The organism is Blautia sp. MSJ-19, from assembly GCF_018918125.1.
GTDB lineage: Bacteria > Bacillota > Clostridia > Lachnospirales > Lachnospiraceae > Blautia_A.
The window spans coordinates 57,672-115,342 of sequence record NZ_JAHLQA010000002.1 but is presented as its reverse complement, the minus strand read 5'-3'; the positions used below and the strand labels follow the sequence as shown (position 1 = coordinate 115,342).

52 protein-coding genes and 1 pseudogene (2 of these 53 cut by a window edge) are annotated in these 57,671 nt (G+C 44.3%); 3 read left to right on the top strand and 50 right to left on the bottom strand.

Features of this window, described 5'->3' with window-relative positions:
• The 12 genes from KQI91_RS00660 to srtB form a co-directional block, all read right to left on the bottom strand.
• Window positions 1-3,437, bottom strand: the 5' portion of a protein-coding gene (locus KQI91_RS00660) for a cadherin-like beta sandwich domain-containing protein (RefSeq protein WP_216390951.1). Its footprint begins 1,495 nt before the window's first position; 3,437 of the gene's 4,932 nt are visible here — the first part of the coding sequence; its start codon is at window positions 3,435-3,437; the stop codon falls past the left edge of the window.
• Window positions 3,437-4,771: a DUF4430 domain-containing protein gene (locus KQI91_RS00655; RefSeq protein ID WP_216390950.1), complete on the bottom strand. Its 1,335-nt coding sequence runs from the start codon at window positions 4,769-4,771 to the stop codon at window positions 3,437-3,439. Before KQI91_RS00655 ends, KQI91_RS00660 begins: the two co-directional genes overlap by 1 nt.
• A 17-nt stretch (window positions 4,772-4,788) precedes the next feature.
• Window positions 4,789-7,101 carry a DUF3488 and transglutaminase-like domain-containing protein gene (locus KQI91_RS00650; protein ID WP_216390949.1) on the bottom strand — a complete coding sequence of 771 codons (2,313 nt, stop codon included), beginning with the start codon at window positions 7,099-7,101 and terminating at the stop codon, window positions 4,789-4,791.
• 36 nt (window positions 7,102-7,137) lie between these two features.
• Window positions 7,138-8,283 (bottom strand): DUF58 domain-containing protein, encoded by a 1,146-nt coding sequence (locus KQI91_RS00645; RefSeq protein ID WP_216390948.1) that lies wholly within the window; start codon window positions 8,281-8,283, stop codon window positions 7,138-7,140.
• On the bottom strand, window positions 8,284-9,222 hold the full coding sequence (locus KQI91_RS00640; protein ID WP_216390947.1) for an AAA family ATPase: 939 nt from the start codon (window positions 9,220-9,222) through the stop codon (window positions 8,284-8,286).
• 27 nt (window positions 9,223-9,249) lie between these two features.
• A complete protein-coding gene (locus tag KQI91_RS00635; RefSeq protein WP_216390946.1) occupies window positions 9,250-10,236 on the bottom strand; it encodes a prenyltransferase/squalene oxidase repeat-containing protein in 987 nt (328 codons plus the stop codon).
• A 4-nt stretch (window positions 10,237-10,240) separates the two neighbouring features.
• A complete protein-coding gene (locus KQI91_RS16170; RefSeq protein ID WP_216390945.1) occupies window positions 10,241-10,747 on the bottom strand; it encodes a DUF4430 domain-containing protein in 507 nt (168 codons plus the stop codon).
• Between the two features lie 10 nt (window positions 10,748-10,757).
• Window positions 10,758-11,639, bottom strand: coding sequence for a leucine-rich repeat domain-containing protein (locus KQI91_RS00625; RefSeq protein WP_216390944.1), 882 nt, complete (start codon window positions 11,637-11,639; stop codon window positions 10,758-10,760).
• Window positions 11,640-11,852: 213 nt separating this feature from the next.
• Window positions 11,853-12,593 (bottom strand): sugar phosphate isomerase/epimerase family protein, encoded by a 741-nt coding sequence (locus tag KQI91_RS00620; RefSeq protein ID WP_216390943.1) that lies wholly within the window; start codon window positions 12,591-12,593, stop codon window positions 11,853-11,855.
• A gap of 13 nt (window positions 12,594-12,606) precedes the next feature.
• Window positions 12,607-12,801 carry a DUF951 domain-containing protein gene (locus KQI91_RS00615; protein ID WP_216390942.1) on the bottom strand — a complete coding sequence of 65 codons (195 nt, stop codon included), beginning with the start codon at window positions 12,799-12,801 and terminating at the stop codon, window positions 12,607-12,609.
• A gap of 23 nt (window positions 12,802-12,824) precedes the next feature.
• Entirely contained in the window at window positions 12,825-13,553 is a 729-nt protein-coding gene (locus tag KQI91_RS00610; RefSeq protein WP_216390941.1) for an NAD-dependent protein deacylase, read from the bottom strand.
• 2 nt (window positions 13,554-13,555) lie between these two features.
• Complete coding sequence (gene srtB / locus KQI91_RS00605; RefSeq protein WP_330654406.1) at window positions 13,556-14,449, bottom strand: class B sortase; 894 nt, start codon at window positions 14,447-14,449, stop codon at window positions 13,556-13,558.
• 241 nt (window positions 14,450-14,690) lie between these two features.
• On the opposite strand from srtB, the gene KQI91_RS00600 reads away from it, so the two are divergent.
• The gene (locus KQI91_RS00600; RefSeq protein WP_216390939.1) at window positions 14,691-15,923 is read left to right on the top strand and encodes a 6-phosphofructokinase; all 1,233 of its coding nucleotides are present in this window, start codon (window positions 14,691-14,693) and stop codon (window positions 15,921-15,923) included.
• Window positions 15,924-16,052: 129 nt separating this feature from the next.
• On the opposite strand, the gene KQI91_RS00595 is transcribed toward KQI91_RS00600, so the two are convergent.
• From KQI91_RS00595 to KQI91_RS16010, 8 genes are all read right to left on the bottom strand, one after another.
• Window positions 16,053-17,450, bottom strand: coding sequence for a uracil-xanthine permease family protein (locus KQI91_RS00595; protein ID WP_216390938.1), 1,398 nt, complete (start codon window positions 17,448-17,450; stop codon window positions 16,053-16,055).
• A gap of 198 nt (window positions 17,451-17,648) precedes the next feature.
• Window positions 17,649-19,337 carry a S8 family peptidase gene (locus tag KQI91_RS00590; RefSeq protein WP_216390937.1) on the bottom strand — a complete coding sequence of 563 codons (1,689 nt, stop codon included), beginning with the start codon at window positions 19,335-19,337 and terminating at the stop codon, window positions 17,649-17,651.
• 82 nt (window positions 19,338-19,419) lie between these two features.
• Entirely contained in the window at window positions 19,420-20,187 is a 768-nt protein-coding gene (locus tag KQI91_RS00585) for a prolipoprotein diacylglyceryl transferase (protein ID WP_216390936.1), read from the bottom strand.
• A complete protein-coding gene (locus KQI91_RS00580; protein WP_216390935.1) occupies window positions 20,184-21,002 on the bottom strand; it encodes an arginase family protein in 819 nt (272 codons plus the stop codon). Before KQI91_RS00580 ends, KQI91_RS00585 begins: the two co-directional genes overlap by 4 nt.
• Before the next feature lie 93 nt (window positions 21,003-21,095).
• The gene (gene fba / locus KQI91_RS00575; RefSeq protein ID WP_216390934.1) at window positions 21,096-21,959 is read right to left on the bottom strand and encodes a class II fructose-1,6-bisphosphate aldolase; all 864 of its coding nucleotides are present in this window, start codon (window positions 21,957-21,959) and stop codon (window positions 21,096-21,098) included.
• A 123-nt stretch (window positions 21,960-22,082) separates the two neighbouring features.
• Window positions 22,083-22,865, bottom strand: coding sequence for a hypothetical protein (locus KQI91_RS00570; protein WP_330654404.1), 783 nt, complete (start codon window positions 22,863-22,865; stop codon window positions 22,083-22,085).
• The gene (locus tag KQI91_RS00565) at window positions 22,862-24,124 is read right to left on the bottom strand and encodes a DUF5716 family protein (RefSeq protein WP_216390933.1); all 1,263 of its coding nucleotides are present in this window, start codon (window positions 24,122-24,124) and stop codon (window positions 22,862-22,864) included. The genes KQI91_RS00570 and KQI91_RS00565 overlap by 4 nt, the downstream gene beginning before the upstream one ends.
• A complete protein-coding gene (locus KQI91_RS16010; RefSeq protein WP_253288292.1) occupies window positions 24,121-27,666 on the bottom strand; it encodes a DUF5717 family protein in 3,546 nt (1,181 codons plus the stop codon). The genes KQI91_RS00565 and KQI91_RS16010 overlap by 4 nt, the downstream gene beginning before the upstream one ends.
• Window positions 27,667-27,929: 263 nt before the next feature.
• On the opposite strand from KQI91_RS16010, the gene sigK reads away from it, so the two are divergent.
• On the top strand, window positions 27,930-28,547 hold the full coding sequence (gene sigK, locus KQI91_RS00555; protein WP_216390932.1) for an RNA polymerase sporulation sigma factor SigK: 618 nt from the start codon (window positions 27,930-27,932) through the stop codon (window positions 28,545-28,547).
• An 11-nt stretch (window positions 28,548-28,558) separates the two neighbouring features.
• On the opposite strand, the gene KQI91_RS00550 is transcribed toward sigK, so the two are convergent.
• From KQI91_RS00550 to mtaB, 9 genes are all read right to left on the bottom strand, one after another.
• Window positions 28,559-29,785, bottom strand: a complete 1,227-nt coding sequence (locus KQI91_RS00550) for a peptidase U32 family protein (protein WP_216390931.1) — start codon at window positions 29,783-29,785, stop codon at window positions 28,559-28,561.
• The gene (locus KQI91_RS00545) at window positions 29,782-30,429 is read right to left on the bottom strand and encodes an O-methyltransferase (protein ID WP_216390930.1); all 648 of its coding nucleotides are present in this window, start codon (window positions 30,427-30,429) and stop codon (window positions 29,782-29,784) included. Before KQI91_RS00545 ends, KQI91_RS00550 begins: the two co-directional genes overlap by 4 nt.
• Window positions 30,426-30,827 (bottom strand): endolytic transglycosylase MltG, encoded by a 402-nt coding sequence (locus tag KQI91_RS00540; protein ID WP_216390929.1) that lies wholly within the window; start codon window positions 30,825-30,827, stop codon window positions 30,426-30,428. The genes KQI91_RS00545 and KQI91_RS00540 overlap by 4 nt, the downstream gene beginning before the upstream one ends.
• Before the next feature lie 42 nt (window positions 30,828-30,869).
• Window positions 30,870-31,205, bottom strand: coding sequence for a YlbF family regulator (locus KQI91_RS00535; RefSeq protein ID WP_216390928.1), 336 nt, complete (start codon window positions 31,203-31,205; stop codon window positions 30,870-30,872).
• A gap of 4 nt (window positions 31,206-31,209) precedes the next feature.
• The gene (locus KQI91_RS00530; protein ID WP_442860589.1) at window positions 31,210-33,126 is read right to left on the bottom strand and encodes a ribonuclease J; all 1,917 of its coding nucleotides are present in this window, start codon (window positions 33,124-33,126) and stop codon (window positions 31,210-31,212) included.
• Between the two features lie 128 nt (window positions 33,127-33,254).
• Window positions 33,255-33,512, bottom strand: coding sequence for a DUF1292 domain-containing protein (locus KQI91_RS00525; RefSeq protein ID WP_216390927.1), 258 nt, complete (start codon window positions 33,510-33,512; stop codon window positions 33,255-33,257).
• Between the two features lie 13 nt (window positions 33,513-33,525).
• Complete coding sequence (gene ruvX / locus KQI91_RS00520) at window positions 33,526-33,948, bottom strand: Holliday junction resolvase RuvX (RefSeq protein ID WP_216390926.1); 423 nt, start codon at window positions 33,946-33,948, stop codon at window positions 33,526-33,528.
• A gap of 3 nt (window positions 33,949-33,951) precedes the next feature.
• The gene (locus KQI91_RS00515) at window positions 33,952-34,224 is read right to left on the bottom strand and encodes an IreB family regulatory phosphoprotein (RefSeq protein WP_005424783.1); all 273 of its coding nucleotides are present in this window, start codon (window positions 34,222-34,224) and stop codon (window positions 33,952-33,954) included.
• 101 nt (window positions 34,225-34,325) lie between these two features.
• Window positions 34,326-35,648 (bottom strand): tRNA (N(6)-L-threonylcarbamoyladenosine(37)-C(2))-methylthiotransferase MtaB, encoded by a 1,323-nt coding sequence (gene mtaB, locus KQI91_RS00510; protein WP_216390925.1) that lies wholly within the window; start codon window positions 35,646-35,648, stop codon window positions 34,326-34,328.
• A 217-nt stretch (window positions 35,649-35,865) separates the two neighbouring features.
• Here mtaB and KQI91_RS00505 point away from each other — a divergent pair, with 217 nt between their 5' ends.
• Window positions 35,866-36,102 (top strand): HPr family phosphocarrier protein, encoded by a 237-nt coding sequence (locus KQI91_RS00505; protein WP_216390924.1) that lies wholly within the window; start codon window positions 35,866-35,868, stop codon window positions 36,100-36,102.
• A 139-nt stretch (window positions 36,103-36,241) separates the two neighbouring features.
• Here the strand turns inward: KQI91_RS00505 and thiI are convergent, their stop codons facing one another.
• The 21 genes and pseudogenes from thiI to KQI91_RS00400 form a co-directional block, all read right to left on the bottom strand.
• Window positions 36,242-37,423, bottom strand: coding sequence for a tRNA uracil 4-sulfurtransferase ThiI (gene thiI / locus KQI91_RS00500; RefSeq protein ID WP_216390923.1), 1,182 nt, complete (start codon window positions 37,421-37,423; stop codon window positions 36,242-36,244).
• A gap of 55 nt (window positions 37,424-37,478) precedes the next feature.
• Window positions 37,479-38,633, bottom strand: a complete 1,155-nt coding sequence (locus KQI91_RS00495) for a cysteine desulfurase family protein (protein WP_216390922.1) — start codon at window positions 38,631-38,633, stop codon at window positions 37,479-37,481.
• Between the two features lie 23 nt (window positions 38,634-38,656).
• The gene (locus KQI91_RS00490) at window positions 38,657-39,400 is read right to left on the bottom strand and encodes a 16S rRNA (uracil(1498)-N(3))-methyltransferase (protein WP_216390921.1); all 744 of its coding nucleotides are present in this window, start codon (window positions 39,398-39,400) and stop codon (window positions 38,657-38,659) included.
• A gap of 4 nt (window positions 39,401-39,404) precedes the next feature.
• The gene (gene prmA / locus KQI91_RS00485) at window positions 39,405-40,358 is read right to left on the bottom strand and encodes a 50S ribosomal protein L11 methyltransferase (RefSeq protein ID WP_216390920.1); all 954 of its coding nucleotides are present in this window, start codon (window positions 40,356-40,358) and stop codon (window positions 39,405-39,407) included.
• Between the two features lie 221 nt (window positions 40,359-40,579).
• Complete coding sequence (gene dnaJ / locus KQI91_RS00480; RefSeq protein ID WP_216390919.1) at window positions 40,580-41,761, bottom strand: molecular chaperone DnaJ; 1,182 nt, start codon at window positions 41,759-41,761, stop codon at window positions 40,580-40,582.
• A 147-nt stretch (window positions 41,762-41,908) separates the two neighbouring features.
• Window positions 41,909-43,786: a molecular chaperone DnaK gene (gene dnaK, locus KQI91_RS00475; protein ID WP_216390918.1), complete on the bottom strand. Its 1,878-nt coding sequence runs from the start codon at window positions 43,784-43,786 to the stop codon at window positions 41,909-41,911.
• A gap of 246 nt (window positions 43,787-44,032) precedes the next feature.
• Entirely contained in the window at window positions 44,033-44,665 is a 633-nt protein-coding gene (gene grpE, locus KQI91_RS00470; protein WP_216390917.1) for a nucleotide exchange factor GrpE, read from the bottom strand.
• 29 nt (window positions 44,666-44,694) lie between these two features.
• The gene (gene hrcA, locus KQI91_RS00465; protein WP_216390916.1) at window positions 44,695-45,747 is read right to left on the bottom strand and encodes a heat-inducible transcriptional repressor HrcA; all 1,053 of its coding nucleotides are present in this window, start codon (window positions 45,745-45,747) and stop codon (window positions 44,695-44,697) included.
• A gap of 300 nt (window positions 45,748-46,047) precedes the next feature.
• Window positions 46,048-47,205 carry a pyridoxal phosphate-dependent aminotransferase gene (locus KQI91_RS00460; RefSeq protein WP_216390915.1) on the bottom strand — a complete coding sequence of 386 codons (1,158 nt, stop codon included), beginning with the start codon at window positions 47,203-47,205 and terminating at the stop codon, window positions 46,048-46,050.
• A gap of 130 nt (window positions 47,206-47,335) precedes the next feature.
• A complete protein-coding gene (gene uvrB / locus KQI91_RS00455; RefSeq protein ID WP_216390914.1) occupies window positions 47,336-49,336 on the bottom strand; it encodes an excinuclease ABC subunit UvrB in 2,001 nt (666 codons plus the stop codon).
• A 576-nt stretch (window positions 49,337-49,912) separates the two neighbouring features.
• Complete coding sequence (locus KQI91_RS00450; protein ID WP_216390913.1) at window positions 49,913-50,080, bottom strand: hypothetical protein; 168 nt, start codon at window positions 50,078-50,080, stop codon at window positions 49,913-49,915.
• Window positions 50,081-50,100: 20 nt separating this feature from the next.
• A complete protein-coding gene (locus KQI91_RS00445) occupies window positions 50,101-50,442 on the bottom strand; it encodes a nucleotidyltransferase domain-containing protein (RefSeq protein ID WP_216390912.1) in 342 nt (113 codons plus the stop codon).
• A 46-nt stretch (window positions 50,443-50,488) separates the two neighbouring features.
• Entirely contained in the window at window positions 50,489-50,719 is a 231-nt protein-coding gene (locus KQI91_RS00440; RefSeq protein ID WP_216390911.1) for a hypothetical protein, read from the bottom strand.
• A complete protein-coding gene (locus tag KQI91_RS00435) occupies window positions 50,707-51,087 on the bottom strand; it encodes a DUF3990 domain-containing protein (protein WP_216390910.1) in 381 nt (126 codons plus the stop codon). The genes KQI91_RS00440 and KQI91_RS00435 overlap by 13 nt, the downstream gene beginning before the upstream one ends.
• Window positions 51,080-51,304, bottom strand: coding sequence for a DUF3791 domain-containing protein (locus tag KQI91_RS00430; protein WP_216390909.1), 225 nt, complete (start codon window positions 51,302-51,304; stop codon window positions 51,080-51,082). The genes KQI91_RS00435 and KQI91_RS00430 overlap by 8 nt, the downstream gene beginning before the upstream one ends.
• Before the next feature lie 242 nt (window positions 51,305-51,546).
• Window positions 51,547-51,813: pseudogene (locus KQI91_RS00425) on the bottom strand (DEAD/DEAH box helicase family protein); the annotation flags it as partial.
• Window positions 51,814-52,187: 374 nt separating this feature from the next.
• Window positions 52,188-52,673, bottom strand: a complete 486-nt coding sequence (locus tag KQI91_RS00420; protein WP_253288291.1) for a DUF697 domain-containing protein — start codon at window positions 52,671-52,673, stop codon at window positions 52,188-52,190.
• 255 nt (window positions 52,674-52,928) lie between these two features.
• Window positions 52,929-53,174: a Mor transcription activator family protein gene (locus tag KQI91_RS16365; RefSeq protein WP_216390908.1), complete on the bottom strand. Its 246-nt coding sequence runs from the start codon at window positions 53,172-53,174 to the stop codon at window positions 52,929-52,931.
• A 572-nt stretch (window positions 53,175-53,746) separates the two neighbouring features.
• Window positions 53,747-55,258, bottom strand: a complete 1,512-nt coding sequence (locus KQI91_RS00410) for a CoA-transferase (protein WP_216390907.1) — start codon at window positions 55,256-55,258, stop codon at window positions 53,747-53,749.
• A 2-nt stretch (window positions 55,259-55,260) separates the two neighbouring features.
• A complete protein-coding gene (locus KQI91_RS00405) occupies window positions 55,261-56,862 on the bottom strand; it encodes an amidohydrolase (RefSeq protein WP_216390906.1) in 1,602 nt (533 codons plus the stop codon).
• 35 nt (window positions 56,863-56,897) lie between these two features.
• Window positions 56,898-57,671: the 3' portion of an alanine/glycine:cation symporter family protein gene (locus KQI91_RS00400; protein WP_216390905.1), read on the bottom strand. The gene runs 678 nt beyond the window's last position; 774 of the gene's 1,452 nt are visible here — the last part of the coding sequence; its start codon lies beyond the right edge, outside the window; the stop codon is at window positions 56,898-56,900.

Here is a 57,671-nt window from a genome sequence, read left to right as displayed (position 1 = left end):
GGAATATTCAGGTCAAACGTATTGCTTCCCTGTACCATCTGATTTGAAAACTCCTCAGAAAATTCCGGCTTCTGCGTTGCTGACACCACCTGATATGCATATCTTCCTGCCTCATTTGAAACAAATGTGATACGGACTTTGCCATTTTCATAACGAGCAGCCTGTCCACCTGTGAGAATCGGCGGATAGATATCTGTTCTCCGCAGCACAACTAAATAAGAAGCTGTCTTTCCGGTCTTTGTCTGTATCTGGATCCTTACCTGTGCTACCGCTTCCTCTTCCGCAAAATATACTGCAATTCTGTGTGCTTTGCCGCTTCCGGCTGTCAGTCCAAAATCGGTAACTTTTCTGGTTCCACTGACACCCTCTGCATGGATGCTGGCCGATTCATCTTCCGGCTCCACAAAGATATTGAGCTGTGAACCCTCTCCTTCATAACATTCTGTCGTATATTCATATCGATCAGTCGCAAACGACGGATTCAGTGTGATCTGTTTGTCCGTATCTGCATAAGTATTGCTGCTGCTCACTGTCAGATTTTTTAATGCCGCACTGCTTCTGTCCCCGGTAAGCGTAAATACATATCGTCTTGATTTTCCATTTTTGGAAATCACTGCCGTTACCGGCATCTCTTCTCCCGTAAACTCTGTGGTAAACGTACCATCACATGCATTCCCGTTAACAGTAAGCGTTCCTCCTTCTGCTACCTGAAAACGGAAAGTGATCTGTCCCGCTTTTTCTCCGCAGGAAAGGTTATAACCGGTCTTATCTTTCTGATAAGATCTGTCCCAGATTACCTCTCCCTGTTCGGCCGTCACTTCCACAGCGGTCAGACAAGCATCATTTTTTTCGATTGCCATCATATAATTGGAATCATTTTTGTAATAAATCGTTCCATCTCTGTCTACACAAAGCGTACTGATACTGTACTGCTGTTGTTCCGTATCCGGTACAAAAATCTCTTCTGCCTTGCCCTCGGTCTGTCCAGGCTCATCTTTTAACATGTAAATGCCGCCCGGAAATGCATTCGCCGTAAAATAAACACAGACTCTTCCATCTGCTATGCCATCTCCATTAAAATCCTGCTTTTCATAAGCATTCGATAAAAGCGGAGCTGCCTGCGGATAGCCACTCACCTGTACAGAATATGCAAGACTCAGTGCATTTTCAGATTCCTGCAGAACATCAAAATGATGACCTCCATCCGCATTGAACTGTCCTCCCTGACCACAGACTCCGATATAGATCCTTCCATTATATATCAGCGGTGTTGCAGTTGCCATCCCACCAAGATCATAGCTCAGGACCTGTCCAAAAGTTCCATCTGCATTCATTTTGACACGGTACAGATAGCCACCTTTTGTCGCAAAATATACATAGCCGTTGCTATAGGATACCGTAGTACGAATATCGCCATTAATACCAGACAATTTATCCAGCATATTTCCGGTCTTTGTAGACACAGAATACAGAATAGATGTATTTGTATCAGCTCCTATTGCTGCTCCGTCGTCAGATCCAAAGACCAGATACTCCTCAGAAGCATAAGCACCGGCCCAGTAAAAACCGCCTTTGTGACTGTACTTCCAGATACAGTGCTTAACTTCATCCCCTCTTGCAGGATCTTCATCTGTCACAGATAATGCAAAATATGTTCCTGCCGTTGTCTCTGAATTCCAGGTACCAGTATAAATATAACCATCCTTATAAGTGATTGGACACAGTGTCTGTCCCCCTACCGGTTCGCTGACCCACAAAGATTTCAGAGTAGTCGCACTAAGTGCCTGAATCTGTCCTCCACCAACCTGTGCAAACAGCATTCCTTCTGCGTAAGTCAGTGGATTCAATGCAAAGACCATACTTCCCACCAGTTCTTCACTGACCGCAAGAATCTCTCCTGTGTTTCTGTCTAACTTATAAATAAATTTGCCGGATGCCGCATACAGACAGCCACCCAAAACCAAAGGAGGCGTTACTGCTGAGTTCCAGTCTCCGCCAATCTTGACCGCCCATTTCTGAATCGTCTCTTCTGCATCTGCCGGTGTTGACGCTGATGTAATTCCGTTATTACTGTCACTGTTCCGGTAGTTGATCCAGTCATTATCTTCAATCTCCGGCTGTCTGGTGTCTGCTTCTTCCAGTTCTGCCGTGATCTCATGTACTTCCCCCGCTACAAAACTCCCCTGGCAGGATTTGTATCCATAACACGATACATTCCATGTATAGGTGCTTCCTGCCGCAAGATCATCATAAAGGAAAACATTTTCGGCAGACGCAGCTGCCCGTTCTCCCTTGCTGTCATATACACTGACCACAGCATTCTGTGGTGTCACCTTGAATTCCACCGCACTGTTCTGCTGCCTGGATACAATGATCCGGTAAGTTCCCTCCGAAGTATATGTCAGATTCTGATAATCCGGGTCATTATAACTGCCTTCTGTGGACATCGTCAGAACAATTTCCGTATCTCCCTCTGTCTGAAGCGGAACCTGTACCGGTGCCGTACTCTGTACTGGTTCTCCGTTGACTGTCAGCCCATAATAAACATCTGAATAAGCCTGTGCACTGACCTGCACATATGTAACATTTTCTGCCACTTCTGCAGAATACTCGCGAGCTGCACTGTCAAATTTCTCCGAAATCAGATTACGGGCCAGATCTTCGTCCTCCGGAAGATAACAGCCGATTCCGGACAGATCCAGTCTTCGCAGTACTACGAGTTTGTATGTCTGCATTTCTTCTTCGGTACCGGCTTCGATTGTATAAACCGTGCGGATCCCGCCATTTTCCCCATTTCCAAAGGTACGTCCGTTCAGTCGGTACCTCTTTCCGTCTGAAAAAGCTTTCGGCTCCATTTCTGTCGCCAGCAGTCTGCCATCCATACTCCACGCGGACATCCGAAGCGTTGCTCCCTCCGGGGCCAGATCTGTCAGATCTGCAGATACATAAAAAGAAGTTGCCGACGCATAGGAACTGTACTCTACAGTATATACTCTGCCTCCAAACTCCTGGTCCATATCTTCCCGGCGTTCCGGTGTACGGATATTTTCAGGCAATGTCCCCTCTTTGCTTGTATAAACTGTCAGATTTTCCAGATAATCCTCTGCTTCACTGCCGACATCAGACTGAAATTCCACTTCCGCAGCTTCCTGGATTTCTGTTGAAGAATCCGTTTCCTGCTCTCCGTCTGAAATTTCCGGAAATTCCTCGCTTTCTTCATCTCCGGACTCCTCATCCCCGATTTCCCCGATCTCTATCTCGCCTTCGCCACTTTCTGCGTTTTCCTCCGCAGCCGGCAGCTCTTCTGAATCTGTGGACTCTGTTGACTCCGTATATTCTTCTGTGTTCTGTATTTCTATATTTTCTTCCGCTCCATAAACCGGAACACTTCCCAGGCAAAGTGCCAGAGAAAGAAATCCTGCCAGAACTTTTTTCATCACCAGTCTCCCCATGTCTCACCGTTCTGTCCAGCGCCAACATCCGCGCCTGCATACAGCGAAAATCTCAGTCTCACTACATCTCCGTCTGCCGGAAAATAGCCAGACATTCCTGTATTCATATATTCTCCATTGACAAAGTACAGCCATCCGGAATCCATCGTAAAGTCGAATTCTCCCAGCCAGTCATTGTCATGACTTGTGAGCTGACTGTTTACTTCATTCAGATGCGCCATCAGTTCATCCGGGATCGCAGCTCCCGCAGTCATCCCACTTCTCCCGATGGACCGCAGATAAAATCCACTTGTAGCTTCTCCTACATTTCTCCAGTCAAATCCATTCGCATCCAACGTCCGCAAAAGGACTGATGCAAGCTGTTCTCCCTGGTAATATTCCACCTGCTGCGGTGCCAGAAGCATTCCCAGCCCTACGGTTCCCGCCTCAATACTGATCGTGATACTACCCTCCGGCTGTGGCTGTTCATCTGCACCTTTATAGATCGTATACTCTGGGATCGTCGTGCTCCAGCCTTCATTGTCCGTGACACGGATACTGACCGTATTGCTGCCATCATTCAATTCCAGGCGATACGAAACGATGCCCTGCCCGTCTGTTCCAATGGAATACAATTTCTGTCCGTTCCCAGTCACCTCCAATGCTGCCGAAGAAAGAACATTCCCCTGATAATCATATGCCTGTACATAAAAAGTTCGATAAGAAGCCTGCACCGTTTCACCGTCCGTCAGATCTGTCGCAACTGACGGATATCTGTTTTCTTCCGGAACCTGATCAGTACCATCCTCATCCGGTGGCAAATCTGCCTGATCCTGGTTGGTGTCGTCATCCTGCTCCGGCGCCTCCTGTTCATCTTCTTCATCCTTATTTTCATTGTCGTAGACGATCTCATCCGGAACTGTCTCGGAGTCCTGTGCATTTTCGTCCTCTGAAAAAGGATTTTCTTCATTTGACGTATCTTCATAGACTTCCTGCGGCTGTTCCTCTGCCGGTGCAGTATCAGGCTCTGTTTCTTCCGGATTTTCCTGTATTGTCTCTTCTTCCTGCTCTTCCTCAGGTTCCTCCAGTGTCTGTGCCTGCATATCTGTATTGTCTATGCCATCGGCATCATCTGTCTCCGGTCCTGCATAAGCATATCCTTTTCCCAAATAACCCTTAAAAGAACTCGCTGCATTGATTCCCTGTACCGGATTCTCGACGACCTCCGGTTGCTGTCCGTGTATCCCCCATACAAAAAATCCACCGGACAATACAATTCCCACCATAAGGAGTACTGCCACCAGAATCTGTTTTTTGTCAAATTTCCTTTTTTGTTTCATCCGGTGTGTCTCCTTTCTTATAATAATCGTTCAATATACTTCATGATCCACAGATCATACCAGCCTGTTTTTGCCTTTAATTCAGTTATCATCTGTGCCACACACTGTTCTACGTCTTTTCGTTCTTTTTCAGAAATCTCATGTCGGCTGAATGCAGCTTTTTCACCTGTGCGGTATGCTGTCTGATAACGATCACTCAACTCTGGTCCATAATCTCCATGATGGTAAAGTTGTACCGCATAGCCAGTCAGTGCCCGTACAGCCACACGACTGTCTTTCGAGGCAAATGCTTTTTTTCTTCGAAAATTTGCATAAACCCGAAGGCCGCACACGATCATAAAGAAAAGAATGCAGAACACATCAATCACAAGTAAAAGCAATACCAGAAATCTTGTCAGTCCTGCAAGTGCCAGTTTCAGGTTCCAGTGTGTCTGGATATCCGGAAGTTCTTCCGTATGATCCTGGACTTCCGGCAGCGGAGCTGTCCGGCTTCCCTGTGCCTCAAGACCAAGGGTCAGATCCGGTTCCTCCATAACACCATAATATTCCGGAGTCATTTCTATCGGTACCCAGCCCAGACCATCCATATAGATTTCCGTCCATGCATGTCCGTTTTTTCCCGGAATCTCAATGCTGTCTCCCGCAGTCTTATCCCGCACATCTTCCGGCGTGATCAGATAACCTTCCACATATCTGGAAGGAATTCCGTAATACCGAAACATCAGTGTTGCTGCTGTAGCATAATGCACGCTGTGTCCGATTTTGGATTCTGTAAGAAAATTGGTTACAAAATCACCAGAATCTGTAAAGGGATCCGTCGCTGTACTGTATGTCATATTTTTCTCCAGATATGCACGTATTCTAGAGATTGCAGTATAGTAATCTGTATGCCCCTGTTCCCGGTTTCCGCCATTTCCCAGTTCCTTCTGAAACAAGCTGGTAAGTGAATCTGGAAGTACAGTGTCCTGCTCATATACAAATGCATTATAATAGCTTTCCGTCTCCCTGTAGCCCATCTGCCCGCCCTCTGCCAGCATCTGATAACTTTCAGCTCCAAGGGTCGTAAAATCTTTTACCAGATTTCCCATCGTCTGCAGGCTGTATTTTCTGTTTCCAAACAGGCCTCCGGATGCCAGTGTACTGTCCGTCAGTGCGGTCTCTCCCGTATAGCCTTCCGGAAGTTCTGTCATTTCATACGGGGTATAAAGATATCGGCTGTCTGCATGATTATTTGTAATCTGCATGGTGCCTGTTTCAGAAGAAAGTGTATCATCCTGAATCATATTTCTGACTTCAGAAAGCTGTGTTTCTCCATAGAATCCATCCTGATGCAGCCAGTAAAAAAGAGTTTTTTCTTTCCATGCATCTTCTGTTGAGATTGTTTTCCATCGATCTCCATCATATACGCTTCCGACAAAGCCCCTGAGATACAGAGAATCCGGAACCTCCATTTTTACTGTAAGTGCAGTTTCATCTGATGCAGTCCACTCGCCTGTTTCTTTGAGTCTGCCTTCCGGCAATGTGTTGATCTTTCCTTTTTGAAAACGGAATGTTTCTATCTTATCCCGAAATTCCTCCCGGGCATTTGTCACCAGCTCTGATGTCTCATATCCTGTTTCCGGCACAAGCAACTGGAAACTCCCCCCGCTCACTGCTGCCACAATACACAGAAACAAAGCTCCTGCTGCAAATGCCGGTGCATGTTTTTCCTGTTGGATATTTCTGTTCGATGAACTTATCCAGTTGATCAGAAGAAATATACCTGTATAAAAAAGAACTGTCATTCTTCCATCCGGGTTCTGATCCAGCAGACTGATCAATACCGGAGGCACCATACTATATAAGAGCAGCAGAATACTCAGTCGAAGGCGTGTGACTGCATAGCCGATCACTCCTGCTGCAATTCCCATCAATGTCAGAAAGTATACCTGGTCTGCCGCCATCCCATTCTCTGAAACCGCATAACGTGTCAGATAGATTCCGGCTTTGCTCCCAAACATATCTGCCACCTGATTCCACACCCCAAGCATTCCATTTTGAATTGTCGCATGAAAAATCAGCAGCACACCCACATACAGAATAAAAAAAACGGCTCCTGCCTGTATACCAAATCGATGCCATTTTTCCAAAAACAGACAAAGCAGAATACTTCCTGCTGCTCCGGCCAGATACAGCCATGAAATCTGCATTCCAGTAAGCATATGCAATATTTCACAGACGCCGATTCCAAAGGTGGCAAAGATCAGCAATGCCTCCACAAAAATACTCAGCAGTATTTTCTTATTCAGTTTCTGTCTGGCATTTTCTGCCTGTGAAAGCCACAATTCCATCCGTTCTATTCTCCTCTGTTTCTGCCTGACTTTATATTATCTCACGGAACGAAATCCCAGTTCTTTGCGGAACTGTTCTTTGGTAAATATGATCTCATCCTCTGTTTTTCCTGCTTTCTGTCCACATCGCATTGTGAGAACAAGACCTTTTTCTCTCAGATATCTGTCCTCATGATCCGTTGCTTCTCCTGTTATATAAATATAATTAGAAAATTTCTGCGTCCCGGAAAGTTTCAGATATTCCTGCACTACACACGGACCTTTGCTGCTCCCGCCATGTCTCAGAAACAGATACATCATATTTTCATAATCCTCTGTTGTACAGATTTTTTCCATATGAAAGCGCCCGCTTTCACCATCACAGATTCCTGCCTGACATGGAATTCTCTTTTCCATAAAACTCTGCAGTAATGCTGCAAAAATTTCCACAACTGCTTCTGCTCGTTCTGGATCAGTCTCCTTCAGAAACGGATCTGCCAGAATCAGCACTGCATCATCTACCGGATAACTTTTTTCACGAATTACCAGCCCATCCAGTTTTTCACTGAGTTTCCAGTGAATCTGTCGCACGCTGTCACCCTGTCGGTATTCTCTGATATCGTAAGTTTCTCCCGGGTCATCTCCCGGTCTGTTTGACGCATAGCGGAAACTTTCCATATCAAAGCCTTCCTGTGTCAGCACAGACAGATCCAGAATATGTTTCTGCGGCATGATCACCATATCCGCTTCTGCTTCTGTCGATTTCTTTTTGTGGAAAATCTGCAGAAAATCAGTATTTATCCAGTTACTGCATGTACATTTGATACAGCCACACCAGAGACTTTTCCCTTCAAAGGCAGTCTGCATCGTACCATTGCCTTTCAGTGAAAAAGGAATCTGTACGGTCTGTTCCTCACCGGTAAATGTATTTCTGCATATTACAGAGCCATTTCCGTAAAACACCGGCCATATTGAACGATTATGCAATTCCAGTTTTCCCTGAAAAACTGTCTGTTTCTCAACCGCTCTTGGCAGATGCAGGCAACTTTCTGTTTTCCTTCCGGAAAGCAAACAGAAGATTGCCGACAATACGATTACGATTCCGGACACAGTCAGAATCCCTGCATACAGATATTCTCCCGTATACAATGCGGCAACTGCCATACCTGCCAGCCAAATTATCACAAGAATCCTGTTTTTCATTTATCCCTCTACCTTCGGTGCCTGTACTGTCTCAAGGATTTCTTCCAGAATCTGACGTGAAGTTTTTTCTTCATATCGTGCCCGTGATTCCAACACCATCCGGTGTCCGGCAACATCACGAAACACACCCTCCACATCTTCCGGAACCATATAATCTCTGCCATCCAGATACGCAGCCGCTTTTGCCATACGGCAAAGTGCCAGCGTTCCTCGAGGACTCAACCCCAATGTGATCAATACATGACTTCTTGTTGCTTCTGCCAGATCTGCTATATAGGACAGAATTTCATCCGACACATAGATCTTTTTGACCTCTTCCTGAATGTCCAGAATTTCTTCCCTGCTGATCACCGCCTGTGCATGCTCCAGCGGATTTACCTCCTGACGATCACGAAGGATTTCGACAAGACTTCCATGATCCGGATATCCCATCGAAGTACTGATCATAAATCGGTCAAGCTGTGATTCCGGAAGCATCTGTGTTCCGGAAGAGCCAACCGGATTCTCTGTTGCAATGACCACAAATGGTTTCGGAACCGGATGACTTTCTCCGTCTACAGTTACCCTGCCTTCTTCCATAACTTCCAGAAGCGCTGACTGTGTCTTACTGGAAGTTCGGTTAACTTCGTCCGCAAGAAGGAAGTTGCACATCACAGCGCCCGGACGATAAGTAAACTTGCCGCTTTCTTTGTCATACATAGTAAATCCCGTCACATCAGAAGGAACCACATCCGGTGTAAACTGAATCCTCTGAAAATCCATTCCCATCAGACGGCTCAGTGCCAGAGCAGTTGTCGTCTTACCAACCCCCGGCACGTCTTCCAGAAGCACATGTCCACCGGCCAGCACAGCCATGATGATCTTGTCTGTTGTCTCTTCTTTTCCTTTTATGATCTTCGCCAGTTCTTTTCTTAATTCTTTTATTTTATTATCTGCCACTTTTTCCTCCCAACAGCCATTCGTGCCTTATCTGTGGTCTGTCATATTGTAAAATGTATTTTTATTGTCCAGCATTCTTTCGTAAGAAACCAGTGCGCACAGAGCCTGATCTGTTGCCATTGGATTCCCTTCTTTTTCGTCCACGGTATGTGCAAAGCTGCCATCCTTCTGATAATACTGCATCAACGTATCATACAGCCCCTTATCATTCTTCACAAAACGCTCATCCTCATTGCAATCTACCCCCAGTGTACTAAGTGCAAGTATCGTCTGCGATATGGACTCAGAACTTTTTTCGCCATATGCCGTGTAACCGCCATCCGCATCCTGTGCGTCTGCCAGAAATCCCACACCGCGGTCCAGCGTTTCCTGTATATTCTGCTCATTCTGGTATGGTTCCAGACTCTGTAATGCCATCGCGGTAATATCTACATCTGCCTGATCACTATTATCATCCATGGAAAAACCTCCGTCTGTTTTTTCTCTTTCGAGAATATACGCCAGATATTTTTCCTGCAGAGCTCCCTCTCTTTCTCCATCTGCATTCAGTGCCAGCAATGCAAAGATTGCCCCGTTTATTCCCTGCGCGGTAACTGCATCAAAATCTTCCAGATTTTTTTCCAGATCATATCCGCCAATTGCAGTCGGATCTCCGCCGATTGCAGTCAAAGCAAGCGTCACTCTGGCATATTCGGTATATCGATTCTCGCTGAGAATGCCATCTTGTTCTTTGACATATTTTTCAAGGTTTGCTCTGTATTTTTCGAAGTAACTGTCCTCCACTTCTTCCTCAGATCTTGCCAGTGCAAGGACCGTCCATTCTCCGCCAAGAGAACCAACCTCTGGCGACGATACGGTCTTCTGTTCATACTCCGCTGTCTTGTGGATTGCCTCTTTGAGTTCCGGTGTCCCGGCTTCTCCGCATCCCGCCACAGTCAGGGTCATCGCCAGAATCAGAGCTGCCGACATTCCTTTTGCTGTTATCTGTTCATATTGCCTGTTTGTTTTCCACATATTTTCAATCCCTTTTATATTCATTTCCTACATCAGATCCAAGATCACAGGTATAGCGCCATTCAATCTTATCTCCATCTTTTAACTCATACTTCGAACATCCTTTATTCGGAAATTTCCCGTTTACACTGTACATCCATCCGGAATTGCTTCCACAGTCCAGTTCATATAACTGATGAATTCCTTCTATATAATAACTTTTGTACAAAGGTGTATATCTGGATGACATATGGATTTTATTCTCGGCACATATCTTTTTGAGCACCTCAAACACTGTATCACCACCATTAAACGAAACTTCCGTTTCTTTCAGAATCCAGCCGTCTTCCGGTACAAATTCTTTTTTGTTCTCTTTGAGCTTATCTATATTCTCTAATATATTTTTACATTCAATAGAAATCGTACAGGTTCCATCCGGAAGCTCTGCCTCCCCTGCACCACATCCGCACAGTAAAAGGCACCCGATCAGTAAGCTGCATATGAGCAAAACTATCCTTTTTTTCTTTTTCACGTAATCCCTCTCAGCCTTCTTTTCTTTCTTCTGTTTCTTCTACATATTCGCATTTAAAATCATATTCTTTTGCATACTCTTCCATACGACTGCCTTTTCGACAGACGATCGTACAACTCTTATTGATGATCCACGGACCAATTTCTTCCAGATCATGGAGAATCTCAATACGCTCCAGTCTGCTGCAACCGTGAAATGCCCAGCGTCCAATCTTGCGAACACTTGGTGGAATATAAACTGTCTTCAGATTCTTGCAGCGAAAAAATGCACTTTCACCAATCACTTTCAGATTCAACGGCAATTCCAGTGTATCCATCCCGCAGAAATAGAAAGCTTCCATTCCTATCTCTCTGAGCGTATTTGGAAATGTAATATCTTTTAATTCTTTGCATCGGTAAAATGCCCGTCTCTCAATCACCTGTGTCCGCTCAGGCAGACATACGGTCGTCAGACTGACACAGGAATCAAATGTCCCCTCACGAATCACCGTACATTTCACATTATCCGTAAATGCTGCAATCTTAAGTTTATTGCATTCCTGATAACACTGAGAACCCAGTCGTTCCAAAGATTTCGGAAAAACTGTCCTTCGAAGTCTGTGATTGCCTGCAAACGCTCTGCTCTTGATTTCGAGCAGGGTCTCCGGAAACTCAACCATCTTCTGAAACTGACATCCCTCAAAGGCCCGTTTGCCAATAATTCTGCATTCTGATGGTAATTTCACTTCATGAACCTTTCCATTATTCATGAAACACCTGTCTCCTATATATTTATATTGCAATGGTATCTGTCCCGGTGTTCCATCTTTTCTGTTGCGCTCATTCTGTGCAGTATAGGTCTGTATATCAAAACGAAGTTGATTCCAGCCTGTTTCATGTCTGTATTTCTCCATATTTCCCCCTAAAGACAACAAAAACAGAGCCCCGTTTGCTACGGGTCTCTGTCCTCTACACAACGTGTTATATCTGACTTATTATGCTTCATGCATACTCACAGCAGCTATCCATAACTGTTCCGGATTCTCACCGGATTACGTTAAACTGCCTTTTATCGACAGACCACGCCTGGTTATCCAATTTTTATAAAGTATACCATTTTGACAAATTTATGTCAACAAAGATTGTACACATATCTGTACATCCTTCACATCCATGCACTCCACCGTCCATGTACGTGTCTCTGTCTGAGGAAGATATGCAAGCGTTTCCTGCCAAGGCAGGTTTCCTTTTCCAAGTCCCATATGCGCATCACGCTTGCCTGCATTGTCATGTATATGCACATGCCGGACATATGGAGCCAGTTCTTTTGCCCATTCCACAACCGATATGTCTGAATAACAGTGTGCATGGCCAATGTCCAGACAAAGTCCGAAATCCGGGTGATCTACCTGCTGACATACATCCCGCAGAAGTCTCCAGTCTTCATCCAGCACATTTTCCATGACAATTTCCAGTCCTGTCCTTTCCCTCAGAAAGTCTCTGAAAAAACGGCTTACCTGTTCTGCCCATCCTTCTCGGAAATACACTGTCGGAATCATTCCGGAATGATATACGATCTTTTTGGCCCCCAATTCTCTGCCAGCCTGATAGCACTGTGCAAACCGCTTCATTGTCACTTCACGGATCAGGCTGTCAAAAGTAGCCGGAATCAGATCCAGAAAAGGTCCATGAAGAATAAGTGATGGATTTCCCATCTGTTCCAGTCTTTTTTTGTATGTTTCCAGTGTCGTTTCCATATAATCCAGATTCTCAGAAATGGAAAATTCAATGCTCTCCACTCCCAGCTCCCTGTTTTTTATGATCTCCTGCATTTGCCCGTCCGGGAGCAGATGACTGATATATATCACAATTTCTCCTTTGTCAGACCTGCGTTTTTTTCTGCAGGTTTCTTGTGTTTTTTTCTACCATTTTGCGCGGCACCATGATCTGATGTCCGCAGCCCATGCATTTCAGTCGGAAGTCCGCACCTACACGAAGGATTTCCCACTCTTTACTTCCGCACGGATGCCCCTTTTTCAGAGTCACTATGTCTCCCACTTCATAGATAAGTCCCATATTTTCCTATTCTCCTCGTGGTATTATTTGTTCACCTTTATCTGTGAAAAAACCTGACCGATCGGCTCTTTGATAAGAAGGTCTGCGTTACGGTCTCTCGGGGTAGAAGATCGGTTAATAACAACAAGAGCATCCCCCCGAAAATAATCGATCAGTCCGGCTGCCGGATAAACTGCCAGTGAAGTTCCGCCAATGATCAGCACCTGTGCCTGTGAAATCGCCCTTACAGATTCTTCAATTGTCTGATTATCCAACCCCTCCTCATAAAGGACTACATCCGGTTTGATCATTCCTCCACATTCACAGCGTGGCACTCCTTCACTGTGTTTCATATAACTGAAATCATAAGATTTCCCGCATCTCATACAGTGATTGCGATAAACACTTCCGTGAAGTTCCAGTACTTTCCTGCTTCCGGCCATCTGATGCAGATTATCAATATTCTGTGTGATCACTGCCTTAATCTTTCCGGCCGCTTCGAGCTCCGCCAGCTTCAGATGTGCAGCATTTGGCTTTGCAGTATCACAAAGCATCTTGTCCCGGTAAAACTTGTAAAACTCCTCCGGATGATGCAGAAAAAACGTATGGCTCAGGATCGTTTCCGGTGGAAAATCATATTTCTGGTGATAGAGTCCGTCCTGAGATCGAAAATCCGGTATCCCACTCTCCGTCGAAACACCTGCTCCGCCAAAAAACACAATGTTGTCATGCTGATCAATCAGTTCCTGTAATTTCATGATCTTTTCATCCATGATCATCCCTCCTGTATAGTTACCTCATCTACCGCTACCTCGCCACTGTTTGAATCTGCCGCAGTATCCGTTCCCGCGCTCTCCGCATCGATTCTTTTTCCCTGTACCACAAATCTGGTAGATTCATTTCCTGTACAGGTAGACAATGTGACGATTCTATCCTTGATAGTCAGCTCTGTATCGTCTGTTTTGATTTCTGAATATCCTTTGATTTTTTTCAGATACTCTTCAAACTCCGCTCCCGGTCCTTTGAACAGCGTGTAGGTATCACTGTTTACACCAGTCGTGTATGCAGATATGATCTCATACCGATAATTCTTCTCCGGTGTCAGGATCCAGAAATATTTATCGTTGTTATAAAGAGTCTGATCTTCGCTGAATTTTTTCAGATGACCAAACATGGAACCATTTTTCATATTGTGCCCGTATACCAGCGTGTTACAATCATTAAAATCGCTGCCGTTTTCGTAATCCACAAAAATCGTTCCGGCAAAATTATAGTTTTTTTCATAAGTACGGTGCAGATAAGTTTCATTATCCTTTCCCTGTACGATCGGATAGCTGATATCCGGAAGCGCATCCACATAGATCCATCCTATCACATCCTGATTGACACTTTTCAGCTTGTCAAAATCTACCTGGATCGGTGCCTTTGGCTGTGCATCCGGACCTGCCACTTCCGTACTGTCCGGATCCCGATCCGTGACTGCCATCTCCTCGATCGAATTGTATTCATCTGTTCCTTTTTTGTATTCCGTATAGATGTGAAACAGATTGTAGGCAGCATAAAGAAAAACTGCCACTGCAACGATCAGTGCTATCGTCAGAATCACATCACTTTTCTTTTTTTTCTTCTGTTCGGGCTGTTCCTGCGTACTGTTCTTGCTTTCTCCCATAATCATACTCCTTAACGTAGGTTATTCTTATGCCGGAAACACATCCCCCTCCAGTATGTACCTGCATTGTTTATATTATAGCATATCTCTCTGTGCTTGCGTAAACTAATAATTCCAGATTTTCACTATAATATCACTTTTCATAAAAAATGGCTAGGAGATTTTCAGCAGATATGATAAGATAGATTTATTATGTAACTGTTCGCAGTAACACATTATCCTTATCGGAGGTATAAAATCAATGACTAAAAAAAATCTTATCGTCGGCCAATCCGGCGGACCGACTGCAGTGATCAACAGCAGTCTTTACGGAGTAGTTTCAGAAGGTCTCGCTCATCCCGACGAAATTGAACATGTATATGGTATGGTAAATGGCATCGAAGGCTTCTTAAATGACCGTATTCTTGATTTCGAAGAGTCTCTTCCTGGTGAGCAGCTCAAAGGGCTTACCCATACTCCCGGCGCATACCTTGGTTCCTGCCGCTATAAACTCCCGGAATCTCTGGAAGATCCGGTCTATCCGGCACTTTTCCGTAAGTTTGAGGAGCTGAACATCGGCTGGTTCTTCTATATAGGCGGTAATGATTCCATGGATACTGTCAGCAAGCTTTCCCGTTATGCCGCAAGCATCGGAAGCACGATCCGCGTAATCGGTGAGCCAAAGACGATTGACAACGACCTTGTTCATACCGATCATACACCAGGTTTTGGAAGTGCAGCCAAATACGTTTCCTCTACCGTTCGCGAGATTACAACCGATGCCAATGTCTATGAAAAAAAATCTGTAACGATCATCGAGATCATGGGCCGTCATGCCGGATGGCTGACGGCTGCCAGCGCACTTGCCCGTAAATATGACGGAGACAATCCTCTGTTCATCTATCTCCCGGAAGTTGCTTTTGATCAGGAGGTTTTTCTCACCGATCTGGAAAAAGCATTTGAGAAGAACTGCAATCTGATCGTATGTGTTTCTGAGGGAATCCACGATGCAGATGGTACCTTTATCTGTGAATATGACAGTTCCGTAGGAACCGATACTTTCGGTCACAAAATGCTTGCCGGCTGCGGCAAATATCTGGAGAATCTGGTTCGCAGCCGTCTCGGTGTCAAAGCACGTTCTGTCGAACTGAATGTCAGCCAGCGATGCTCTGCTACCCTGATTTCTGCCACAGACCAGCAGGAGGCGATCACCGCCGGACGATTTGGTGTACAGGCTGCCCTGAATGGAGAAACAGGCAAAATGGTATCCTTTATCCGCCAGAGCGATGCTGATGGAAATTACCAGATGACCTGCGGTCTGGAAGATGTCAATACAATCTGTAATGAAGAAAAGACGGTTCCGATCACATGGATCACTCCTGATGGACACGATGTAACAGAAGAATTTATCCGCTATGCACGTCCGCTCATTCAGGGAAATATCGAAGTTCCGCTTGGCAAAGACGGCTTGCCGGAATTTGTATACCGCAAATAAAAGCAGCGTATATCCTATATTCCTATATAAAAAAGACAGAAATGCCTCTCTCCTTCAATAAAGGTAGAGTATTCATTTCTGTCTTTTTATGTATAATTCAGTCTTTCTTATTTTGATTCATCTTTCCGATCACTGATGATCAAATTCCTCATGATCTTTCCTGATCTTTTTCTTTACCCTTTTTATCAGTTTCTCTTCTGCCTTCTGTTCATCGCGACTCTTCGGCAGGATGATATTCAGGACAACTGCGATCAGAGTTGCCAGAACAACCGGGGATTTTCCAAAAATCGTAGTTACCCAGTCCGGGAAGCTTGCAAGGGCTGCAGATGCCTGAGATACTCCGACACCGATTGCGGCTGCAAGTCCGACGATGGAAGAGTTTCTGTAATCCATCTCAGCAGATGCAACCAGTTTCATACCTGTCATTGCGATAGATGCAAATACAGATACGGTAGCTCCACCAAGTACACACTGTGGAATCGTAGTAAGCAATGCAGAAAACTTCGGCACGATTCCTGCTACACCTAAGATGACTGCTGCAAGTCCAAGTACCCAGCGGTTGATAACTTTTGTAGTCGTTACAATACCAACATTCTGGCTGTATGTAGCGGTCGGAAGGCCTCCGAACAATGCACCAATGACGTTTGTCACACCATAAGCCATGATACCATTCTGCAGTTCTTTATCTTCCGGGACTCTGTCCATCGCTCCGATCGTTGTCGCAGAATAGTCACCGATTGCCTGCACAGAGTTGATAGCAAATAACAGTCCGATTGCAACACATGCAGAGATTTCGAAATGGATACCGAAATACATAAACTGTGGAAGTTGGAATACTTTCGCCTCACCCACGCTTGCAAGATTGACCATCCCAAACGGAATGGATACCACGTAACCTACGATAATACCAATCAGGATAGAGGCAAGTTTCAGGATACCTTTTCCGAAGTGATTCAGTGCTGTAACAACGGCCAGAGTCAGAAATGCTACCAGCCAGTTCTGCCAGGAGCCATAATCCGGGTTGCTGGTTCCGCCTGCCATATAGTTGATGGCTGTCGGATACAGGGAAAGACCAATCGTAAATACAACCGTTCCTGTGATCAGAGGCGGGAAAAATACGCGGATCTTTTTCACCAGTATTCCCATGATAAATGCCACGATACCACCTACGATCTGGGCGCCCAGAATCGTACTGATTCCGTATCCTTCAGCAATTGCCTGCATGCTTGGCACATAGGCAAAACTTACTCCCATGATCATCGGAAGTCCGGAGCCCAGCGTAAATCCGTTCTTCTTTCCGATTGGGAAGAGCTGGATCAAAGTTGATAATGCCGAAACAACGAGTGATGCCTGAATCAGGATAACTCGGTCTTTTGCACTTAACCCATTTCCGCCAACTGCACCGGCTACAATAATTGCCGGGGTCACACATCCCACGATCATAGCAACTACATGCTGCAATGCCAGCGGAAGTGCTTCCTGAAATTTAGGAATGCCATTCAGCTCAAAAATACTTCCTCTTTTCATTTTTCCTCCTGACTGGATTCCAATCATACATCCTCTTTTGTACATTGAAAATCCCCTGACTGTAATTGTTTTAACAGTCTTATTTTTCTTGTAATTATAACAAATTTAAGGATCAAAAACAATTCGTAAGCCTTAAAATCTTTGCCGTCATAGATACTAAATTTTACTGCTCTTTTTTGTATATTTTTTCTCAACAGACTACGTCAGCAGCTCGAACGTATGGTACAGATCCACACGCCCATATCCCCACTCCGGATTGGGGTATGTAAGACCTGTATCCCGGACCGCGCCTCTGCTGAGGTAATGTTTTACGCTGTTGCCGGTAAAGTATGGTTCATTTCCACGGATGAGTGACCATTCAAACAGAAGCGCGGCGATTCCGGCTGTCTGGGCGGCCGCAAGGCTGGTTCCCGTGGCAGGGGCAAATTCCCGTCCCGGTTCCACAGAAGCAGTCCGTATTCCTACACCCGGTGCTGCAAAATCCGGTTTCACCACATTTTCTGTATTATATCCCCGACTTGCCTGAATATACAGACTGTTATCCCGATACTGATAGGCTGTGACCGTCATTGCATCCCTGGCATCACCAGGAGATGTGATCGTAAACTCCGGCGATGGCTGCAAAAAATATGTATCGTCTGAAATCATACCCCTGACCGGAAGCCACATATGAAACCGGCTTTCTCCCGGCATTCTTTCTTCGATCAGGAATTTCCATATTCCCGGTGCCGGGTGCATAAAACGGATAAAGATCAACGTATTCCCTGTTCTTCTTTCTATCGGAACATAATTGACCAGCACCTTCGTTTCTACAAATACAAAGGACAGTTCCTGTGTACTGTTTTTTAAAGAGGTGCTGACTGACAGCTGTTCCCCCGTCGGAGACTGAATCATCATAGAATAAGCGCCTGGAGAATTCCCCCAGAATTCTGTCATAAATCCTCTGGTGCTCTCTTTTTCTCCAACACGCAGCTCTACCGTATCCTCTGTCAGATTCTGACTGAACTCTTTCAGATAATGATGTCTGGCCGTTCCTTCATTTCCTGCCGGAACGGAAACCGCATTCTGTGTAAAGGCTGCAATGCTGTTGATATATTCATTCAAAGGGCCCTCTCCCTGGTGTGCTCCCATACTGGTACCAAGGCCAATACAGATGGACAGTGGCATCTGCTGTTCCCGGGCAACGTCCAGCACATAAGAAATTGCCAGCATAATGTCATCTTCCTGAAAAATATCCGTTTCCTGCGACAGCAGATAAAAATCACGAAGATATTTCTTCGCCTGCTTCAATTTGACGATCACAAGTTCTGCCTCTGGTGCCGCGCCTGAAAATCCTTCTTTTTCGATACGGTATCCGGCCGCCGTCGCAGCACTTCGGGTTCCATGACCATTCGTATCATTGGACGGAACGATCTCCCATGGATTCTCGGCCGCAAGCGCCTGCTCAATCTGTGCCCGGGTAAATTCCCTGCCAAACGGAATCCTTCCATCCGGCTCCCCTTCCAGTTCCTGATCCCAGATGCTTAAAATCTTACTCTGCGTGCCATTGTGAAAAGCCGGATGCAGGTAGTCGATTCCCGAATCGATCACCGCAACCAGGGTTCCTCTTCCCTGCAGCTTCAGATACGGATGTCCATGAAGTCTTGTCACCCCTGACGCGCTCAATGCCCCTGTATCCATATACGTATAGCACCTGGGAATCGAGGAATAGGAATAACTGCTGAGCTCCAGTTCCGGTATCTCCTGCATTGGTACATACAGGATGCCAAACAGATCATTTACGATCTGAAAATTTTCATCCGATTCATACGGAAATCCGCCATGTGTATTCTGTTTATAACGAATGATAAAATTCTCATACTGCTGATTCTGTGCCGGTACACTCATCACCATCACGCCCCGGTCATTTCCGTCTTCCCTATTAACCTATGGGCGCAGACTATTCTTTATACTGTTAAAATCAACTTCATCAATCTGCATTTACTTTCTTCTGTTTTGTCCTGAGTACCAGCATCAGTATTCCTGCCACCAGAATAAACAGACTGATAAACTGCGAAGTAGAGAATGTTCCCACACTTCCACGGATCAGATCACCCCGGAAGAACTCCATAATAAACCTTCCGATACTATAAAAGATCAGATAACACGCCGCCACCTGTCCATCTTTCTTCTGATGACGTGCAATATATAAAAGCAGCAAGAAATGCAGAAAATCTAACATACTGGAATAAATCTGCGTCGGTACCAGTGCAACATGATTCGGTGCAAAATCTGAATTCTGAAAAGTAATGGAAAATATGCCCTCCGTCTCTTTTCCATAACAGCAGCCCGCCAGCAGGCAGCCGATTCTTCCAAATCCCTGTGCAAGTGCCACAGAAGGCATTACCAGATCAAAATATTTCCAGAAATCTGTTTTCTTGATACAACAGTAAAGCCAGCCGGAAAAAATACCTCCGATGATTCCCCCGTACACAACAAATCCATCCGAAATCGTATCCAGAATATAGTGCGGATCCTGTACGATACTCTTCCATTCTGTAATCCAGAATAAAAGTTTCGCACAGAGCAGTCCTCCCAGCAGACACCAGATCACAAGCGAAAACACATGATCCCGATTCAGTTTCTGTTTGACCGCGCGGTAATCTGTAACGATCCAGGCTGCGATCACTCCAAGAGCAATCATGAATCCATATCCGTATACAGTCAATGGGCCTATGGTGAACAGTTCATTTCTCATCTATCCTGTCTCCTCTCCAGAATCTGCCGAAGGCATTTTCTCCATAATTGCAGAATTTCCTGATTTGCCCGATCATTCAAAACATCATTTTCACAGGCATCCGGATCACATTCCCCGCAGATGTCCATCCCAATGACCGGCTGCTGTCTCAGAATAATTTCCAGAAAACATTTCAGCTCCCCTAATGTCATATCCCCCTGACTCCAGGTTGTAACCGCATCTTCTGCACACAGTACATCTTTATCCACAGAAACATACAATGGCAGATCTGTACACAGTTCTTCAAAAAATATACTTTTTTCTTTCCATGTCATCATCTTTAACTGCTCTCTGGATAAAAACTGTACTTTTTCCCGAAACTGTGGTTCCACCTGTGCAAAAGCATCTTCATCTGGTCCGATAAGCACAACCTGTTTCAGCATCGGCAATTCTTCCAGCGAAGCCGCAATCCATCCACCGCAGGATAACAGTCCTCCAAAAGCCGGCAGCTGCATATCTGTATGATTATCAAAAACAAGAAGTCGAAAAGGTTTCTGGACTTTTTCTATCCACAGGCGGCTGACATAATGATAGTTTCCAGAATCAATAAAATGAATTCCCTCACCGTTATATGGCTGCAGAGCTTTCATCATTTTTTCCTTTGCCTCTCCATCACAATAACAGTTACTTCCCGGCAGATCCTGTACCTCCACCCAGGATATCTCCTCCTGCACCTCGGCAGGGTTCCGGTAAAACTGTTGATTTTTGTAGATTCCCGAAAAATTCATGATCACTGTTTCATTTTGTTTTTTGTTTTGAATTTCTTTTTTCGCCATAGTGACATCTTACCATGAAACCACAAAAAAAGGAACCGGTGTCCAAAACACCGATCCCTTTTGATCGTTTTTCGTTCAGATATTCTGTAAATCTCAGGCTTTTCCAACAGATCCGAACAGTTCCATTTTTTCTTTAACAGTTGCTTTGATTGCTTCTGTTCCAGGAGCAAGAAGTTTACGTGGGTCAAATCCTTTGCCCTGCTCGTCCTTGCCTTCTTCGATATATTTACGTGTAGCTGCTGCAAATGCAAGCTGGCACTCTGTATTTACGTTGATCTTGGATACACCAAGGTCGATTGCTTTTTTGATCATGTCTGCCGGGATACCTGTACCACCGTGAAGTACGAGCGGCATATCTCCTGTCAGCTGCTGGATTGCATCCAGTGTCTCAAAGCTCAGTCCCTGCCAGTTAGCCGGATATTTACCATGAATGTTACCGATACCTGCTGCAAGGAAGTCGATACCAAGGTCAGCAACCATCTTGCATTCCTTAGGATCTGCACATTCACCCATACCTACAACACCATCTTCTTCTCCACCGATAGAACCAACTTCTGCTTCCAGAGACATTCCGTTTTCTGCAACGATCTTAACCAGTTCTTTTGTTTTTGCTACGTTCTCTTCGATCGGATAATGGGAACCATCAAACATGATAGATGTGAAGCCTGCTTCTACGCATTTCAGGCATCCTTCATAGCTGCCGTGATCCAGGTGAAGAGCAACTGGAACTGTGATGTTCAGTTCTTCCATCATTCCCTTAACCATACCAACGACTGTTTTATAACCTGTCATGTATTTTCCTGCACCTTCGGATACACCAAGGATTACCGGTGAGCTGAGTTCCTGTGCAGTAAGCAGGATTGCTTTTGTCCACTCAAGGTTGTTAATGTTGAACTGACCAACTGCATAATGACCAGCTTTTGCTTTTTTCAACATTTCTGAAGCGTTTACTAACATGATAAATTCCTCCTAATCTTTTTGGGCGGTATGACCACACCAAATTATATGTCTAGTTTAACAGATTAACTCTGTTTCGTCCAGCATTATCGTACAAAAAAACTGTATACATTGTGATTTATTTCACGATCCTGTACTTCGATGATATTCGCGGGTCAGTCTGTTCAGCACAGCATCCATATTTTTTTCATCGATCGGAATCTCCGGAATCTGTGAAAATGCTTTCAGTCTGTCCCGGATGTTTTGCAGAACTTCTTTTTCCGCTCCAAGAGATTTCGCCATTTTTTCATACTCGCCCGGAGTTCTCGTAAGCCCGAAAACAATCAGATATGCCTCCAGAGACACACGGCTCCGACTGCCCTCATAAGCTCTGCGAAAACAATCCAGTGCTTTTTCCATCTGAAACAGATAGCTGTATGCACAACCCAGATTATGATACACGCATTCTGTCAGTCCCTCTCTGAACTCCTCCAGATTACCCTTTTCCAGAAGCTCCCGATAAACCTGTATCGCATGTACATACATATCATTTTCCATCAGAGCATCTGCCTTTTGTTTATCCCTTATAGCCTCCGGCTCTGCATTCAGCTTTTGCAGACGTACATTAAGACTTTTCAGTTCTTCATAAGTAAGATAATTGATCTCTTTGAAGATCGGATACAGAATTTCCTCCGTGCAGACCGCACCACCAAGTTTTGCATGAAGTTTTGATGCCAGTGCCGGAAGCTCCAGTTCCATCTGGATCCATACACACAGATCTTCATTGATGACAGATGTATCAACCAGATACAGGTTATGATACAGATAATAACAAAGTTCTTCTATAGAATAAATATTCATGCTGATATTTTCGATAAAATATGGCAGTTCTGCTCTTTTTGTCTGACACAGTATATATCCACTCACTTGATTCCCTCCTGCCATCTGGTTGTTTCTTTCCATTCTTTTCCACTTGCCGGAAACAGCTCTCCAAATCCCAGATCTTTTACCGTGATCTGACACTCCGTCTGAGAAATGTACTGCAGTGACACACCCAGTCTTGTTGTTTTTTCCGGTCTGTCCGGAAGTCCCGGCAGTGCCATGGCAATTCTTTTTTTGCCATTTTCTCCAACTGTATCTACTACAAAAATCAGTTCCTTTGTATGATCCAGGATCAATTCTACATACGCACTGCTCTCATACCAGTTCCTTCCTGACTCGATCAGAGGATAATATGCCGGTGTTCCCATCACCCGCATATCCATTCCCACATCTGACAATACCATCGCGCTGCTCATATAACGATACTCTTTCAGCTTATGACGGATAAAACGTTCTGCTCCCGCTCCGCATGCACCTCTGGCAAACAGATTATTACCATAATATGCCTTTCGCCGCTGATAGCAGAGCAGTTTCACAGATTTCGTCGCCCACTCCTGATCAAACCCGTCTCCACTAATCTGAATGCTGGAATACAGTTCTTTGCCTAACGTACTTTTGATAAAGGTATAAAAATCCGCATCTCGTGCCTCTGGTTCTTCACTCAGTGTCGTCTCAACCGGCTCCTCCAGCTGTACCAGGATTGGTCTGCTGCCTGCATTCATGCTCATCCTGCGGAACTTTACATGATTCTGTGTAAAACTATACCATGCCACACTGCGATTCCATGTCTCATTTTTCTGCGTCATGGCATAATAGAAGAAACTCTCTTCATAATCCATCAGCATACAATGTGTTTCCGGTATCCCCAGCTCCCGGCACGCTCTCTGCAGATTCTCTACCTGTACGGAGTCCAGTCTTTCCATTGCAATAGAAAGACAGCGCGTATTCTTTTCCACATCAGCAACGCCAAGCATCCTGAGCATCCCCCGAAGAAACTGTGCGAGCAGTTCCCAGGGCTGTTTTTGTTCTCCTGCAATTGATACGGTATCTCTGGAAGCAGAAATCGTGTAAAGATCTCCTGCCAGAACTCCGCCTTTTTCCCTTGCAAAATACTCTGCCTCCAGTCCTACACAGTAATCCTTCTGTTCCGTACGAAAACACAGACAGGTCGGCATTTCAAACTGACTGCTTCCTACTTTTACCGGAAGAGAGCGGGGTTCTTCTGCCTTGCGATCGTAATAGCAAATCTGAGAATATTTTTTTCCAAAATCAATTCCAATTATCAAATCTCTTGTTTCGTTCATTTTCCGCTTTCCTTCTCTATGGTAAACATGTTTTTGACATACTGTTCCTGTCTTACATAGTCTTTCAGAGCATCCAGACTTTCTGCTTTTTTGTCCAGTTTTCTGGCAGAAAGAATCTGATTCAGCATCTGATATTTGCTGCCAGATGTACCCTCGATCTTTTTCATTGTCACAACCCGTTCTTTGGTCTTATGAACACTCTCTTCCTCATCGATTTGGAAATAATACTGCAGTGTCTCACCATAAAACAAGGTAAATGTTCTCACAAAAATCCCATAATAACTGTCTTTAAGAGGTTCACATTTGTACTCTGCTTCTGTCCCGAGACCAGTATCCAGCTTGTAAAACAGCGTAACTCGTGTCCCCGGTTTTGCATGATATTCTACAAAAGTTTTATCGTCCAGCTGATATGGACTCAGAAGTTCCGGCGACAGTTTCCTGAAAAAGGCAAATTTGAGATTTCTTCTCGCACATTCTTCCAGAATACTCTGTGCAATTCCTACATATTCCGGTTTTGGATCTTTCTCTCTGGAAATTTCTTTCAGAAGTGCAAGCCTGCAGATCATATTAACCGGCCATTTACTGGTAAATGCATATTCCAGCCTGCTTCTCACAAATGCACTCATCGTATATTCTTTTACAAAAGTGCCATAAGCCACCTGTGTAAGATATGCCCCTATGATACGCTCTTTGCCGGACTGCTTTACGTAAGATTCCAGAACTGCTTCGCCTTCTTTGCGATAATCAGAAGCAAAGATAAGGAGGCTCAGGATCCGCTCTTCCAGCTCATACGTATCCATTTCAAATCCTTTTGCACTCTTCCAGATGGAAAGAAGCTCCTCGATCGGACCATAACGATATTGCATCAGATAATGCAAGATCACTTCATCGTATTTGCCATTTCTGTAAACCTCTGATGCCAGTGCCAGAAGTTCATCGTCTTCTGCCATATCACTCTTGAGTATCATCCGACTGGTCAGTTTCAAAAGGCTGCTCAGATCCAGTCCCTCATACCCAGCTTCTTCTACGATCACCATAGCCTGACGGAACATCCTTCTGGAAATCAGGATCTGCAGAAGTGCAGTACGATTCACCTGTGCATACTGACGATAATCCATTTTTTTGAGATAACTGTCGATTTTTTCACTATGTACATTCTGTACATAAAAATCAAGAATCTGTTTGCGCACAGCATTTCTGTATTCTTTGGTACATTCCGGAGACTCTGCCAGGATCTGGAAATATCCCAGATTTTCTTCATTTAGTTTCACAGATTCACAATAATGCAGAAGCAGGCCTGTTTCTCTCACTCCCAGTTTCAGAAGTTCTCCTGCTGTTTTTTCTTCCTCCATAAGTCTGGTAATGTTATATGGAACTGTAGAAGCATATCTGCGCTGTCTGTCATCCTGAAACAAGATCACGGCATCGTCTGTATAAAGTCTCGGATAAGCGATCCCATTGTTACACGGATACACATCTTCTCTCTTTAGCTGGCTGTGGCATACGATCACATTCCGGATTTTTTTGTCATCACAGTACAGGCGGTGTGCGAACAGCATCGGTGCAACTTCTTCGCTGTCTTCCCTGCTCAGTGGCTCGGACAGAAATTCCTGATAGATAACAGCATAATTTTCATCGATCTGCCCGTCTCTGATCTTACGATGCGCAAAACGTTCCATACATTCTTTGTAGTTTTCGTATGTATTTGGATCTTTTTCTTTGTATGCGATCACACTTGCATACACATATGCCTTGCGTGCGTCGCCCAGAGAATTATCATTATATGCAAAATACAGAAGCAGCGGTCTCGGAAGCTGACGTCTGTATGTAATATCCATCGTCTCAACGTAATACTCAAATAACCGGGTAATACGCAGGCCACGATTGACTGCCTCTGAAAACCACTGGAAATAAATGGGCTTCCGTGGATCTCCCTTCATAATATACTTACAGATTGCTTCCAGAACATCGTCTGATGGAAATTTTTCATATCCGGCCTTTAATGCACGGTACAGACTTCCACAGAATCTCTTTTCATATCCGGAAAGATATGCCAGACGCATGACCAGTTCTTCCGTAAGGAGCCCATGCCGGCCTGCATAACAGAATACCTGGATCCAGAATGGTGTCAGTCTGTGAAGAAGATTCATATCTTCCCTTACCATTTTCCATGCTTCCAGATAAAGAAGCGGACTGGTACAGCCTCTCTCAAAAAGTTCCTCCATCATAAACAGGATCCTGGACGGTGAATTCTTGTACGTGCTGTCCAGCTGAAGCAGCAGCCACAAAAGCTGAAAACTGTCTGCTTTTTGTCTGTAAAAATTCTGTAGTTTCCAGACTGCCTGCCCTTTATCTTTGTACAATCCGGTTATCGTACAGAGATATAGATAGATTCCTGCCTGTTCCAGTTCTTCTCTGCCGAATTCTCTTCCATGATAATTGCTGAGTATCTGAATCGCTAACTCATCATTTCCCTTCTGATGAGCCAGATATGCTTCATAAAACTGATAATCTGGACACACATTTTCGTATTCTTTCAGTTGTCTCAAAATGAAGCCTGTACGATCCAGCCATGTTGCAAACTCTGTCTTTCCTGCTCTGTAATCCGCAAAATCTCTGACAAGCGCCAGACGATATTTTTTTTCTTCTTTCCGTCCATCTCCGCGATTCTGCGGGCTGGCTGAAGCTGTCACATGATAGACAAGCTCCTGATACGGTGTCTTTACAAGAATCTCTCCAAGCTGATTGCCTTTTTTGAGTCTATCTGCATGGATCACATAATTAATTCTCAGACTGCTTCCAATGAATTCCTCATCTGTGTACACCGGATGTTCCGCTTCCAGAAACTCACCTCGTGTTTCTACTTCAAGATGAAGATGTCCCCATCCGTTTTTCTGTATTTCAAAAGATTCCTGTATGGATTCTGTAACATTGTAAAATTCGGTCCCTGTTGTCTTCAGTGCAACAGAAACAGCTTCTTTTTCTTTGATGCTGATCAGAAATTCTTCCAGATTCTGATATGTCACCGGATGTCCGGACAAGCCCGCGTACAGTGCTTTTTGCCGGTTATCTGCATTTTCCATCACTGCCGCAAAGGATGGTTTTGTAAAAAGGTGATATGCCTCCCGGAAATTATCTCTGGCAATTTCCCTGAAAGTCTCCATATTGCTGATCTCTCTGCCTGCACGCTGCAGTTCTTCTTTTACCGCTTCGATCACAAAGGGAATCTTGTACTCTCCCACACTGGAAGTCACACAGAGCCAGCCTTTGCAGATATCTCCAGGATTCATGCCGGTAGCATCCACTCCATACGGAAGACGCACAGTCGTTCCCGAAAAACGGCTGCTGCCCGGTACAAATCTACGGTTTGAAGAAGTAATGTAGCCCTGAATCCTGTCATTATTTTCTGTTCCCAGATACAACTCTCCCTGCACAGTCGTTCCGGCTTCCAGAGTAATATCCAGCCTTCTTTTGGAAAAAAGCAATTCCGGCTGGTCATATTCAAATTTTCCACTGAGTATCTGTTCAATCTTTTTTTTCAATATGTTTCACCTGATTATCCTTGAAATTGTATTTTGCTCATATAAAATTTATTATACACTACATTGAAATGATACGCAACAAAACTCCCTGTTTCGATTAATTCAGACCTTTTCCTCCCCAAAAGGTCTCTCACCTTTTCTGATTTAACTGCAAATCATATACCAGATATATTTTTTTGCAATCCTTTTTTACTTATCTTGGAAAAGCACAGGAACCCTGTCCGGGACATAAACTATATAGAAACCCCTTTCGAGGTGGATATTTGAAAACTTTTCTGAAACCTTTGACATCTGCAGAGGAACGGCTCTGCCTCAAACGCTGCCAGGAAGGGGATCCGGATGCCAAACGTATTCTCATCGAACGCAACCTCCGGCTGGTCGCACATGTTGCAAAGAAATATCAGGGAACAGGCGAAGATCTGGAAGATCTGATTTCAATCGGCACGATCGGCCTGATCAAAGCAATTTCCACGTTTAATGCAGAACGCTCTGCCAGACTTTCCACTTATGCCGCACGCTGTATTGACAACGAACTTCTGATGATGCTGCGTGCCAAAAAGAAATATTCCCGTGAAGTTTCACTTTATGAACCCATCGGAACTGACAAAGAAGGGAACGAGATCAGCCTTCTGGATATCATCGAAAGTCCTCCGGTCGATATCGTGGAAGAATATTCCACCCAGGAAGATATCCGGCTTCTGATGACTTCCATAAAAGATCTGCTGTCTCCAAAGGAATATCAGGTGATCTGCTGCCGCTATGGTCTGTTCCAGACTCCGGAACTCACCCAGCGTGAAATCGCGGAACAGCTCCACATCAGCCGTTCTTACGTCTCTCGTATTGAAAAAAATGCATTAAAAAAGATGCGGACCTTATTTTAGGTCCGCACCTTTTATGCTTCTGATCTTCTGAGAAGATCGTATTTCTCCACTTCTGTTCCGAGATCAACCGCAAGCTTCTGTTGCGGATGTGGTGCACTCTCGACAGAATTTCCATCTTCATCGTAGATTGCCTTCACTGCAGCTTCGATATTTCTTCCATCTGGCTTCATGATCTCAATGGTTTCACCTACAGTAAACTTATTTCTCTGGGTAATATGCGCGAAACCGTTTTCATCCACTTCCTCCGCATATCCAAGATAAGTATATTCCTTAACGTAGGTATTATTATCATAAATCTGGGTATTCTCATCTGGTTTCCCGTAGAAGAATCCGGTTGTAAACTGGCGGTAGGTACAGTTTGAGATCTGTTCCTGATACCAGGACATGTTTGCCTTGTATTTCTCCGGTGATTCCAGATAATCGTCGATTGCCTTGCGGTAGGTTCTTGCAACAGTCGCTACATAGAGTGCAGTTTTCATACGTCCCTCGATCTTAAGGCTGTCAATACCGCTGTTCAGGACATCATCCATGTGCTCTACCATACACAGATCCTTGGAGTTAAAGATGTAGGTTCCTCTCTCATTTTCAAAGACCGGCATATACTCACCAGGACGCTTTTCTTCGACGATAGAATACTTCCAACGGCATGGATGTGTGCATGCTCCCTGATTGGCATCTCTTCCCACCAGATAATTACTGAGCAGGCAGCGTCCGGAATAAGAAATGCACATTGCTCCATGGACAAAAGTTTCTATTTCCATGTCCTCCGGGATATTCGCACGGATCTCCTGAATTTCTTTCAATGAAAGTTCTCGTGCTGTTACAACACGCTTCGCTCCGAGGCGATACCAGAAACGGTATGTCTCATAATTTGTATTGTTTGCCTGCGTGCTGATATGGCATTCAATCTCCGGACAGATTTCCCGGGCATAAGTAAAGATACCCGGATCTGCAATGATCAGTGCATCTGGTTTCAGTTCTTTCAGTTCCTGAAGATATTCACGAACTCCCGGCAGATCTCCATTATGTGCCAGAATATTTACGGTCACATAGACTTTTACACCATGTTCATGCGCAAATGCGATTCCCTCTGCCATATCTTCATGGGAAAAGTTTTTTGCTTTTGCTCGAAGCCCAAAAGCTTCGCCGCCGATATATACTGCATCTGCACCGAATACAACCGCAATCTTGAGCACTTCAAGGCTGCTTGCCGGCACCAGCAATTCAATTTTTCTCATAGTTCCTCCTTCACGCTCAGAGACACACCGTCTCCCAGTGGGATAATACTCGTCGTAAGCTGTGGATGATGTTTCAGTTCAAAGAGATATTCTCTCATACGTTTATAGATAGTCCTGTTCCTGCGTTCCACAAGATAATGCGACTCAATCAGCTCGCCTTCCTGCAGAACATTATCAGACATCAGCACTCCTCCCGGTGCAAGCAGCCTCACCACGTCCGGAAGCCAGTGAATATACTGTCCCTTCGCGGCATCCATAAAAATGAGATCATATGGCCCAGAAAGCTCTTTGAGAATTGCACCTGCATCTCCCTCCAAAAAAGTGATCTGCGATTCTCTGCCTGCTCTGCGGAAATTTTCCTTTGCAATCGGGATTCTTTTTTCATAATTTTCTATCGTTGTAATGTGCAGATCCTCTCGCCCGTATTCGCACATAAGAAGTGTGGAGAAGCCTACGGCTGTCCCCACCTCCAGAATCTGCTGTGGTTTTTTTATTGCCAGCAGCGTCTTAATAAAGCTCTGCATTTCTTTGCGTACGATCGGCACATCATCCGCCAGAGCTGAACGCTCCAATTCATCAAGAAATGGTGTATTACCCGCATCCAGCGAATTAATAAATGTCCGCATTCTTTCTTCTACGATCACGAAGAAGCTCCTTCCTGCTCGGCATCTCCTGCCAGAATTCCCATAATTCTGGTCGGAGTATAAGCAGTACTCAGAAGATACGTACCTGGTTTCATCTTGCCACTGTAATTGGAAAGTTTCTCCTGTACCCAGAACACAAGTGTGTTCTCAATCAGGCCTTTGCTCTTCAGTGTTTTTGCGATATCATAGCTGGAAGCATCTTCTTTGATCACAACCGTTACTTCCTGCCCCTCTCCCGGGCTCATTGGCTGCTGATTAAAAATATCATATCCAAACTGATAGGTAACCTTACCGATCCAGATCACCAGAACAGCTACACATACATATAATGCCACCTTAAAAAATCCTCCGGCAACAACCACTCCGGCTGCTCCGATCCGGTCTTTCGTGTCTCCCATATCTGCTCCTTTCTGTATCCTCTCTGCAAGTCACAGACTCTGCTACACCTGAGGAATCTTAATATCAATTCCCTCCGTCAGAGTCCTGCAGATCTGCTGCATCATTCTGCAAAGTGCCAGTTCTGCATCCAGATAGGCATTCACTTCCGGATTCCTGCGCAGCTCTGCCGACTCTCGTGCAAGCTGCTCTGCATCCTGCAGTAAATTACCCCGTTCTTCATTCTGAAGGCGAAAGTTATCTGCCCTGAAGCGAAGCACGCGCTCTGCCAGTTCCGGGTTCTTTTCCAGAAGTGCCTCCTGTTTTTTAAACGTCTTATACACCTCGCTCTTCTGAATCGAATTCAGAAGGAGATGAATATTCCTGTTTACTGTGTCCATCTGTTTATGCCTCCATAATGATCGGAAGGATCATCGGACTTCTCTTGGTTCTCTTCCAGAGGAATTCGCTGAGTGCATCTTTTACTGTATTCTTGATCTTGCCCCAGTCTGTAATGTTACGTTCCAGACAGGAATCCAGTGCATTTTCCACAACTTCTTTTGCGTCTTCCATCAGATCCTCTGATTCTCTTACATAGACAAATCCTCTGGATACAATATCCGGTCCGGCAAGAACCACATTGCTGTGGCGCTCCAGTGTCATAACCACGATCATAATACCGTCCTCTGACAGATGCTGACGGTCACGCAGTACGATATTTCCAACGTCGCCGACACCAAGACCGTCTACAAAGATTGCGCCTGTCTGCACAGAGCCAGTCACTGCCGCACTGTTGGCATCCAGCTCAAGTACATTTCCGGAAGCCAGGATAAAAATATTTTCCTTTGGAATTCCAAGATCTTCCACAACATGTTTCTGTGCTGTCAGATGTCTGTATTCTCCATGCACCGGAATCGCATACTTCGGTTTGACCAGAGAATAGATCAGTTTGATTTCTTCCTGGCAGGCATGTCCGGATACATGAACATCCTGGAAAATAACCTTTGCACCCTTCATGGACAGTTCATTGATAACCTTGGAAACAGCTTTTTCATTTCCAGGGATCGGGTTGGAGCTGAAGATGATAGTATCATTCGGTTTGATCGTAATTTTCTTATGAATATTGGCTGCCATTCTGGAAAGTGCTGCCATAGACTCTCCCTGGCTTCCTGTTGTGATCAGGACTACTTTTTCATCCGGATAATTCTTCACCTGATCAATCTCAATCAGCGTATTTTCCGGAATTCGAAGATATCCAAGCTCAGAAGCAACGGAAATGATGTTTACCATGCTTCGTCCTTCTACTGCTACTTTACGTCCAAATCTGTATGCTGTATCAATGATCTGCTGTACACGGTCTACATTGGATGCAAATGTCGCAATGATGATTCGTGCTGTCTTATGCTCATTGAACAGATTATCAAATACACGCCCTACCGTGCGCTCAGACATGGTAAATCCCGGGCGTTCTGCATTTGTACTGTCACACATCAGTGCAAGTACGCCTTTCTTGCCGATCTCCGCAAAACGCTGCAGATCGATCGCATCTCCAAATACCGGTGTATAATCTACTTTGAAGTCACCGGTATGGACAACGATTCCTGCCGGAGAGTAGATTGCCAGTGCCGAAGCATCCTGAATACTGTGGTTCGTCTTGATAAACTCAATAGAAAAATCTCCAAGATTAATGACCTGTCCATGTTTTACTTCTTTGAGCTTCGTGGAACGCACAAGGTTGTGTTCCTTAAGTTTGTTTGTGATCAGGCCAAGTGTCAGTTTCGTGGAATAGATTGGTACATTCACTTCTTTTAACACGTAAGGAAGCGCACCGATATGGTCCTCATGCCCGTGAGTGATCACAAATCCCTTGACCTTGGAAATATTTTCTTTTAAATAAGTAACATCCGGAATTACCAGATCGATTCCCAGCATATCATCTTCCGGGAAAGAAAGTCCGCAGTCTACGACCACGATGCTGTCTTCATACTCGAAAGCTGTGATATTCATTCCGATCTGTTCCAGTCCGCCCAGTGGAATGATCTTCAGTTTGGATGCGCCTTTGCGTCCACGGCGTGCATTGCTTCTGAACTGCGGTTTTGCTGTATTTCTGGACGCTGCCGGATATTGCTGTTTTGCGGTGTTTTCTTTGGTCACAGCTGTTTCTGTTTTTTCTGTGCGTCTGTTATTCGTACGCTGCTGTTTATAACGGAAATTACGCTGTTTTGCCATTGGTTTCTTTGTATTATTATGATCAGCAGGTTTTCTGTCACGATTGCTGTATCTTCTTGTTTTTTCTTTATATTCTTTCTGACCGTCTCTCATTTTTGTTTCACTATTTTCGCTCAATCAAGCACCTCCATATTCTGTGCAATCAAACATTTGCGCACACCAATGCAGGAATGCCGGTCACATTCCCTCAAGGTCTGCCATCTGTATACTGTCTTCTTTCGTTACATCTCAAAATCCACGTCATCAAGCATTTGTTCAAAAACTTTGTAAACTGCCTGTATCTCATCTTCGTCCTCGACCATTTCATAACAGGCATCCGGATCTGTGTCCATCGACACGTCCTTCAAAATATAAGCAGACGCTTCATCCTCCAGCGAATCGGATACAAGGAGATAAGACACTCCTCCGATTCTTGTCTGTTCTTCAATATAAAATTCTTCTACTGTCCCATCCGGAGACTGAAATCTGATTTTTTCCATTTTGACACCTTTATCATACTGACAGGGAATCCAGATATCCCTGTAAAATAAATACTGCTGCGATTCCATCGAGATATTCTTTACGATTCTCTCTGCGGACTCCGGCTTCCATCAGTGTACGCTCTGCCGAAACAGTCGTCAGACGCTCATCCCACATGATTACTTCCAGCCCGGTACGTTTCCGCAGCATCTCTCCGAATTCCACAGCTTTTTCCGCACGTTCACCAACCGTATTGTTCATATTTTTCGGATATCCCAGTACGATTCTGTCCACTCCGTATTCTGCCACGAGTTCTTCTACACGTGCAAGTGTCCGGCGAAGCTTGTTTTCCTGCTTGCGCCAGATTGTCTCTACTCTCTGGGCAGTCAGACCCAACGGGTCACTGACTGCCACTCCTACTGTTTTTGATCCGTAATCTAATCCAAGAACCCTCATTGCTTATCGTTCCCAGGATTTGTTCTTAATATATTCATTAAGTAATTCTTCTACCAGTTCATCTCTTTCTACCTTCATGATCATGCTTCTTGCACCCTTGTGGCTGGTAATATAGGTTGGATCTCCGGACATGATATAACCGACGATCTGGTTCACCGGATTATATCCTTTTTCGTCCATCGCATTGTAGACCAGATCCAGAACTTCTTTTACTTCAAGATCTGCGTCTGGTTTTGTTCTGAAATACTGTGTGTTTCCTAAATTATTTTCTGCCATTTTCTCTCACGTCCTTAATAAGATTTCCCTTTTATTTTAATATAATTCCACGCAAAATACAAGAACCCATTTTTACTCTGGAATTGCTTCTGCTTTATTCTCTATGCCTGTTCCGCCCGAAGAACATGTTTTGCTGCAAATCCAACTGCTTTGACCGTAACAAGATCATTCACTTTATGTGCGCCCGTTTTCGGAATGACCGCCCGCACATACTCTCTGCTGTGACCCACATACCATTGTTTTCCGTCAATCTCAATCTCTTCTTCCAGAAGAAGTTCCAGTTCTTTTCCGATCATTGCCTCTTCGTATTCTTTTGCCCGAATCTCATGCAATTCCAGCATCCTGTCGCTGCGCTCAGCCTTCACTGCTTCTGTCAACTGTCCGTCCATTGCAGCAGCTTTGGTTCCATGCCGTCTGGAATATTTAAAAATGTGCGTCTCATAGAAATGAATATTTTTCACAAATTCATAAGATGCTTCAAAATCTTCTTCTGTCTCCTGCGGGAATCCTACGATTACATCTGTCGTCAGGGCGGGAGCCGGATAATATTTGCGGATCAGTGCACATTTTTCCGCATATTCTTCTGCACTGTAACGACGATTCATATTCTTAAGAGTCTTATCACATCCACTCTGCAGAGACAGGTGGAAATGCGGGCATACCTTTCCGGTCGCCACAATGCCTTCCAGAAATTCTTCAGTAATGATCCTTGGTTCCAGAGAACCCAGACGGATCCTTTCGATTCCATCTGTTTTGCTTACAGCCTGGATCAGGGACAGAAGGCTTTCTCTTTCCTCTTTCGGAAAATCCACTCCATAAGAACTCAAATGAATTCCGGTAAGAACCACTTCCCGGTAGCCTTTTGCTGCCAATATCTCCACTTCTTTTTGTACATCTTCAATCTTTCTGCTGCGAACACGTCCTCTCGCAAACGGAATGATACAGTATGTACAGAACTGGTTGCATCCATCCTGTACTTTGATATAGGCACGAACATGTTCTGCGGTAGATGCGATAGAAAGTTCCTCATATTCTTTTGTGTGATTGATCTCAATCACCTGCACCTGTTTGGTATGTTCTTTTTCATACTCTTCCAGTGCTTCCACAATCTGTCGTTTCTGATTGTTTCCAAGGATCAGATCCACTGCCAGGTCTTCTTTGAGTCTTTCTGTATCTGCCTGTGCATAACACCCTGTCGCTACAACGATCGCATCCGGATTCATTTTTTTTGCCTTGTGAAGCATCTGCCTGGATTTGCGGTCTGCAATGTTGGTAACAGTACAGGTATTGATCACATAGACATCTGCTCCTTCTCCAAAAGGAACAGTCTCATAACCTGCATTCTCCAGGAGCTGCTGCATGGCTTCTACTTCGTATGCATTTACTTTACAGCCCAGATTATGAAGGGCAACCTTTTTTTTCATATTTTACCTCATATATTTTCTGATAGTCTTACTGTTCACTTTCGTTTTCTTTGTGCAAACAGTTTTCTGATAGTTTCATTCTGTTTTCTCTATTTTATTGTTTTTTATACATGCAGCCGAAATGTTAACCAAAATTTCATCTCTTTTTCCCTTGACTTTTTGAAAGGGGACGGGTAAGATTAAGGGCATAATAACACTAAATAGGGAGGTTCTCAAAATGAAAACATTAAAAATCTCGCTGAATTCTATCGATAAAGTGAAAGCATTTGTAAACGAGATCAGTAAATTTGACTGTGACTTTGATTTAGTATCCGGAAGATATGTGATCGATGCAAAATCCATCATGGGTATCTTCAGCTTAGATTTATCCAAACCGATCAACCTGAACATCCATGCAGAAGGCAGCACCCTCGATACCATCCTGGCAATCGTTCAGCCATACGTAATTGAGTGATCTGCATCGATTCTTTTTTGAGATATCAGACACGAACATAAAACAGCCGGAGATTTCTCTCCATCTGAGATAAAACAGCTTCTGTGCATACGCATAAGAAGCTGTTTTTCTTTTCTGTTCTCTTTTGTCCTGGCTCTTCTTACTGAATCTCGATCACTTCTGTACTTGCCAGTGCCTCTTCCATCAGCTGATCGATCTTTTCATTCAGTTTTTCTTCAGATCTGTGAATCACTTTGAGATTCGGTTTTGTTACCGGATGTTTCGCAACAAAAATCGTACAGCAGTCTTCAAACGGCTGGATAGAAGTCTCAAACGTATTGATCTTTCTGGAAATCTGTACGATTTCTTCTTTATCAAAACCAATCACCGGACGATATACCGGCAGTTCGCATACTTCATCGGTTGCTGCAAGGCTCTGTAAAGTCTGACTCGCTACCTGCCCGATACTTTCTCCTGTAATCAGTCCAAGACATTTATCCTTGCGTGCAAAATGTTCTGCAATGCGCATCATGTAACGACGCATGATAATCGTCAGCTCCTCATGCGGGCACTGATCATAAATATACAGCTGAATATCTGTAAAATTGACCACATGCAGACGGATCGGTCCGCTGTAACGTGCTACCAGTTTTGCCAGATCTACGACTTTCTGTTTCGCACGCTCACTGGTATACGGCGGAGCATGGAAATAAACAGCCTCGATTTTGACTCCACGTTTTGCAATCATATATCCGGCAACAGGACTGTCGATTCCGCCGGAGAGAAGGAGCATTGCTTTACCGTTTGTTCCGATCGGCATTCCTCCTGGTCCCGGAAGAGTCTCAGAATATACATAGATCTTGTCACGGATTTCTACAGAAAGCGTCATCTCCGGATGATGCACATCTACTGATGCCTCCGGGAATGCATCCAGGATTTTCTCGCCGATTGCCGCACTTACTTCCATAGAAGTGATCGGATAAGATTTCTTTGCTCTTCTTGTATATACTTTGAAGCTGCCTTTGTAGCCCGGATATCTTGCTTCCATATAAGCCACAACATCTTTTGCCATCTGATCAAATCCCTGGTCCTCATATATCACGACCGGGCTGATGCCAACGATACCGAATACGCGCTGCAGTGCCTCTACAGCCTCGTCAAAATCATATGTTTCCGGGCAGAATACATAAACACGTCCCTGTTCTTTTGTTACTTTGAATTCGCCTTCTACCGGTTCCAGTGCCAGTTTCATCTGTTTTACAAGTGCATCTTCAAACAGATATCTGTTTTTTCCTTTGATGGCGATTTCTGCATATTTGATCAAAAATGCATGAAATATCATATCTGGTATTTCCTCCTGTTATTTGTACGGTCAGAAACCTCTCTGACCTGTCGATTTATTTTCTTGAATAGCGTCTGAGCATCGGAACCAGAGTTTTCATGGTTTCCAGGAAATAATCCGCTTCTTCGATGGTATTTTCTTCACAGAAACTTAAACGCACAGTACTTTCAATCTGGTCCTTGGACATTCCCATTGCGCTTAACGTAGCACTTGGCTTTCTCTTGTGACTGGAGCATGCGCTTCCCGCGGAGATATAGATTCCCTTATCTTCCAGAGAATGAAGCAGAACTTCGCTTCGAACCCCCATCACACTGATACTTAAGATCTGTGGTGCACCTTCGCGAAGTGGCATACCATTGATACGGATGTCTTCAATCTCGGACAGACCTTCTGCAATATGCTCTTTGAGCTGATACATATGCTCTACATTTTCATCCAGATTTTTATAAATCTGCCCTGCTGCTACGCCAAGTCCGGCAATTCCAGGTACGTTATCGGTTCCTGAACGCATACCGCTCTGCTGTCCGCCCCCAAGGATCTGCGGAATGATCTTAACCTTCTCATTGATATACAGGAAACCGATTCCCTTTGGCCCATGGATCTTATGTCCGCTGACCGCAAGAAGATCGATTCCCATTTTTTTCGGATAGATACGGTATTTGCCGAATCCCTGGATCGCATCAACATGATACAGTGCCTTCGGGCTCTTTTCATGAACCATCTTCGCAATCTCTTCTACCGGCATTACTGCACCGACTTCGTTATTTACAAGCATGGTCGATACCATGATCGTATCCGGACGTAACACTGCTTCCAGTGCACTCATCTTTACTCTGCCCTGTGCATCTACCGGAAGATAGGTAATCTCAAATCCCTGCTCCTGAAGATATAACGCCGGCTGACTCACTGCTGCATGTTCTACGGATGTGATGATGATATGGTTTCCGTTTCTTTTATTTGCCAGTGCTCCACCGATCAGTGCCAGATTGTCTGATTCTGTGCCGCCTGAAGTAAACAGGATTTCCTTTTCCTGCACTTTCAGAATTCCTGCAATTGTTTTTGCAGATTCTTTTACGTATTTTTCTGCATCTACACCTTTGAGATGCATGGCAGAAGGATTTCCAAAATCTTCTGTCATCGTCTTTACCACAATATCTTTGACAGACTCATAACATCTGGTAGTTGCAGAATTGTCAAAATAAACTTCCATAATTTCCTCTTTTTGTATCAATATTAGTTTTCAAGTTGGAACATCAGAACGGATAAGATTGCCAGTCCTGCTGTTTCAGTACGAAGGATACGTTTGCCAAGCGTGATCGGTCTGGCCCCCTCGCTGATCGCTGCCTCTACTTCTTTTTCTTCAAATCCGCCTTCCGGTCCGATAAAGATTCCTATAGACTGTCCCGGCTCTATTGCAGCAAGAATTTCTTTTGTCTCCTGCATACCCTTTGCAAGTTCATAAGGAATCAGCCGGATATCCATAGACTCTGCGTATTTCAGTGCCTCTTTAAAAGTAAGCACCTGATGTACATTCGGAATCAGCATACGTTTGGACTGCTTCGCTGCACTCTCTGCGATCTGCTGCCAGCGGTCAACTTTCTTTGCCGCTTTCTTGCCATCCAGCTTCACAACACAGCGTTTTGTTTCTACCGGAATGACTTCATAGGCACCAAGCTCTACCGCTTTCTGTATGATCAGTTCCATCTTGTCTGCCTTAGGCAATCCCTGAAAAAGATAGATTCGGCTCGGCAGTTCATAGTCCGGTTCCTGCGCATAAATAATATGCAGCAGCACTTCTTCCTGACTGAATGTCTCAATCGCACAGCGGTATTCTTTTTTTCCACCGTCACTGATCCATACCTCTTCTCCCTGTTTCATACGAAGGACATTGGAAATATGGTTGACATCCGTCCCTGTAATATGAATCTGATGTGCCGTTTCATCGATCTGATGTGGTTCTACAAAAAACCTTTGCATGAAATCAGTCCTTTCTTGCCGTTACACAGACCCATTCACCCTGTCTGGTCACTTCCACAAGTGTCAGTCCGGCTTTCTGTACCGCTTTTTTGACAACATCTTCTTTTACATCAAGAATACCGGATGTGATGTAATATGCACCTTTTTTCATCTGGTGAACGATCACCGGTGTCAACGGCACCAGAACATCTGCGAGGATGTTTGCTGCAACAATGTCATATTTCTCATAGCCTACCTGATCCTGTACTTCCTTGTCATCAATGATATTTCCAATCATCATGTCAAATGTCTCATCTACGATCTGGTTTGCTTCTTTGTTATCCTGTACTGCCGGAACTGCACACGGATCAAGATCTGTTCCTACAACATGACCCGCACCAAGTTTCAGTGCTGTAATCCCGAGAATACCACTTCCGGTTCCAACATCCAGAAGTTCAATACCTGGTCTTACATATTTCTTAAGCTGGCGGATCACCAGCTGCGTAGTTTCATGCATGCCTGTACCAAACGCAGTACCCGGATCGATATGAAGAATCATTTTGTCCTTGTCTTCTTCTTTGATTTCTTCCCATGACGGAACGATCAGAATATCGTCCACATAGAACTGATGGAAAAATTCTTTCCAGTTATTGATCCAGTCCTTGTCCTCTGTCTCAGATTCTTCGATCGTGCCTTCTCCGATGTCCATAAAAGTACGCAGTTCTTCCAGTGCGTTTCTTACATCGCGGAGAATGCTTTCCTTGTCGGCATCTTCTTCCAGATAAAAGTTCAGATATGCGATCCCGTCATCTGCCGGTCCTTCTGGCATAATGTCCACGAACATCTGTGCCTTGTCCTCTTCGGTCAGTGGCTGATGGTCCTGGATTTCTGCACCTTCTACACCGATTTCTGCCAGAGTGCAGATAATCATATCCTCTGCATCTGTTTTTGTCTTAATCGTAAAACGATTCCATTTCATATATTATAATCTCCTGTCTGTTTATCCTGTATGATAACTTTACGCTATTTTATCTATACGATACTTCCTCATGTTTGGCATGTTCCAAGGCCAAATGCTTTATCGTGCAAGCACGAACAGCTTTTGTTCTTTTAACCCTGGTATCTAATATACATGAAACCTCAAAAAAAGAAAAGAGGGTTTTCCCTCTTTTCCCAAAACTTTCTTCTATTCTATGGTATTTAGTCCTCAAAGGTCTCTTTGAGTTTATCCATAAAGCTCTTTTTCTTCTTTTCTGATTTCTCAGATCCGTCTTTATCACCAGATGCCGGTCTGTTGCCGCAAGCCTCATCAAATTTGCGAAGGGCTTCTTTTGCTTCTTCGTTCAGCTTGGTCGGAACCTGTACAACCAGTGTTACATAGTGATCCCCGCGGACATTTTTATTTCTGAGAGACGGTACACCTTTGCCTTTGAGACGAATACGTGTATCCGTCTGTGTTCCCGGTTTCACTTCATAAACAACATCACCGTCAACTGTATTGATATGGATTTCTCCACCAAGTGCTGCCTGTGCATAAGTCAGAGGAGCTGTGGAGAAAATATTCATATCCTGTCTCTGGAAGATCGGATGGCGTGCAACGTTTACCTCTACAAGTAAATCGCCTCTCGGACCGCCATTGGTTCCCGGTTCTCCCTTATCACGAATACGGATACTCTGTCCATTATCGATACCGGCCGGAATAGAAACCTGAATCTTCTTTCTGGAAGAAGTATATCCTGTTCCACGGCAGGAAGTACATTTTTCTTTGATGATCTTACCGCTTCCATTACATTCCGGACAGGTCTGCACATTTCGTACCATACCGAACATAGACTGCTGTGTATAGACGATCTGACCTTCTCCGTGGCATTTCGGACAGGTAGTCGGCTCTGTTCCCGGTTTTGCACCGGTTCCGTGACAAGTTGTACATTCGTCTTTCAGAACGATTTCCAGTTCCTTATCACATCCAAATACTGCCTCTTCAAATGTAATATTCACACGGGCACGTAAATTCGCACCTTTCATCGGTCCGTTATTGGCACGTCGCCTGCCGCCGCCCCCAAACAGATCGCCGAAAATATCACCGAAGATATCACCCATATCTGCACCATTAAAATCAAATCCGCCATAGCCGCCGGCTCCACCGCCGCCCTGTTCAAATGCAGCATGACCAAACTGATCATACTGACGTCTCTTATCTGCATCGCTTAAAACACTGTAAGCTTCTGTAGCTTCTTTGAACTTTGCTTCTGCTTCTTTGTCTCCTGGATTTACATCCGGATGATACTTTTTGGCTAATTTTCGATATGCGCTTTTTAATTCTGAATCGCTGGCAGTCTTGCTGACACCCAGGACCTCATAGTAATCTCTTTTATCAGCCATCTTTTCTCTTTCCTATATGTTAGATTTGCGTTGTTGCTCTTGTGCAGCTATACGCCGCACTGAAACATTATTATAATCCCCCAATGCCATCCATGCAAGCATGAATGGCATCTGAGAATTTGAATCTTATAATTCTTTTATGATCTATTAGACCTCTTTGTAATCAGCGTCTACAACATCATCGCCGTATCCGGCTTCATTTCCGCCCTGAGCTGTTCCTGCGCCTGCTCCCGGATTCGGACCAGCCTGACCGCCTGCCTGCTGTGTCTGCTCATACATTTTAGCGAAAAGCTTCTGAGCACTTTCCATCATCTTTTCCTGAGCTGCTTTGATGTCTGCGATCTGAGCATCTGTGAGTTCTGCGTTTGCTGTCTGAGCAAGCAGATCTTTGAGTGCGTTCAGGTCTGTCTCAACTGCTGCTTTGTCGTTGGCATCAATCTTATCGCCAGCTTCTTTGAGTGCATTCTCAACCTGGAATACCATGGAGTCTGCATTGTTTCTTGTGTCGATTCCCTCTTTACGTTTCTTATCCTGAGCTTCGAACTCAGCAGCTTCTTTGACTGCTTTGTCGATCTCGGAATCAGACATGTTGGAACCTGCTGTGATTGTGATATGCTGCTCTTTACCTGTTCCAAGGTCTTTTGCAGATACGTTTACGATACCGTTGGCATCAATATCAAATGTAACCTCGATCTGCGGAACACCACGACGTGCTGGCGGGATTCCATCCAGACGGAACTGTCCGAGGGATTTGTTGTCTTTTGCGAACTGACGCTCACCCTGTACAACGTTGATATCTACGGCTGTCTGGTTGTCTGCTGCTGTGGAGAAGATCTGGCTCTTCTTGGTCGGGATTGTTGTGTTTCTCTCGATCAGACGAGTTGCGATACCACCCATTGTCTCGATGGACAGTGACAGCGGAGTAACATCCAGAAGAAGGATATCGCCGGCACCTGCATCACCTGCAAGTTTACCACCCTGTACGGAAGCACCAAGTGCAACACATTCATCCGGGTTCAGAGATTTGCTTGGCTCTTTGCCTGTGAGCTGTTTTACTTTGTCCTGTACAGCCGGGATACGTGTAGATCCACCTACCAGAAGTACCTGACCAAGTTCGGAAGCTGTGATTCCTGCATCAGACAGTGCACGGCGAACCGGCTCTGCTGTCTTCTCTACCAGGTCATGTGTCAGCTCATCGAATTTAGCTCTTGTAAGGTTCATATCGAAATGCTTCGGTCCTTCTGCTGTTGCAGTGATGAACGGAAGGTTGATGTTTGTTGTTGTTGCGGAAGAAAGTTCTTTTTTCGCTTTCTCTGCTGCTTCTTTCAGTCTCTGAAGAGCCATCTTGTCTGTGCTCAGGTCTACACCTTCTGCTTTTTTGAATTCTGCGATCATCCAGTCTGTAACTTTCTGGTCGAAATCGTCACCACCAAGACGGTTGTTACCAGCTGTGGAAAGAACTTCGATAACACCATCACCGATCTCGATAACGGATACATCGAATGTACCACCACCTAAGTCGTAAACCATGATCTTCTGCTCTTTCTCGTTGTCAAGACCATATGCAAGAGCTGCTGCTGTAGGCTCGTTGATGATACGTTTTACATCAAGGCCTGCGATCTTACCAGCATCTTTGGTTGCCTGACGCTGAGCATCGTTGAAGTAAGCCGGAACTGTGATAACTGCTTCTGAAACAGTTTCTCCAAGGTATCCTTCTGCGTCTTTTTTCAGTTTCTGAAGGATCATAGCGGAGATTTCCTGTGGAGAGTATTTCTTGTCATCGATTGTTACACGGTAATCTGTACCCATCTCTCTCTTGATAGAGGAAATTGTTCTGTCAGCGTTTGTTACTGCCTGACGTTTTGCAGGCTCACCTACAAGACGTTCTCCTGTTTTTGTGAAAGCAACTACGGATGGTGTTGTTCTTGCACCTTCTGTATTAGCGATAACGGTTGGCTGTCCACCTTCCATTACGGCTACACAACTGTTTGTTGTACCTAAGTCAATACCAATGATTTTTCCCATGATAAAATTCCTCCTGAATTTATTCTAAAATTATTAAATATTTCAAGTTATTCTTCCAGAATCAAGATGCTCTACGCATCTTTCGTGCTGTGCACTTATGATTCTGTCAGGATTGCACCTAGAAAAATAAGGAAGTTCAATTCACTAAATTCGCCTCTTCCTACGGTCGGACTCATTAAGTTCCTTCGAACGCCCTTCGTACTAAACTCATACTACGCTACGCTTGTATTCATTAAGTACTCTAGGTCAGTTAGCCACTTTAACCATGCTGTGACGAACTACGAATCCTTTATAGGTGTAACCTTTCTGAAGTTCCTCTACAACAATGTTCTCTCCGACAGATTCATCCTCCACATGCATAACTGCATTGTGGAAATCCGGATTGAATTCTTTACCGACTGCTTCGATCGGTTCTACTCCCATGCCTTCCATTGTAGTGGTAAGCTGTTTGTAGATCTTCTCCATTCCATCTGCAAACGGATCATCCTGCGGTGCCTGAGCAAGTCCTCTCTCAAAGTTATCCACAACCGGAAGGATCTTCTCGATGATGTCCCTGGCTCCAATCACATACATGCTGGACTTTTCTTTTTCCGTACGTTTGCGGAAGTTATCGAATTCAGCCATATTACGTTTCAGTCTGTCTGTCAGATCTTCAATCTGCTGTTCTAATTTATTTTCTTTTTTCTTTTTGCCAAAGAAAGATGTTTTTGATTTGGTTTCTTTATCGTCGTCTGCCTCAGCGGCTTTTTCCGCTTCTGCGTCCTGTCCTGCCGTTGCTTCCGGCGATTCTTCTGTCGGCTCGTTCACAGTTTCTGTTTCCGGAATATCCTTCTCTGTTTCTTCCTGCTCATTTGCCGTGTTTTTATTTTCTTCTGACACCTTTGTTTTACCGCCTTTCTGCCTGGCTGCTAGCCGTCTTCATTGCTTTTATTTTTTTTGAAAACCTGGTCAAGTTCGACCTTGAGGGTCTTCAAGCTGTTTACTACATTTTCATAATCCATTCGCTTCGGTCCTACAATACCGATCGTTCCATGCATTCCCTCCCCCAGTTCGTAAGTTGCGGTTACAACACTGCAATCCTTCATGGTCGAGATCGGAAGTTCGTCTCCGATGTACACCTGAACCCCGGTATTGTCATCTGCCATCCGCTCCTTAACCAGATCCACAAGCTGCTGTTTCTCCTCAAACGTAGAAATCAGCTCAGTGGCTTTTGTCTTATCAGACAGCTCCGGATACTTAAAGAAGTTCGTAGCACCTGACGTATAAATTTCAAGATCGTCTTCATCTACATGAATGGTTGCAGCTACTGCATCCAGCACTCTCGCTACCAGTCCGCTGTGAATGCCTGCCTGCTCTTTCAGTCTGGCGATCATGCCAAGATTGATATCCTGAATCGGCAGTCCATTCAGATTGGTGTTGAGGAGAAGGTTCAGCTTGAGAAGTGTTTCATCATCCATTTCTTCATCCAGATCAATGATCTGATTACGGATCACATTTCCCTCGCATACCACTACTGCTACAAGCTGCATCTCATTGACACGGGACAGCTGAATGAATTTCAACTTATTGCCGCTGTACTGAGGAACCGAAATCATCGTTGCGTAATTTGTATTGGAAGCCAGGACACGTGCCACATTCTTCAGCACCTTCTCCATCTTATCGGTCTTCTCGATCATCAGATTACGTAATTCTTCGATTTCATCTTCCTTTTCCTTCATCAGTTCATCCACATAAAGCCGATAGCCTTTATCAGAAGGGATTCTTCCTGCCGATGTATGTGGCTGAACGATATAGCCCATGTCTGTCAGATCAGACATTTCATTTCGGATCGTTGCTGAGCTGACATTGAGGTCTGCATCCTTGGATATCGTCCTGGATCCGACCGGTTCGCCTGTTTCCATGTATGTCTTGATGATCGCCTTGAGAATTCTTTTCTTACGATCTGTCAATTGTTCATCCATGTACTCAGCTCCTTTCCTTTTAGTCTGTTAGCACTCATTGATGAGGAGTGCTAACATCTATAGTGTTAAGATAGCACTGTCGTTATTATTTGTCAACAGATAATTATGAATTTTTTGAAAAAAACATAAAAATCACAGTTCCGACACAGATTGGGAAATTCTTACAATTTCTGTCAGTTTCCCTTCTGTGTTCGATACTGTGATCCTGTCTGTTCGTTCTATATTATAATATTTGTAATGCCATCAATTATCCTGTGACAATTTCATCTCCTGCAGTATTCTGCTTCTGTAATCCCGGATTTACAGACCACTTCTGCGGATTGCCTCTACTACTTCGCGAATCTTATCCGGCGGAAGCACAAGAGCAAAACGTACATAGCCTTCCCCATGAGGGCCAAAGCTTGCTCCTGGTGTCACAATGACACCTGCTTTTTCCATCAGTTCCATACAGAATGCCATACTGTCTGTACGTCCTCCCGGAATCCTTGCCCAGACAAACATGGTTCCTTTGCCATTCGGAAGATCCCATCCAATCTCTCGGAGACCATTGCAGAGTGCATCACGTCTTTCCTGATACATCTGGCACTGCTCCTGCACACTTTCCAACGGGCCATTGAGTGCTGCGATCGCTGCTTTTTGAATTGGAAGGAACATACCAAAATCAATCTGGCTTCTCAGTTTGCGAAGTGCTGCGATCACATCCGGCCGGCCTACCAGAAAGCTGATTCTTGCGCCCGTCACATTAAAGGATTTGGAAAGACTGAAAAACTCTACGCCGATTTCTTTTGCTCCTTCTGTTGCAAGGAAGCTTCCGCCATGTGCTCCGTCAAAGATAATATCGCTGTATGCATTATCATGAATGATCAGAATATCATATTTCTTTGCAAATTCTACGATTTCTTCATACAGCCCCGGTGTGGCAATACTTCCTACCGGATTGGACGGCAGGGAAACTACCATATATTTTGCTTTGCGTGCTACTTCTTCCGGAATGTCCTTTACATATGGAAGAAAGTCATGTTCTGCCACCAGTGGATAGTAATATGGCTCCGCTCCTGCCATCAGGCTTCCTGCTGCAAATACCGGATAACATGGATCCGGAAGAAGAACAATATCTCCCTCATCACAGAGTGCCATTCCAAGGTGTCCCATACCTTCCTGACTTCCATAAACAGTCATGACCATATCCGGAGTCAGTTCTACGTCAAAACGTTTTTTATAATAAGTACAGACCGCTTCCAGAAGTTCTGGAAGATCTCTGAGACTGTATTTCCAGTTGTTGTCATCCATGGCCGCTTCTGCCAGGGCTTTTTTGATGTGTTCCGGCGTTTTAAAGTCCGGAGTTCCCACGCTCATATTATAAATTTTCATGCCCTGTGCTTCCAGTTGCATCCGTCTGTTGTTCAGGGCTGCAAAGATTTCTTCTCCAAATCTGTCTAATCTCTTGGAAAACTGCATATCGATTACCTCTTTCGTTTAGTGCTTGTTCCATTTTAGCACTCTCTCCATCGCTGTACAAGAGTAAAGTGAAAGAATTTGTAAAATATGCATACTCCAAAAAAGAATTCAGACCGAGATCAGCAGCGTTCTATTCGTCCATTTCATCCAGACTCTTTTTCAGCTCTATCATCTTGTCACGCAGCTCTGCCGCCTGCTCGAAGTTGAGATCTGCCGCTGCTGCACGCATCTGCTTTTCCACCTGGCCGATCAGTTTGGTCAGCTCTTTTCTTGTCATAGACTCCGGATCTTTCTTAAGTTTGTCTTCCGTCTCGGCAACCGCCTTGGAAACCGTGATCAGATCCCGGACAGCTTTCTTGATCGTGGTCGGTGTAATTCCATGCTCTTTATTGTAAGCCTCCTGGATCGTCCTTCTTCGTTCCGTTTCCTGAATGGCTTTGCGCATGGAATCTGTCATCACATCCGCATACATGATAACATGGCCTTCACTGTTTCGGGCAGCTCGTCCGATCGTCTGAATCAGAGAAACTTCTGAACGGAGGAAACCTTCTTTGTCTGCATCAAGAATCGCAACCAGTGTGATTTCCGGAATATCCAGTCCCTCTCGAAGAAGGTTGATGCCGACAAGCACATCAAAGACATCCAGACGCATATCACGGATGATCTCCGCACGTTCCAGCGTATCAATGTCAGAATGCAGATAACGGACACGAATGCCGACATCTTTCATGTAATCTGTCAGGTCTTCTGCCATTCGTTTGGTCAGGGTCGTGATCAGAATCTTATGTCCTTTGTCCACCTCTTTGTTCACTTCGCTGATCAGATCATCAATCTGTCCTTCCACCGGGCGGACTTCAACCTTCGGATCCAGAAGTCCGGTCGGACGAATGATCTGCTCCGCGCGAAGAAGTTCATGTTCTGCCTCATACTGCCCCGGAGTTGCAGAAACAAACATCACCTGATCGAGTTTGTTCTCGAACTCGTCAAAACTCAATGGACGATTGTCTTTGGCGGACGGCAAACGGAATCCATAATCGACCAGTGTCTGCTTACGGCTCTGGTCCCCGGCATACATTCCACCAACCTGTGATACGGTCTTGTGAGACTCATCTATAATAAGAAGGAAGTCATCTTTAAAATAGTCCATCAGGGTATATGGTGGCTGTCCCGGTGCAAGTCCTGTCAGATGCCTCGAGTAGTTCTCGATTCCAGAACAAAATCCAGTTTCTTTCATCATTTCCACATCAAAGTTTGTTCTCTCGGCAATTCGCTGCGCTTCGATCAGCTTATCCTCGCTCTTGAAATAGGAAACCTGTTCTTTCATTTCCTCCAGGATTGCATCCGCTGCCCGCTGAATCTGACTTTGCGGAACAACGTAATGAGATGCAGGGAAAATCGCAGCATGCTTCAGTTCATTGCGGATTTCGCCAGTCAGCACATCTACTTCTGTGATGCGATCGATCTCATCTCCGAAGAATTCCACGCGGATCGCGCGATCTGAGTAGTTGGCAGGAAAAATCTCCAGCACATCACCACGCACACGGAAAGTACCTCGATGGAAATCCATCTCGTTGCGGTTATACTGGATATCGATCAACTGTTTGATGACATCGTCACGGTCCTTTTCCATGCCTGGGCGGAGAGAAATCATCATATCGAAGAATTCTTCCGGTGCACCCAGTCCATAGATACAGGATACAGAAGAAACTACGATGACATCTTTGCGTTCACAAAGTGCTGCGGTTGCGGACAGACGAAGCTTGTCAATCTCGTCGTTGGTAGAAGCATCTTTTGCTATATAGGTGTCAGTCGATGGGACGTAGGCCTCCGGCTGGTAGTAATCGTAGTAGGAGACAAAATATTCCACCGCGTTCTCCGGGAAGAATTCCTTCATCTCACCGTAAAGCTGTGCCGCCAGTGTTTTATTGTGCGCAAGTACCAAAGTTGGTTTATTTAACTGGGCGATGACATTCGCCATTGTAAAGGTCTTACCGGATCCGGTAACACCCAGCAAAGTCTCGAACTGGTTGCCTTCTTTGAAGCCCCTGACCAGTTTTTCGATGGCCTGGGGCTGGTCGCCGGTGGGTTTGTATTCGGAGTGTAATTTGAAAATTTGTTGTGAATTTTGCACAAAAGCACCTCCTGATTTTTATATCAAAAAAGTTCGTCTATCAGGCAGAAATTCGTCGAAGCACATTTCCTGATTTTAGCCGAATATGCCCCTCGACAAATTTTGTTCACCACCCAATATTTTATAGACTGATAAAAAGTAGTAAAACTAACGTGGACGAATTAACACTCAAATGTAAGAGATATTATATCATGGAAATTTGAAATTGTATATATGATGCGAACATTAGTTCTTTAAAAATTCATCTACATTTATCATTGTATCCAGAACAATTTCTGCATCAGGCTCCTTCTTTTTCGGTAAAACGTCTTCCATTAACGCCATATTCAGTAGTTCTCGGCTCTTGTTCCCTGCTGATTTACAAATAGGAGCGACTTTTTCAAGCAATGCATCCAGATATTCTACATTAATGCTCTATAACTGTGATATGCATAATTTCTATGCTGTCAGAAACTATGTTAAATTTGTTCTGCAATCATACCGTTTATGGTATGGAAATCACCCATTGAGATTATTAGAATAATATCCTTTTACATAACAAAAACATCCCTCAGGGTCTCAAGCCCTGGGGGACATCTACATTCCTTCGATATTATTCGTCTCAAAAATCATTTCTGAATAGTTTTCTTTTCTTCCCTTTTCCAGCTCTGCATCTGGGTCAAAGTCTTCTGGTAGATATTCTGAATTTTCTTTAATCAATTCTACCAGTTCTTTGAATGCTGTTATCTTTTCATCCTCTTTCATTTGGTTTCTCTTTCTGCTGTTCAAGTTGCTCCATACAAAACAATTCCTTCTTTATGAATATTGGCACAAAATTGATAATTCACGATCCACTTGTTAAAATGTGCTTCGCTTTTTGCAATAGGCTTGATATCCAGATCATGATCCAGATTGAAATCATACGTCATATAAGAGAGCTGTTGTGCATATGCCTTTAGCTCCAGATCCGACATGTCCACCAGAATCATAATGTCCACATCAGAATCCGGACGGAAGTCGCCCCTTGCATAAGAACCGTAAAGGATTATCTGACGTACATGGGAGCCGTAAATCTTCTTGACCGCTTCTACATACTGTTTCATTAAATCCTGCATATTCTTTGGCATACATCATCACCTTATTTTCTGCTGATCATACTATGAGTTACTCATTTCAGGCATTCTTTAATTCTTCCATATACAATTCAGCTATATATGCGGGGCCATTACACCATAGCTTTGTTTTCTCATCATATATGGCCTTGCCTGTCCTTGAACACAGGAAATCTGTTAATACATCTTTTCTGTCTTTCCCTGTTTCCTCTGCAATTTCTTCTGTTACCATAGTAATAAGAAGATCTATCGTATAATTTATTTTTTCCTTTGAAATTGTTACTTCAGCCATATCTTCTCACCTTTCACAAATTTCAGACAATCAATAGCCGCTTCTGTTTTGAAGCAATATTGATCTTTTAATTTATTAGGCAGCAACTGTCTGATGCAGAAATCGTCTGCTTCTTCATCACCTGCTGTTCCAAAAGCTCCGGCAAGATAGGCAGTAAGGGTAGCATTTGTTGCATCATCCGCAATTTTGCCGGTTGCAATTGCTTTAGCTATCGAAGTTCTTAAAAAACTTTCTGCCTGATCTTTTGAGGTGGTTAAATAAAATCCCTGTCCAAAATCTTTTCTTTTTGCACATTTAGCAAGGTCTGGCTCTTTTACTTCACAGTAACTGCCATGATAGAGAACAAATCCATCTTTCAATTCAAGCATTAACCTCTATCCCCTTTCCTTCAAGAAACTCCGTAATATCTTCAAGCACGGCTTCATCACCTTCACAATGAAAAATCCCATAACATTTTTCTATATATCCAAGAACATCAGCTTCTTTAAACAGGTGAATGATCCTCTCAACAGATAAATGCCATTCTTCTGAAGCCAGCCGGATTAATCTTGTCTGCATAAAAGTAATTTCTGTTTTTTCATTCATTATAAAGTCCTCCGCAAATCACAAACCTTTCTTCTTGATTTTATTATAACCAGTTTACCTTCGTTTCTCAATCAGTATTTTGCATGCACCAATTTTACTACTTTCTTCGACGAATTTTGTTCACCGTTGTAGCAAATCCATCATGTCCATCTGCTTTTAACGCATCGTTCATTATACTTTATATAGTGTTATTCCACTTTATCAAATCAATATATAGTATGCAAATTAATATCAAGATACTAGGAGACAAAATATTCCACTGCGTTCTCAGGGAAGAATTCCTTCATCTCACCGTAAAGCTGCGCCGCCAGTGTTTTATTGTGCGCAAGTACCAAAGTTGGCTTGTTGAGCTGAGCGATGACATTGGCCATTGTGAAGGTCTTACCGGAGCCTGTGACACCCAGCAAAGTCTCGAACTGGTTGCCTTCCCTGAAGCCTTTGACCAGTTTTTCGATAGCCTGGGGCTGATTGCCGGTGGGCTGGTATTCGGAGTGTAATTTGAACGCCAACCTTTCTGTCATATTTATTTTAGATTATAACAAATCTTTTATGTTCATACATTATATTTTCAATTACTATATATCAAACAAAGAGCAGGCTAAATACTGTTTTGTAATTTTATAGGATCCCATTAAACCCTTATTTTTCTTTTCATGCAACACCCTTCCTTTCTTCCTAATTTTATTATAACCGGTTTACACCTGCTTCTCAATCAGCATTTTTTAAGAGCAACAAAACTCTACCTTCACAGCACACAGCAAAAGACGCCCGGAATCTCACCTCTTAAGATTTACGAACGTCTTCTTACTCTTTTTTCATCTTCTAATAAAGTATACTTTGGAAAATATTTTCATATTTAACTGATTATATATTTTACAGATACTTATAGTCCATTAAATAATTGCTTGAGTTCCGATACATTTTCGGCAATATTTTCAGGTTCTTTTCCCTGGGATACACGATAAAAATCATCTGCGACAATCCAGCCCAATGCTTCTGTTAAAACTGCTGCTGTAAGTCCCCCTACAATACCTCCAATAACTGTTCCCGCACCTGGTATTGCCTTTAAAACATTGGAAAAGATCGATCGTCCTGCCTGCTGTGCTATTGTTACATTAATTATAGACTTTGCAACTGACTCTGACAGTGATACATCAAATGCTTTTCCCAAAGAAACAACCATCGCTACTTGCGCAATAGTAATTGGCACAGCATCCGACATTGGAATCGGAAATGTTCCTGCTGCTGCAGCTGCCGTTGTTGCAGTGTGAATTGCTACATGACACTTCTTTTCAATTTCTTTTGGCATATTTACTTTGTGTGCCTTAGATTTTACTATTTTTTCTTCCAACATACTAATTACGCTCATGTTTTCCTCCTCTGAATGTTGCGCCACAATTTGTACACATCAATCTTCCATTCTGACTATGTACCGTCATTTTTCCACAATTGGGACATTTTTCCCCGCGCCCTTTACTTTTTATTGGAACAATCATTTCATAACCACATTTTGTACATTTTCTGTTTTCCCCTGTGGTCTTATACAAGGTGCGTTCTTTACAGTGAGGGCACATTTTACCTGGCATATGTTCATCACCTCTCTCTTAATCTCATTCCTTTGTAATCATTTATTTTGTTTTATAAATTCTCTGATCCGTCTCTCTGAATAATCAAATTTTCGTGCCAATTCTCTTGCGTTGCTTCCATTGTAATTATCCTTTACATAACGAGAGACATACTCTATACTATAGATTCTTCTTGGAAACGTAATTTGCTGTCCTCGAAAATTTTCATATAGCTTTATAGTCTGTTCTTCTCCGATTGTTTTCGCAATCTCCTCATAAATAGGTACGAAATCTGATGCCTGCAATTTTAATCACCACCTTACGCACGCTTGATTTATGTTTAAAATACTCCTTTTTCAATGAAATATCACTTTGAAATTTTCATTATTTTTTTCAAAAAGCAAGTACACAACAAAACACTTTTTTCTTCGTCCATTACTTTTATCAAAGCATAAAAAATAGAACATTCGGTCCTCTGTGAAACCAAATGCTCTATCTTACCTTTATCATTTTTCAATTTCACTGTCTCAATTCAGGAAGCTAAAGAAGCTTCTGCATCGAGAAAGATACCACATTTCCAAACCGATGTCAGCAATGCCACATAATAGACAGACCAGACGGCGAGAATGCCTCACGTGTATAACCCGATGCTCATAGCCCAGTATAACAAGCGTATCTGACATCGGAAAATAATTCAAGTGCATAACCCGATGACGACACCCAAATATAATCACCACATCCAGCATCGGAAAATAGTTCGAATGCATAACCCGATGACAGCCGCACCATATAACAATCTCATCAAACATCGGAAATATCTCGGGCAATTATGTCGATGCTAAAACATTCCCACGCTGTGCTCAAAGCAAATTTTTTCTCAAACCTCCACCTCAAACGGCAGTCTGTCGAGGATATCTTTCTGCATATCCACGCCCGGATAGACTTCGATCAGTTTCAGGCCTTTTGGGGTGAGGCGGAAGACGCATCGTTCTGTTACGTAGAGTACTTTCTGGCCGTTTTCGATCGCGCGTTTTGCGGAGAAGCTGACGCTGGACACATTCTCTACGAATTTGGAAATCTCACCTTCTTTGTGGATGGTCACGACACCTTTTTCCTGTGTGACTTCCAGTCCTTTGGCGTTGAAGGTCATGCAGAAAACTACGGTCGGGGTCTTGGCTGTGATGTTGGCAAAACCACCAATACCTGCGAAGGCTCCCGTTCCTCTATGGGCATTGATATTTCCATGCCGGTCTGCTTCCAGCGCTCCCATGAAACAGATGTCCAATCCACCGTTGTCATACAGATCAAACTGATTTGCCATATCGTAAACGGAGGCGGCACCGATCATTGCGCCAAACGCTTCGCCCGAAACAGGGAAACCTCCGATTCCTCCGGATTCTACCGTAAGTGTGATCATATCAAGCATCCCACTTTTTCGTGCATATCTCGATACCATTTCCGGGATTCCGATTCCGATGTTTACAATATCATCCACTCGCAGTTCCTTGGCAGCTCTTTTTCCGATGATATTTGCCGGAACATTGTTTTTACGCTGCTTCTGGGAGAGATCATTGATCTTCTCATTCCAGGTATGCCATTCTTTGTACGGAATCTCAAAGCTTCCGGTAAGTGCCGTGTACGCCTCGTTCCTCTCCTCCGGCTCTGCCACAACGATCGCATCGACCAGACATCCCGGAATGATGGCGTTACGCGGACGGGACGGTGTATCTACGAGACGATCTACCTGTACGATCACCTTTCCGCGGTTCGCCTTGACCGCCTGACAGATTGACAGTGCATCGCCGGACATGAACATATCATCAAATGTGATATTTCCTTTTCTGTCTGCAGCAGTTCCCTTGATCATGGCAATCGTAATCTTTGGTAATTTATAATAAAGGAATTCATCCCCATCCACTTCCACATGCTTCACCAGTGAATCATCGATGGAAATTCTGTTGATCCCAGGGCCTTCCCTTCTCGGATCGACAAAAATATCCAGTCCGACCTTTGACAATGCTCCCGGAAGACCGCCTGCCTGTGCTCGGATCGCATGGGAAATACAGCCAAGCGGCAGGTTATATGCCTCAAATCTGTCCTCCAGCACCAGCTTCTTGGTGCTCATCATCGCCCCAAAATGGCCACAGATCAACTTATCCACCGCCCCGTCACGGATATATCCTTCCGCATTGTGTTCGTCGTCCCAGACACCAAATCCGGCACTGGATACGATCGTCAGATGCGTCGGCGACTGCATTTTCTGGTATCTCCTGTATAACGCCTCGTGAAGTTCGGTCGGGTTTTCGATTCCTACAAATGAATTCACACAGATACAGTCTCCAGCCCGGATCAGACGGATAGCTTCATCTGCACTCATAATTTCATACATACTTATTTCCTCTCAAATACAGTCTTTCCTCCAAGGATCGTCATATCCACCTTGGTGGTCTTGATCTCATCCGGGTCGATCTCGTAAATATCTTTTTCAAGCACAACAAAATCCGCATTCTTGCCGACTTCGATCGTGCCGTTCTCATCCTCTGTGTAAGACGCATAAGCAGCATATTTTGTAAAAAGCTTCACTGCCTCATCTACTGTCAGGCGTTCCGACGGGATCCAGCCCTCTTTCGGCTCTCCTTTTATATTCTTGCGGGTCACGGCAAAATAAATGTTTTCCATTGCATCGAAGCTCACCACCGGTGCATCGGAGCCGCCGGATGCATGGATACCGAGATCCAGCATGGTCTTCCATGCATAAATGCCTTCCATCCGATGTGTTCCGATCGCCGGTTCTACAGTATTCATATCAAGATCGACGAATACCGGCTGGATATATGCCAGAATGTCATTTTCTTTCATTGCTCGCAGGATCCGCGGGTTTGTGATCTGACAGTGGACGATTCCATGTCTGCCCTTGGCATTATCTTTACGGTATGGGGATTTCGCGATTGCTTCGATCACCATATCCATCGCACGGTCGCCAATGCAGTGTACTGCCGCCTGCATCTGATGCTGGTCAAAAAATGCAAACAGCTCATCCAGTTCCTCCTGCGTAAAGGTAATGTTTCCGCAGTTTCCAGGGCTGTCTTCATATGGCTCGTTCATCGCCGCAGTTCTCGCACCAAGGGAGCCATCCTGAATGAGTTTCATCGGCCCGATTGTAAAATGATCGCCCCTCTGACCGGTACGATATCCCTCTTCCACAAATGCCCTGGCATCATCAAAACGTTCAAACAGGCACTGTTCATAATGGCGGACATTCAGCTCGCCTCTCGCATCCAGTGCTTTGTAGGCATTCATGATACGCTTCCAGTTCTTGCCCGGAAGTGCTGCGAGGTCATCAGACTGTACACCGGTAAAGCCGCATTCGTTCAGTTTTTTTGCGCTGTAGGTAATGTAGTTTTCTACTTCCTCCTGTGACGGGGTGTCAAGCAGGGAATAGTAAAACTGTACAGCATTTTCCTTGATCAGACCTGTTTCCAGATCAACATCCTTCTCGATCTCAGAGAACTGAGGAATCGTCTTGAGCAGTTCCAGGCCGCGGCTGTTGCAGACACCTACATGTCCGCAGACTCTGACCATGATGATCGGGATTTCTGTGGACAGGGCATCCAGCTCATCCTTGTGCGGATATCGCGGCTCCGCAAAATGTTCTTCGTTCCATCCGCGGCAGTAAAGCCAGGTCAGCGGTTTATCCGCATGTTCCCCGATACGCTTCCTGGCTGCGTCCAGCATTTCTTCTACGCTGGTGCAGTCAAACAGTTTGACGGAACGCTCTACAAATGCATAATGCAGCATGTGCAGATGCGTGTCCACAAATCCCGGAAGAAGCAGTCTGCCGCCAAGGTCAACTTTTTCATCACAGGCGATCTTCTGTGCCTCTTCGTTGGTTCCTACAAAAACAATTTTGCCATTTTCCACGCCAACCGCTTCTGCTATGTGGCCGGCATCATCTAATGTACGGATTCGTCCGTTAAAAAAAATCTTATCCACTGCTTCTTCATCCTTTATGAATTATTTCTGGTAAATTACTTGTTTTCTTTTGCCTTTTTATCCTCGTAAAAAAGCGCAAGATCTTTGTCTACCTCTCCAATTCCCATGTAACGTGCTTTGTAATCCTTAAGCAGTTTGATAAAGGTTCCGCTTAAGATAAACAGAGTCGCTACGTTTACGAATGTTGGGAATACGGTCGTGAAATCTGCGATCACCCAGAGCTGTGCCGGTGTTCCGTTTCCATAGAGAGTCAGTACAGTTACAAGCAGACCCCATAACGGAGTTCCGAAAATAAATACTTTTTCTGCGACCTTGAGGACTTTCTGATTTCCCTTGAGCCAGTGTTTCAGGATGACACTGTAGTATGTAAACCAGCCTGTAGAAGTGGTCAGGCCAAACAGGAAGATACTGAGTGCGATCAGTGCACGTGCCACAGAACCCATGCCGGATTCAAATGCAGTCAGAGTAAGTTCGGATCCCTGAAGTCCCGAATTCCAGTAACCTGTCACGATAACAACAAGTCCTGTCATAGAGCAGACTACGATAGTATCTGCAAATACTTCAAATGCTCCCATCAGACCCTGTTTTACCGGATGGTCTGTCTTCGCAGAAGCGTGGATCATCGGAGAAGTTCCCCATCCAGCCTCATTGCTGTATACAGAACGGGCAAAACCAAGACGCATACAGGTTGCGACACCAGCTCCCAAAAATCCACCAACAGCAGCCTGTGTGGTAAATGCACCTTTGAAGATCATGCCGAATGCTGCCGGCAGCTGTTCAAAGTTTGTGAGCAGGATAAACAGTGATCC

What these genes read in the sequence shown, in the direction of transcription:
- KQI91_RS00655 (WP_216390950.1), bottom strand. Translation starts at nt 4,771, where the DNA reads ATGAAACAAAAAAGGAAATTTGACAAAAAACAGATTCTGGTGGCAGTA.
- KQI91_RS00650 (WP_216390949.1), bottom strand. Translation starts at nt 7,101, where the DNA reads ATGGAATTGTGGCTTTCACAGGCAGAAAATGCCAGACAGAAACTGAAT.
- KQI91_RS00645 (WP_216390948.1), bottom strand. Translation starts at nt 8,283, where the DNA reads ATGAAAAACAGGATTCTTGTGATAATTTGGCTGGCAGGTATGGCAGTT.
- KQI91_RS00635 (WP_216390946.1), bottom strand. Translation starts at nt 10,236, where the DNA reads ATGTGGAAAACAAACAGGCAATATGAACAGATAACAGCAAAAGGAATG.
- KQI91_RS00625 (WP_216390944.1), bottom strand. Translation starts at nt 11,639, where the DNA reads ATGGAGAAATACAGACATGAAACAGGCTGGAATCAACTTCGTTTTGAT.
- KQI91_RS00615 (WP_216390942.1), bottom strand. Translation starts at nt 12,801, where the DNA reads ATGGGACTTATCTATGAAGTGGGAGACATAGTGACTCTGAAAAAGGGG.
- KQI91_RS00610 (WP_216390941.1), bottom strand. Translation starts at nt 13,553, where the DNA reads ATGGATGAAAAGATCATGAAATTACAGGAACTGATTGATCAGCATGAC.
- srtB (WP_330654406.1), bottom strand. Translation starts at nt 14,449, where the DNA reads ATGGGAGAAAGCAAGAACAGTACGCAGGAACAGCCCGAACAGAAGAAA.
- KQI91_RS00600 (WP_216390939.1), top strand. Translation starts at nt 14,691, where the DNA reads ATGACTAAAAAAAATCTTATCGTCGGCCAATCCGGCGGACCGACTGCA.
- KQI91_RS00595 (WP_216390938.1), bottom strand. Translation starts at nt 17,450, where the DNA reads ATGAAAAGAGGAAGTATTTTTGAGCTGAATGGCATTCCTAAATTTCAG.
- KQI91_RS00590 (WP_216390937.1), bottom strand. Translation starts at nt 19,337, where the DNA reads ATGAGTGTACCGGCACAGAATCAGCAGTATGAGAATTTTATCATTCGT.
- KQI91_RS00585 (WP_216390936.1), bottom strand. Translation starts at nt 20,187, where the DNA reads ATGAGAAATGAACTGTTCACCATAGGCCCATTGACTGTATACGGATAT.
- KQI91_RS00580 (WP_216390935.1), bottom strand. Translation starts at nt 21,002, where the DNA reads ATGGCGAAAAAAGAAATTCAAAACAAAAAACAAAATGAAACAGTGATC.
- fba (WP_216390934.1), bottom strand. Translation starts at nt 21,959, where the DNA reads ATGTTAGTAAACGCTTCAGAAATGTTGAAAAAAGCAAAAGCTGGTCAT.
- KQI91_RS00565 (WP_216390933.1), bottom strand. Translation starts at nt 24,124, where the DNA reads ATGAACGAAACAAGAGATTTGATAATTGGAATTGATTTTGGAAAAAAA.
- KQI91_RS00550 (WP_216390931.1), bottom strand. Translation starts at nt 29,785, where the DNA reads ATGAGAAAAATTGAATTGCTGGTGCCGGCAAGCAGCCTTGAAGTGCTC.
- KQI91_RS00540 (WP_216390929.1), bottom strand. Translation starts at nt 30,827, where the DNA reads ATGGGAGACACGAAAGACCGGATCGGAGCAGCCGGAGTGGTTGTTGCC.
- KQI91_RS00535 (WP_216390928.1), bottom strand. Translation starts at nt 31,205, where the DNA reads ATGGACACAGTAAACAGGAATATTCATCTCCTTCTGAATTCGATTCAG.
- KQI91_RS00530 (WP_442860589.1), bottom strand. Translation starts at nt 33,126, where the DNA reads ATGAGAGACGGTCAGAAAGAATATAAAGAAAAAACAAGAAGATACAGC.
- KQI91_RS00525 (WP_216390927.1), bottom strand. Translation starts at nt 33,512, where the DNA reads ATGGAAAAAATCAGATTTCAGTCTCCGGATGGGACAGTAGAAGAATTT.
- ruvX (WP_216390926.1), bottom strand. Translation starts at nt 33,948, where the DNA reads ATGAGGGTTCTTGGATTAGATTACGGATCAAAAACAGTAGGAGTGGCA.
- KQI91_RS00515 (WP_005424783.1), bottom strand. Translation starts at nt 34,224, where the DNA reads ATGGCAGAAAATAATTTAGGAAACACACAGTATTTCAGAACAAAACCA.
- mtaB (WP_216390925.1), bottom strand. Translation starts at nt 35,648, where the DNA reads ATGAAAAAAAAGGTTGCCCTTCATAATCTGGGCTGTAAAGTAAATGCA.
- KQI91_RS00505 (WP_216390924.1), top strand. Translation starts at nt 35,866, where the DNA reads ATGAAAACATTAAAAATCTCGCTGAATTCTATCGATAAAGTGAAAGCA.
- thiI (WP_216390923.1), bottom strand. Translation starts at nt 37,423, where the DNA reads ATGATATTTCATGCATTTTTGATCAAATATGCAGAAATCGCCATCAAA.
- KQI91_RS00495 (WP_216390922.1), bottom strand. Translation starts at nt 38,633, where the DNA reads ATGGAAGTTTATTTTGACAATTCTGCAACTACCAGATGTTATGAGTCT.
- KQI91_RS00490 (WP_216390921.1), bottom strand. Translation starts at nt 39,400, where the DNA reads ATGCAAAGGTTTTTTGTAGAACCACATCAGATCGATGAAACGGCACAT.
- prmA (WP_216390920.1), bottom strand. Translation starts at nt 40,358, where the DNA reads ATGAAATGGAATCGTTTTACGATTAAGACAAAAACAGATGCAGAGGAT.
- dnaJ (WP_216390919.1), bottom strand. Translation starts at nt 41,761, where the DNA reads ATGGCTGATAAAAGAGATTACTATGAGGTCCTGGGTGTCAGCAAGACT.
- dnaK (WP_216390918.1), bottom strand. Translation starts at nt 43,786, where the DNA reads ATGGGAAAAATCATTGGTATTGACTTAGGTACAACAAACAGTTGTGTA.
- hrcA (WP_216390916.1), bottom strand. Translation starts at nt 45,747, where the DNA reads ATGGATGAACAATTGACAGATCGTAAGAAAAGAATTCTCAAGGCGATC.
- KQI91_RS00460 (WP_216390915.1), bottom strand. Translation starts at nt 47,205, where the DNA reads ATGCAGTTTTCCAAGAGATTAGACAGATTTGGAGAAGAAATCTTTGCA.
- KQI91_RS00450 (WP_216390913.1), bottom strand. Translation starts at nt 50,080, where the DNA reads ATGAAAGAGGATGAAAAGATAACAGCATTCAAAGAACTGGTAGAATTG.
- KQI91_RS00445 (WP_216390912.1), bottom strand. Translation starts at nt 50,442, where the DNA reads ATGCCAAAGAATATGCAGGATTTAATGAAACAGTATGTAGAAGCGGTC.
- KQI91_RS00440 (WP_216390911.1), bottom strand. Translation starts at nt 50,719, where the DNA reads ATGGCTGAAGTAACAATTTCAAAGGAAAAAATAAATTATACGATAGAT.
- KQI91_RS00435 (WP_216390910.1), bottom strand. Translation starts at nt 51,087, where the DNA reads ATGCTTGAATTGAAAGATGGATTTGTTCTCTATCATGGCAGTTACTGT.
- KQI91_RS00430 (WP_216390909.1), bottom strand. Translation starts at nt 51,304, where the DNA reads ATGAATGAAAAAACAGAAATTACTTTTATGCAGACAAGATTAATCCGG.
- KQI91_RS00420 (WP_253288291.1), bottom strand. Translation starts at nt 52,673, where the DNA reads ATGAGCGTAATTAGTATGTTGGAAGAAAAAATAGTAAAATCTAAGGCA.
- KQI91_RS00410 (WP_216390907.1), bottom strand. Translation starts at nt 55,258, where the DNA reads ATGTATGAAATTATGAGTGCAGATGAAGCTATCCGTCTGATCCGGGCT.